Genomic DNA, 55417 nt, shown 5'->3' on the forward strand with positions numbered 1-55417 from the left:
ATTAGGTGACAGGTAATAGGTAATCGAAATTTTTTCATTCAATTACCAATTACCTTTTTCCCAATTGCCAATTACCTACTTACCCAAATCGAAATGGTTATAGATACCACATCCGAAATTAAGGCGATCGCCCGTTACATCCGGACATCGCCCTTCAAAGTGCGCCGAGTCCTCGACCAAATTCGCGGCAAAAGCTACCAAGAAGCGCTGATTTTACTCGAATTCATGCCCTACCGCGCCTGCGAACCAATCGTTAAAGTTTTGCGATCGGCAGTAGCCAACGCCGAACACAACGCAGGATTGGACAAAACCAAGCTCGTAGTCTCTCAAGCTTACGCAGACCAAGGCCCAGTCCTCAAACGCTTTAGACCCCGCGCTCAAGGTCGCGCCTACCAAATTCGCAAGCCAACTTGCCACATTACGGTAATAGTTGCTCCGCTTTTAGAAGACTAAACCACGGAAAAACGTAATAGGTAATAAACAGCTTAAAGTTGACCAAAAATCGGTAATCATCAATTACCAATTACCAGTTACCAATTACGAATTACCAATTAACTCATCAAATATTATGGGCCAAAAAATACATCCAATTGGTTTTCGTCTCGGCATTACCCAAGAGCACCGCTCTCGCTGGTTTGCTGACCCGAAAAACTATCCAGAACTCTTGCAAGAAGACTTCAAAATTCGCAAGTACGTCCGCAAAACCCTCAGTAATGCTGGTATTTCCTCGGTCAGAATTGAGCGCAAAGCCGATCAAATCGACCTAGAAGTCTTCACCGCCAGACCAGGCGTAGTCGTAGGCCGTGGCGGAGCAGGTATCGAAACTTTGCGCGTCGGTTTGCAGCAGCAACTCGGCAACAACCGCCAAATTCGCATCAACGTCGTTGAAGTTCAGCGCGTAGACGCCGATGCCACACTGATCGCAGAATATATCGCCCAGCAACTAGAACGGCGCGTATCCTTCCGCCGAGTAGTCCGCCAAGCAATCACCCGCGCTCAAAAAGTCGGCATTCAAGGCATCAAAATTCAAGTTAGCGGACGCCTCAACGGCGCAGAAATCGCCCGTACAGAATGGACGCGCGAAGGCCGAGTCCCCTTGCACACCCTGCGGGCCGACATCGACTATTCCTACTGCACCGCTCAAACCATCTACGGTATTCTCGGGATTAAAGTTTGGGTTTTCAAAGGCGAAATTATTCCCGGACAGGAACAAGAAGCCGCACCAAATGCAGCCGTGCCCCGCACCAAACAAAAGCGCCGCCGTCAGAACTTTGAAGATCGATCGAACGAAGGCTAACAGTCAATTGACAATTGACAGTTGACAGTTGACAGTTGACAGATCCCGGGCGAGTAAGTTCGTGCTGTCCGCTATACCGATTACCAATTACTGAATTCCCCAGTCATGTTAAGCCCTAAAAGAACAAAATTCCGCAAACAACAGCGCGGGCGAATGAGCGGTATTTCCACCCGCGGCAGCTCAGTTAGCTTTGGCGACTTTGCCCTCCAAGCCGTCGAACCAGCCTGGATCACTTCCCGCCAAATAGAAGCCGGACGGCGTGCCATGACCCGCTATATCCGCCGGGGTGGCAAAATCTGGATTCGCATTTTCCCCGACAAACCAGTCACCCAGCGCGCAGCAGAAACCCGGATGGGTTCTGGTAAAGGCGCACCGGAATTTTGGGTGGCCGTCGTCAAACCCGGTCGGATCATGTTTGAAATTGGTGGCGTCACTGAAGAAATTGCCCGCGAAGCAATGCGTTTGGCATCTTTCAAATTACCGATTAAAACCAAGTTCATCACCCGCGAAGAAAGCCCGTCATAGTGGCGATCGAAGGTAGAATTAGGTCTGCATTCGTCAGAAATTTAAAATCTGGCACGTACAACTTTTTTTCCCTTCGGTCTTCAGCATCAGAAAGAATTCTGTCTTCACTAGACCGCTAACGATAAAGCACACAACTATGTCTTTGACCAAGATTAAAGAAGCTAGAGAATTAAGCGATGCAGCAGTAGCAGAGCAAATTTTAGCCGTCAAGCGCCAACTAATGGACTTGCGGCTTCAGCAAGCTACCGGCCGCATGGAAAAGCCTCACCTGTTCAAGCACGCCAAACACCGGCTGGCTCAATTAATGACAGTTGAACGCGAACGCCAAATCGCTGCTGAGGCAGCTCTCAAGTCTGCTCCCACCGCAGTCAGCGAGTAGTTAGCAGCAGCCGAGCCGAGGTTCGCACAGTAGTTCAAAAAAACTCAATTGCACAACAACAATAGGTAGGTATGGCAGTTAAAGAACGAGTTGGCGTAGTAGTCAGCGACAAAATGAACAAAACCGTCGTGGTAGCGATCGAAAACCGCTCCTCCCACACCAAATACGGCAAAATCGTAGTCCGCACCAAGCGCTACAAAGCTCACGACGAAGAAAATAAGTGCAAATCGGGCGATCGTGTCCGCATCACTGAAACTCGCCCTCTGAGCAAAACCAAACGCTGGACGGTTGCTGAGATTTTCGGTGCAACAAAGGGTTAACAGTTAATTTCTAATTGCTCGCGTAGTGCGATCGGCTTTCTCGATCGATCGACCCTGTGATTAACCATCAATTAGCAGCAATTAGCACTTAGCAGTTAGCAAGCATCAAATTACCTTTTCCCCAATCACCATGATTCAACCCCAGACATACCTCAATGTCGCCGACAATAGCGGAGCCCGCAAGCTCATGTGCATCCGCGTATTGGGAGGCGGCAACCGTCGCTACGGCGGAGTCGGCGATGTCATCATTGCCGTCGTCAAAGACGCCATCCCCAATATGGCAGTCAAAAAATCCGATGTCGTCAGAGCCGTCATTGTCAGAACCCGCAAAGCCTTGCGTCGCGACAGCGGCATGAGCATTCGTTTTGACGACAATGCAGCCGTGATTATCAATCCCGAAGGCAACCCCAAAGGCACTCGCGTTTTCGGCCCAGTAGCCCGCGAACTGCGCGACAAAAACTTTACTAAAATCGTTTCCTTAGCCCCAGAGGTACTTTAAAATGTACGGAAAAAAGGGTAAACCAACTAGCGAACCGCAGCGCTACAGAATGCACGTCAAAGCAGGCGACACCGTGCAAATAATTACTGGCAAAGAGAAAGGAAAAGTCGGACAAATCTTAAAGACATATCCTAAAGTCAGCAAAGTAATTGTTAAAGGCGTAAATATCCGAACCAAGCACGTCAAACCCCAACAAGAAGGGGAATCGGGAAAAATCGTCACCTTTGAGGCTCCCATTCACAGCTCAAATGTGATGCACTATTCCGAAAAAGAGAAAGTCGCCAGCCGCGTCTGCTATACATTTAGTGAAGACGGCCGCAAACTGCGACAACTCAAAAAAACCGGAGAAATCCTCGATAATTAGTCATTAGTCCTCAGTCATTAGTCATTAGTCCTTAATTGGCAACTAACAACTGACAACTATCAACTGACAACTGACAAAGAACAATTCCCTGACCAAGCCCAGGGACAGTTAACGAAACACCAAAACTATGCCGGACAAACTCAAAGTTCTTTATCAAGGTAAAATCGTTCCCACACTGATGGATCAGTTTAAATATACTAATATCCATCAGGTTCCCAAACTTATCAAAGTTACCGTTAACCGCGGTTTGGGAGAAGCTTCTCAAAATGCTAAGGCACTGGATTCGTCGCTGAATGAAATTGCCATCATCACCGGACAAAAACCAGTGGTGACTCGCGCGAAAAAAGCGATCGCAGGCTTCAAAATCCGCAAAGGAGTACCAGTCGGCGTGATGGTGACGCTGCGGGGCGATCGGATGTACGATTTTCTCGATCGGCTCATCAACCTCGCACTCCCACGCATCCGCGACTTCCGCGGCATCAGTCCCAAAAGCTTTGACGGGCGCGGCAACTACAGCTTGGGTCTGAGAGAACAGCTAATCTTTCCAGAAATAGAATATGACCGCATCGATCAAATTCGAGGCATGGACATTTCAATTATCACCACAGCAAACACCGACGAAGAAGGACGCGCCTTGCTCAAAGAAATGGGAATGCCCTTCCGGGACAACTAAGCAGTAGAGTAAGGATCTTTCACATGGCAGCTAACGATACCATAGCAGATATGTTGACGCGCATTCGCAATTCTTGCATGGCGCGCCACCAAACAACACAAATTCCAGCTACAAAAATGACCCGTAGCATCGCCCAAGTTCTCAAAAACGAAGGCTTTATCAGCGAATTTGAAGAAGCAGAACCAGAAGGCGTAAAGCGAACTATAGTGCTTTCTCTAAAGTACAAAGGTAAAACTCGCAAGCCCATTATCACGGCACTTAAGCGAGTCAGCAAACCAGGACTGCGCGTTTACTCGAACCGCAAAGAACTGCCCAGAGTATTAGGCGGAATTGGCATTGCCATTATCTCCACCTCCAGCGGCATTATGACCGATCGAGAAGCTCGACGCCAAGGTTTAGGCGGTGAAGTGCTTTGTTATGTTTGGTAGTCATTAGTCATTAGTCATTAGTCAGTCGATTTTAGATTTTAGATTAACTTGCAGCATTCAATCTGCAAGCTTAAACAAAAGTCTAAGATTTGGGGATTATCCACTCATGAGTGTCGGCGAATTGTACTTGTTTATTACGAGTCATTAATCACGCATACCATGGAAAAACACTCAAAAGTCGATCGCTAAAGACTAATAACTAGATACTAATAATCAAACACTAAAAACTAAAAACAAAGGACAAAAACTATGTCGCGAATTGGCAAGCGTCCGATTAGCATCCCCACAAAAGTCACCATCACCCTAGACGGTCAAAAAGTAGCCGTCAAAGGCCCTAAAGGTGAACTTTCCCGAGTAATCCCCGCCGAAATCCTCCTAGGAATGGAAGGCGAGACTTTACTCGTTACCCGCCGGGACGAATCTCGCGTCGCCAGACAATTGCACGGCCTCTGTCGCACCCTTGTCGCCAACATGGTCGAAGGTGTATCCCAAGGCTTTCAGCGTCGTCTGGAAATTATCGGCACAGGTTATCGGGCACAGGTTCAAGGACGGAACCTGATTTTAAACGTCGGTTACAGCAAGCCCGTTGAAATGCCTCCTCCAGAAGGCATCACCATGGCAGTTGAAGGCAACACCAACGTCATTGTCTCCGGTATTGACAAAGAACTCGTAGGCAACACAGCAGCCCGCATCCGCGCGGTGCGTCCGCCCGAAGTTTACAAGGGCAAAGGCATTCGCTACAGCGGCGAAGTCGTCCGGCGCAAAGCTGGTAAAACAGGCAAAACAGGTAAGAAGTAACAATGAAGCTTACTCGCAAAGAATCAGTCCACCGCAGACACCGCCGCGTGCGGCGCAAGGTATTCGGCACCGCCGAACGTCCCAGATTAGCGGTATTTCGATCGTCCAATCACATCTACGTCCAGGTAATCGACGACACGGCACAGCACACTTTGGCTGCTGCGTCAACCCTCGATCCAGAATTGAAAGCCGAACTCAGTTCGGGAGCCAACTGCAACGCCAGCACCCAAGTCGGTCAGTTGATTGCCAAACGGTGTTCCAGCGCTGGCATAGTCAAAGTCGTATTCGATCGCGGAGGCAACCTCTATCACGGTCGCGTTAAAGCCCTCGCCGACGCAGCTCGCGAAGCCGGGTTAGACTTTTAGGAAGAAGCAAGAAGGAAGAAGGAAGAAGGAAGAAGGAAGAAGGAAGAAGGAAAAGAGAATCTATAACAAAATTCTTAATTCCTAATTGTTAATTTCTCTATACCAACTACCAATTACTAATCCTCAATTCCCCAAGGACAAAACATGGCAGAACAAAAAGAACAGCGCAACAAGAAAAAAAGCAATAACAACAAAGGGCGCGAAAAAGAATCCGAATGGCAAGAACGGGTTGTTCAGATTCGTCGCGTTACCAAAGTAGTTAAAGGCGGTAAAAAACTCAGCTTCCGCGCCATAGTCATTATCGGCAACGAACGCGGTCAAGTTGGAGTGGGAGTCGGCAAAGCTAGCGACGTAATCGGTGCCGTTAAAAAAGGCGTCGCTGACGGCAAAAAGCACCTAATTGAAGTTCCCCTCACCAAATCAAACTCCATCCCTCACCCGATCAACGGTGCAGGTGGCGGAGCCAAAGTTATGATGCGTCCAGCAGCACCCGGAACCGGGGTAATTGCAGGGGGAGCAGTGCGAACTGTTCTCGAACTAGCAGGAGTCCGCAACATCTTAGCCAAACAGCTAGGTTCAGGAAATCCTTTAAACAACGCTAGAGCCGCAGTCAACGCCCTTTCCACTCTTCGCACCTTATCCGAAGTTGCTCAAGAGCGCGGAATTCCAGTAGAAAACCTCTACGGTTAAGGACTAGGGAACTGGAAATTGTCAGTTTTGAGTATTAAGTATTGAGTTTTGAATAAAAATCTTTCATTCCTCAAAACTCAAAACTCAAAACTACCAATTACCAATTACCAATTACCAATTACCAACTATCAAAACTATGAGATTGCAAGACGCCCGACCAAAAGCGGGTTCCACAAAACGCCCGCGTCGCTTGGGTAGAGGTATTTCTGCCGGTCAAGGCGCGAGTTCCGGTAAAGGGATGCGCGGTCAAAAAGCTAGAGCCGGTAGCGGCACTAGACCCGGTTTTGAAGGTGGTCAAAATCCTCTTTACCGCCGCCTGCCCAAGCTGAAGAGCTTCCCTTTAGTGAACCGGAAAGAGTACACTACCATTAATGTAAGTAAATTAGCATCACTGCCAGCAAACACAGAAGTTACTCTCACCTCTTTGATCGAAGCAAAAATTGTCACTACTGACGACGGGCCGCTGAAAATCTTAGGAGATGGCGAACTGAATGTGGCTCTGCAAGTGCGCGCGGCGGCCTTTACCGCAGGTGCTCGCACCAAAATTGAAGCCGCCGGCGGAAGTTGCGAAGTAGTTGCGTGAAGATTTGAGGTTTGAGAGTTTGTCCAAATCTCAAATCCTCTCTTCTTGCTATCAGAAAATGATTTAGTCGAAAATCCCAAATCTAAAATCCAAAATCGTAACTATGGACGTTAGTAAAGAGAAAGCGCCAACTGCACAAGAGACGTTCATGCAGATGGCTCAAGCTGCTGGTTTGCGGGGCCGCATCCTCGTCACCATTGGCTTATTGATTTTAGTGCGCCTGGGTGTTCACTTGCCAGTCCCCGGCATCGATCGCGCCGCCTTTGCCCAAAACGTCCAAAATAGCCCTTTAATTGGCTTTTTGGACTTGTTTTCAGGAGGCGGGCTGTCAGCTTTGGGGATTTTCGCGCTGGGGATTTTGCCCTACATCAATGCTTCAATTATTGTGCAACTCCTAACTGCGGCTCTGCCAAGTTTAGAAGATATGCAGAAAAATGACGGCGAAGCAGGGCGGCGCAAGATTTCTCAAATTACTCGCTACGTTTCTTTGGGCTGGGCTATTCTGCAAAGCATTGGCATTGCGATTTGGGTCAGCCCTTTTGCTCAGACTCCATCGGCTTTTTTCATCCCCCAGACTGCTTTGGCTCTGACAGCAGGGTCGATGTTTGTGATGTGGATATCGGAAGTGGTGACGGAGCGAGGTATTGGAAACGGAGCATCACTGTTGATTTTTATCAACATTGTGTCGGTTTTACCGCGCTCTTTGGGACAAACTTTTGAATTGGCTCAAAGTGGCGACACGCAAGTTGTCGGCCGCGTAGTTGTTCTGCTGCTGGTCTTTTTGGTGACGATTGTCGGGATTGTTTTTGTTCAGGAAGGTACTCGCCGCATTCCGATTATTTCTGCCCGCCGCCAAGTCGGTCGCAAAGTTTATCGGGAGAGTCGCAGTTATCTACCCCTGCGCTTGAATCAAGGCGGAGTGATGCCGATTATTTTTGCATCTTCGGTGTTGATTGTGCCTTCTTTCCTTGCTCAGTCTCTCAATCAGCCGTTTTTGGTTCAAGTTGCTAATGTGTTGAGTCCGAACGGCCCTGCGCCTTGGGCTTACGCGCTGTTTTATCTGACTTTGATTCTGTTCTTCAGCTATTTCTACGCTTCGTTGATTGTCAACCCCGTAGATATGTCTCAGAACTTGAAGAAAATGGGTGCCAGTATTCCTGGGATTCGTCCCGGTCAGAAAACCAGCGATTATGTGGAGAAGGTTTTGAACCGTTTGACTTTCTTGGGAGCGATTTTTCTCGGTCTGGTAGCTATTGTACCAACGGCTGTCGAAAGCGCGATCGGCGTCCAAACTTTTAGAGGGTTTGGTGCAACTTCCCTACTGATTCTAGTGGGTGTGGCGATCGAAACTGCCAAGCAAATTCAAACTTACGTCATCTCCCAGCGATATGAAGGAATGGTGAAGTAATCGCAATGCAATTGATTTTTATGGGGCCTCCAGGGGCGGGAAAGGGAACTCAGGCTCAGGTTTTAGCCGCTCTCTGGAAAATACCCCACATTTCTACGGGTGACATCCTTCGCGCCTGCGTGGTGGCGAAAACTCCCTTGGGTGTAAAAGCTAAATCCTACATGGATGCTGGTGAGTTGGTTCCCGACGAGTTATTGATGGATATCGTCCAAGAACGCATGAATGAACCAGATGCTGGTGCGGGCTGGATTCTCGACGGATTTCCCCGTACTGTGGCGCAGGCAGCGTTTTTTGACAAACTGCTGTGTGATGTTGGTACTGAGGGAAGTAAGTCTGGAAAGGATTGCGATCTGCGAGCTGTCAATTTGGACGTACCTGACAATGTTTTGGTGACTCGCCTGCTGTCGCGGGGCCGCCAGGATGACAATGAGGAGACGATCCGGCGCCGGTTGCAAGTTTATCGCGAGCAAACTGAGCCTTTGATTGAGTTTTATAGCGCTCGCGAACAGTTAGTTGCGGTTGATGGCGATCGCGATATGGAAGTAGTCACCGCAGAACTGCAACAAGCGCTCTCTGGCGACTCTTGAACCCTCGCAATACAGCTTGTTACTCACCAGCTTTTGCTAAGATATGTTAACTAGGAGCTTTTTGTGCTATCAGGTTTTGTGAGGGTTGCTAGAAACAGGATTGAACTCGATTTTACTTGCTACAACTTTACTCAAGTAAAGCTGAAGCAAGGGGTTAATTGAGTCAAGCAGTCGATCGAGTTACCCGAATTATTGCCCCGTTCGCCTTCAACCCGCCCAAAACGGATACAAGCCACCGACAATCGTCGAGATCCCAAATTTTAGACCGAAGTTCCTGCTCCTTTGATGCATCTGTGGAGTAAATCTAAAATCTAAAATCTAAAATCGGCCGCTCCTTACTTGGTAAATAGGTTTTGAAGCAAACGCTGGGACACTCCTAGTTAATCAAATGTAGAGTTGAGGTAAATACCAAATTGTCTAAGCAAGATTTAATTGAAATGGAAGGGACAGTGACGGAATCACTGCCGAATGCGATGTTTCGCGTTGACCTAGATAATGGGTTTAACGTGCTAGCTCACATTTCCGGCAAGATCCGCCGCAACTACATCAAAATTCTGCCTGGCGATCGCGTCAAAGTTGAATTAACTCCCTACGACTTGACCAAAGGCAGGATTACTTATCGCCTTCGGAAAAAATAGGCTTAGATAAAACTTTCTAAAAACTAATTCTAAGTTTAATTAGAGAGAATTTGGTAAAAAGCTTCAAATTTATGCTATAATGCTACGTTTGTAGTGTTGCCGAGAAGGGCGTCAACAACCCAGCGGCGTACCGGGTTAAGTCATTGCTACGCCGTTTAAGTATCGATCGCCAACATTCTGGCGCAAGCGAACTTTACCCAGCAATGGGAGTGGGTGCAAGCGATCTCCTTCAAAAAACAACCCGCACTTTATACAATTTAATCGAGGAGAGGCCTACACCTTGCCCAGCCTCTCCTCCCACCGCTCTACGGGCCAGCGTGCGTGCTCTCCGGTAGAGCGGGGTTCTCCAGGCAGGAAGAAAGATGAAAGTTCGAGCATCTGTCAAAAAAATTTGTGAAAAATGTCGCGTCATCCGCCGTCGCGGTCGAGTGATGGTGATATGTACTAACCCGAAACACAAACAGCGCCAAGGTTAGAAAACGGGAAAATTGGGCTGGGCAATGCACGCAGGTGCTGCCTAATTCAATATTGTAGCCAAATAGGAAAACTAGGGAGACAAAAAGTGTGGCACGGATTGCCGGTGTAGACCTTCCACGCGATAAGCGCGTCGAAATAGGTCTGACATACATTTACGGAATAGGTCTGTCGCGGGCCCAAAAAATTATCGCTGCAACAGGCGTAAATCCTGACACTCGCGTCAAGGATTTAACAGAGGCCGACGTGACTACTCTACGGGCTCATGTAGAAAGCACCTACCAAATCGAAGGAGACCTCCGGCGCTGGGAGTCAATGAACATCAAGCGCCTGATGGATATCGGGACTTACCGCGGTCGGCGTCACCGTTTGGGTCTGCCGGTGCGGGGTCAACGAACCCGTACCAACGCCAGAACCCGTCGCGGCGTCCGCCGTACAGTGGCGGGCAAGAAAAAAGCACCGTCCAAGAAATAACAGCAGTTTGCAGGAAATTTATGTTCCTGCTGACTGTTTCCCCGCCTTTGGGGAGAGTAATTCAATGAAAACGATAAAGAGACTAATATGCCGCCACGACAACAAACAGGCAAGAAATCTGGTGCAAAAAAGCAGAAGCGTAACGTACCGAATGGGGTAGGCTACATCCAGTCTACCTTTAACAATACGATTGTGACTATTACCGACCTAAATGGCGAAGTAATATCCTGGGCATCAGCAGGTTCCAGCGGTTTCAAAGGAGCTAAAAAGGGTACTCCCTTTGCAGCTCAAACAGCAGCAGAAAGTGCAGCCCGCAGAGCCAATGACCAGGGAATGCGCCAAATAGAAGTAATGGTAAGCGGGCCGGGAGCAGGTCGAGAAACTGCAATTCGGGCCTTGCAAGGGGCGGGACTGGAAATTACCCTGATTAGAGATGTTACCCCAATTCCTCACAACGGCTGTCGCCCTCCCAAGCGGCGTAGAGTCTAAAACGATTTGAGATTTTAGATTTTAGATTTTGGATATTGGCTAACTGCTTAAAGTCAAAAACTAATGGTTCTAACTGTTGCCCCGTCCATCCAAAATCCGAAATCCGTTCAGGGGTATGCTCTGCAATCTAAAATCCAAAATCAAAAATCCAAAGTGGAAAAGGGAGGTCACTCCGTGGCGCAGTTTCAAATTGAATGTATAGAGTCTAACACTGACAAAGACCGCAGTCAGTACGGAAAATTTGTTCTAGAACCGCTCGATCGCGGTCAGGGAACAACTGTTGGGAATGCGCTCCGGCGAGTTCTGCTGTCAAATTTGGAAGGAACAGCAGTAACTTCAGTCCGCATCGCGGGCGTCAATCACGAGTTTGCCACGATCGAAGGGGTACGTGAGGACGTTCTGGAAATTCTCCTGAACATGAAAGAGGTTGTTCTAAAAACTCATTCCCAGCAGCCACAAATCGGTAGGTTGCGGATTGAGGGGCCAGTTACAGTTACTGCCGATCGATTCGATTTGCCCTCTGAGGTGGAATTGATCGATAAATCGCAGTACATTGCGACTCTCTCACCGGGATCTGTTCTGGAAATGGAATTCAGAATTGAAAAAGGCATCGGATATCGAGCAGTAGACCGCAGTCGCGATGATGGGTCGGCTTTGGATTTTCTCCAAATTGACGCCATCTTTATGCCGATTCGCAGAGTCAACTACAGCGTGGAAGATGCTCGGCTCGGTGGCAGTTCTGAGAAAGACCGGCTGGTTATGGAAATCTGGACTGATGGCAGCGTGACTCCTCAAGAAGCTCTGAGTCAATCTGCACACATCCTGGTAGATTTATTTGCACCTCTCAAAGACATCACCCAAGATTCTCTCAAACCCGAGTATCCAGGTGAGGCCGATCCTACGAGCCAAATTCCGATCGAAGAATTGCAGTTGTCAGTCCGGGCTTACAACTGTCTCAAGCGGGCTCAGATCAACTCAGTTGCAGACTTATTGGATTATACCCAAGAAGACTTGCTCGAGATTAAGAACTTCGGGCAGAAGTCCGCAGAAGAAGTGATTGAAGCTTTACAAAAACGCTTGGGCATTACTTTGCCACAGGAAAAATCAGCTAAAAGTTAATCAACGGGTAACGGGTAAAAAAGTTCTGCATTTTCAGTGCGTGAGTTCTTCAGAACCAAGAAGAATTCACCCCCGAGTTCGCAGACTGTCTATCCCCGCGCCCAATTACCAATTACCAATTACCAACTGCTATGCGTCACCGCTGTCGCGTCCCCCAACTAAACAAACCGGCTGACCAGCGCCGCGCCATGTTGCGCTCGCTGACCACCGAATTAATCCGCCACGGTAAAATCACTACCACTCTCGCCCGCGCCAAAGCGCTGCGTCCAGAAGCGGACAGAATGATTACCTTGGCCAAAGATGGCTCCTTGGCCGCTCGCCGGCAAGCTATGGGCTATATCTATGACAAACAGTTAGTACACGCCTTGTTTGAGGCTGCCCAAGAACGGTACGGCTCGCGCAACGGGGGCTACACCCGCGTAGTGCGAACTGTCCCCCGCCAAGGAGACAATTCCGAAATGGCGATCGTTGAACTGGTTTAATGCAATTTTGGGTGGGAGATTTTTGATTTATGACTGACAATCCAAAATCCCCAATCGAAAATGCCCGATCGACACAACGCATTGCTTTGGTAATCCAATACCTCGGCACTGACTTTCACGGTTGGCAGCGACAGCCGAACCAGCGTACAGTACAAGAAGAAATTGAAACAACAATATCGAATGTGCTGGAACGCCCGGTAACGCTGTACGCGGCCGGGAGAACTGATGCGGGAGTTCACGCCGCTGCTCAAGTAGCCCATTTTGATGCTGATGGCCCAATTCCGGCTCACCGCTGGGCAAGCGTTCTCAACTCTCGACTGGCAAAAGATATTTTAATTCGAGCTTCGGCAAAGGTGGAACCTACCTGGCACGCTCGGTTCTCAGCCAGTTGGCGGCGCTATCGCTACACCCTTTATACAGACCCGATTCCTAATCTGTTTGTGCGTCCTTATGCTTGGCACTGCTATCACGCACCTGTGGACGAATCTTTGATTCAGGCAGCTTTGACACCGCTAATCGGGCGCCATCACTTGGCTGCTTTCCACCGGGCAGGGTCTGCTCGCCCCCATTCTTGGGTGGACGTACAAGCGGCAGAGTGTCACCGTTCTGGGCCTCTTATCTATATTGAGGTTCAGGCGAGCGGGTTTCTGTACGGGATGATGCGGCTGCTGGTGGGGTTGCTGGTGCAGGTGGGTCGGGGGGAAAGGGCGATCGACAATTTCACTGATATCTGGGTCAACGAACGCCGAGAAATGGTAAAATACGCCGCTCCCGCTCAAGGTTTATGCCTGTTGCGGGTTGGCTATCAGGACTTTCCCTTTCCCACCGATGTTTGGTACGACACTCAGCCCAAATTAGTTATTGGTTATTAGTTATTAGTTATTAGTTATTGGTTATTAGTTATTGGCAACAACTAACAAATAACAACTAACAAATAACAACTGACAACTAACAAATAACAATTAACAAATAACAACTGACAACTAACAATGAACAAAACTTACGTCCCTACTAAAGACTCCCTAGAGCACAAGTGGTACGTGGTCGATGCCGCCGACCAGCGCCTGGGCCGTCTGGCAACAGAAGTTGCCATGCACCTCCGGGGCAAACACAAACCCACTTACACTCCTTCCATGGATACCGGCGATTTCGTAATTGTCATCAATGCTGACAAAATCGCTGTTACTGGCAAAAAACGCACCCAAAAAATCTACCGCCGCCACTCTGGCAGACCGGGCGGCATGAAAACAGAAACTTTTGCCAAATTGCAAGCACGTTTGCCCGAAAGAATTGTCGAAGAAGCGATTCGGGGAATGCTGCCTCACACATCTCTGGGCAGACAACTGTTTACTAAGTTGAAAGTGTACGCTGGCCCTAACCACCCGCACGCAGCTCAACAACCAGAAGAATTAATTGTTCACACGATTCCGGGAGGAAATGAGTAATGCAAGCAACAGATACCGGCCGCGCTGTGTACTGGGGTACAGGCCGCCGCAAGTGTTCCGTAGCGCGGGTACGTTTGGTTCCCGGCACAGGCGTACTGACTGTCAATGGTAAAGAGGGAGATTTGTACCTGCAATTCAACCCCACTTATTTGGCACTCGCTAAGGCTCCTTTGGAAACTTTGGGTCTAGAAAATGAGTACGACATTTTGGTGAAAGTCGAAGGCGGCGGCCTGACAGGTCAAGCTGACTCGATTCGTTTGGGTGTCGCTAGAGCACTTTGTCAGTTAGACCCGGACAACCGGAAACCTCTGAAGATTGAGGGCTATTTGACTCGCGACCCGCGGGCTAAAGAACGTAAAAAGTACGGTTTGCGGAAAGCTCGCAAGGCTCCTCAATACTCGAAACGTTAAACAGTTGACAGTTGACAGTTGACAGTTGACAGTTGACAGTTGAGCTTTTTAATACTGGGATTTAACTCTCCGCTAAGCCCTAGCGTAGTTCTCAAAACAATTCGGCTTCCTGGAGTGGAGGTTTTAAACCCTGAATATTTGCTAAGAGCAAGGAAGAGGGAAGAGGGAAGAAAGAAAAATTTTCTAGATTCCATCCTCCTTTTTTCAAGGTTTTTTTCAGATTCCTGATTCTGGTTTTCAAAGCAGATAGGGCAAAATTACGGCTGTTGTTGGCGTACAAGTCCGATGACGGCTAAAATGGTTGTAAAGTCAAAAATTAGAGAGTAAAAAAAATGGCGAAAGAAGGCATTCACCCTGAGTGGTATCCCGAAGCTCAGGTTTATTGCAACGGCGAACTTGTGATGACTGTTGGTTCGACTAGACCAAAGCTTCAAGTTGATGTCTGGTCGGGAAATCATCCTTTTTATACTGGCACTCAGAAGATTATTGATACTGAAGGTCGTGTGGAACGCTTTATGCGGAAATACGGCATGACGGAAGTAGAAATGCCGAAGGCAGATGCTATGTCGGGGCCGCTGAAAATGGAAGACCCGAAAGCAGATGCTGCTAAGGCTGCTGCTAAAGGCAAAAAGAAGAAGTAGCCGGATTGTCATTTGTCCGCAGTCGGTTGGAAGTAGTTTTTTTCTACTGGTAACTGACTGCTCTCGGATTTTGGATTTGAGATTTGAGATTGCTACGGCCCTTCCGCTGAGGAAAGATCGCGATTCTATCCCAACTTCTCTTCAATTCTAAAATCTAAAATCTAAAATCTATCCGCCCTCGGATTGGAGAGCTTAGACTGAAGAGTTGCTACGGCCCTTCCGCTGAGGAAAGATCGCGATTCTATCCCAACTTCTCTTCAATTCTAAAATCTAAAATCTAAAATCTAAAATCTCGCAATCGATTGACGGAGGACATTTGACATGGCTGAATCTTATTTGCTGGATAAATTGAAGTCGGTAGAGCAAACTTTTAATGAGTTGACTCGCCGCATGGCTGACCCGGATGTCGCCAGGGATAATTATGAGTTCCAACGGGTGGCAAAAGCTCGATCGTCCTTGGAGGAAGTGGTCGATACTTTTGACCTGTGGAAAACTACTCAGGAAGATTTGGTGGGCGCGCGGCAAGTTCTTAAGGAAGCTGCGAGCGATCGAGAAATGCAGCTTATGGCCGGGATGGAAGTTGAGGAACTTGAGTCGAAGCTGGAGAGTTTGGAAAGTCGTTTGAAGGTGTTGCTGCTACCGCGCGATCCGAACGATGACAAGAATATTATGCTGGAAATTCGGGCGGGTACTGGCGGAGATGAGGCTAGTATTTGGGCGGGTGATTTGCTGCGGCTGTATTCGCGCTACGCTCAAACTGAAGGCTGGCAGGTGAAGTTGGTGAGCGAGTCACTGGCGGACATGGGTGGTTTTAAAGAGGTGATTCTGGAAATCACGGGGGATAGCGTTTATAGCAAGCTGAAGTTTGAGGCTGGAGTGCACCGGGTGCAGCGAGTGCCGGTGACTGAAGCTGGTGGCCGGGTGCATACTTCGACGGCGACGGTGGCGGTGATGCCGGAGGTGGATGAGGTGGAGATTCATATCGATCCGAAGGATATTGAGATGAGTACGGCTCGATCGGGCGGTGCTGGCGGCCAAAACGTGAACAAGGTTGAAACTGCTGCGGATTTGTTTCACAAGCCGACGGGGATTCGGATTTTCTGTACTGAGGAGCGCAGTCAGTTGCAGAATAAGGAGCGGGCGATGCAGATTTTGCGGGCTAAGCTCTATGATATGAAGTTGCGGGAGCAGCAGGATGAGGTGAAGTCGCGGCGTTTGGCTCAGGTTGGTACTGGTTCGCGATCGGAGAAGATTCGCACGTACAACTATAAGGATAACCGGGCTACCGACCACCGTTTGGGGGAAAATTTTTCGCTCAATAGTGTTTTGGAAGGGGATATTGAGGAGATTATTCAGACTTGCATTTCTCAGGATCAGCAGGAACGTTTGGTCGAGTTGGCTGCTTCTACTTCTAATTGATTGGTTGATGGGGAACTTAGGCGCATTGTTTGCTGAGCCTTTGTTCCCTGATGACTTGACGGATGTGGTTGAGTAGGGCTTCCCAAATTGCATCGGCGATCGCCACTGGATACTTGAAATGTTCGAGGTCGTACTGTACGATGATTTCTAGGGGTGCGAGAGTTTGCTGGTTTCGACAACTGGCAATTGTGGCGATCGTCTCTTGCTGCCATCTGGCAAATAGTCGGTAGCTGAAAAAGGAACTGCATTTTTGTCCTTTCTTGTTCAGGTAAACGACTATTACTTGATGTTGTTTGGGGTAGACTTTGACTATGCGGTTTACGGGCATTCTCAGGGCTTCGGCGGCTTCCATTTTGGAGATTTGCCAGCACTGAGGTTTTAGCCAACCGGAGGCTGTAAGGCTTTGACGGGTGCGGCTGGGCTTGTGAGTTTTTAGATTGCGTCTCTTGGTCATTTGTATTTCTCCCAAATCTGTTTTAATTAAAATTAAAGCTTTCAATCTACTTAAAATACTATCTGTTAAATCTTCTCCTGTCAAGCAAGACAGACAAATTTGTTGGTACACAAGTAAACTAGGAATTGTGGTTATCTCGTGGCTGATACCGTGGACGCAGAAGCTAAGAAAAAACTGAGTGAGGTTGTTAAGTTAGCGCGGGGCTCGATGAGCCTGACTTCTTTTGGCAAGCTGTTGGGAGTTTCTGCTGCTTCTGTCTTGTATTGGGAAAAGGGGCAGGTACTTCCAGATACGAAAAATTTGACTCAGATTGCTACAAGAGCAGGCTTTACGATGGAAGAGCTTATGGCTCATCTCGAAGGTAAGCCGGTGCAGGAACCGGTCAATACCAATGAGCTGCTGAAGAAAATTCAGTGTATGCCGATTAGTGAGTTGGCGGTGATTGGTAGAGCCGTGATGGATAGGCTCGCTGCTGCTGCTGAGTCTTCTGGGAAATATAGTTGATGTATCAGTTTGTAAGTAGACTGGTAGGTACGATCGCATAGCTTTTCAGTTGTGAACATCCAAAATAGACAAAAACTTAGTGAAATCATCAAAACTGCTCGTGGAACAATGAGTCAACGAGCGTTTGGCAAGCTTTTGGGCGTTTCTGCTACCGCTGTTCAGCTTTGGGAAAGGGGCGATACGGTTCCCGATACTGAAAACTTGGGTAAGCTCGCTGCCAGAGCAGGCTATACTCTGGAAGAGTTTCTCAGCTTTTTGGATGGCAATCCAGTCTCGCAACCACCAGAAATTAACGATATTGTCAAAAAAATTCAGTTTTTGCCTCTAAGTCAGGTGGCGCTAATTGGCAAAGCTGTAGCGGATAGATTCGCTGCGTCGGCTGAGGCTGCTGGAGAATGAATATGAGGCAAATTTATCTGTAAACTAGGAGTTGTGTTTAGATGAACGTTATTCTTGCCATACCAGAAGAGCTGCAAATCTATATTGACGCTCAAATTCAGACAGGGGCTTATGCCAGTGCGGTAGAATATTTTCTAGATTTGGTGCAGCAAGATCGCCAGCGAAAACAGGCACAAGCCAAACTCGAAGGTTTACTGCAAGAGGGTTTAGACTCTGATGGAGAACCAGTGACGGCTGCGTACTGGCAGAATTTGCGGGCATCGGTTTTGGGTGGCGATTCACAACCAGTATGAGCGATCGATTAATTGTCAAAAATCGTGCCACGCAGGATCTCAGACAACAGGCAAACTATATTCTGGTCAATGGAAATGCTCGTACTGCCGAGCGATTTCTGGAGTTAGCCGAAGCCACTTTTACCCAATTAGCGACAATACCGGGAATGGGAAAAGTCGTGGGATTGGTCTCGGCGTTGCTGAATCAAGATATGAATGCCCCAGGAATGGGAATATCATCAAATTTTAAGTAATGTATTAATAACTTAATAGAATGCTTGAGCATTTCCTCACATTTAGAATAACAAAGAGTTTTGCGATGTAGCCTAGCTGGCGGAATGTCTTAGCCTTGTATTTTCCCCTTCGACTCGTGTCATATAAGTCTTACTAACAATCTGATCTCCATCAGGAATAAACCTGGGATATACAGACCATCCATCAGTTACATAAAAGTAGCATTTCCATTCACTTACTTTGTCCCATAATGGTTCAAATGTCTTAGCGCTATGATCCCCTAATACCCATCCTAAAATCCCTGGTTTAAAGTGGTCAACCGCTGTCCACAGCCAGATCTTGTCTGTCTTTTTTTTTACATAAGTTTGTAATTCATCAAGCTCACCAACTTCTGGAATGACTTCAGGGTCATAAACATCTGGTAACAGTTTCCCGACTTGTTTTACCCAATTCATTACCGTGGTATGATGAACTCCCTTAACTCGTTCTATCGCCCGTAAACCCATACCATTGACATACATTTTTAGGCAATCACGTTTGATGTCTTCGCTATAACCTCGTTGGGGCTCATACTCATTGATGAATTGACGACCGCATTGCACACAAATGTGGTTTTGTTTTCCTTTTTTCTTGCCGTTTTTACGGATATGGGTTGATTTACATTCTGGACATTGCATAAATTATTCCTCCTATTCATACTATAACTCAGCAACGCCGGTCTCTTCTCGGATGGGGGAGATTCGTCAGTGGCGAATTAAGGATTTTCAAGATTATCTAATTTTTTACCGGATTCAAGACGATCGGGTGGAGGTTCTCCGTGTTTTGCATGGTGCTAGGGATTTGGAAGATATTTTGTCTAATCTTGATGAAGAAGTTTAAGGCTCTCATAAGATGTGTTCGATCGCCCTTATGGACTGACGCACTCCGACAAAGAAACCGGGTTTTTACCTAATCTGTCGGTGACAACGCGTCTTTTCGTAAAAAACCCGGTTTCTGGGCCCCTATACGATCGCCCTTACGAAAAAAACACTCGCCCTATCTCTGACTCAATATGTCTAAAAACTCTTGGACAATGCGATCGGGTTCTTCTGTACATCTGTTGGCGTCGCAGTAGTGGATCATGCTGATACCGTGAGATGCAAACAGGCGATCGCGCGTTTCATCTTTTTGTGTGTCGGGATGCCATATTTCCAGAATTCCCCATTTGCCTTGGTGGAATATGAGGAAATCTGGTTCTTGGTTTTGTCTACCTGCGGGTGTGGTGAGGCGGGCTTTGGAGTTGGGGAAAAAGAGGGTGTTTGTGCGATCGAGCGCTTCGGCTATTTTTACTTGTTCTTCGCAGCGAAAGCGCAGATCGTTCCAGTGATAAATCCGTTCTTTTATGCTTGACAAGATTCCCTGGTTATGCGCGTTTTCAGGCTTGATAGTTTCATCTGATACTGTATTATAATCAGATATAGTTGCACCCTGTAAATCTGTTGATGAATCAGATTCACTTAAGTTGGCGAATGATATTCTGGCTCCGGTTAAATTAGCACCGCTGAGGTTAACTCCAATTACTTGAGTTCGATGTAATGTCACTTGATGTCGTCGCAAGTATCGCTTAAAAACAGAGCGTAAATTACTTTTTTTTACTTTTTCATCAAAAGCCTCTGAGAGTTGTTTCCAGAGTTTAGCCGCCAGCGCTTTGATGTATTCATCATTATATTGAGAGAGTTGAGAAATTTCCTCATAGGAACATCGGCCTTCCCAGCATTGTCTGAAGATGAGCTCTTGCACGTCGTTTAAGCCTTCGCCATCAAGGACTGTTTCTGCGATCGCGATTGCTTCATCAACGGTCATGGCTTAAGTTTCCTTAAAGTATATATCTGGTGAAGTTTTGAAAATAGGCGGCGATGTTTGAGCAATTAAGGCTGATGTTCATTCAACCAATTGGTTAAATCTGAGGCTTCTGAAAAATCCAGCAGCGCCTCTCCTAAATCCTCTAATTCTTCTACGGATAAAGTCTGAATTTGCTCGGTTGTTTCAGGTGCGATCGGACCAATCCGTCGAATCAACAGGCGAGTGAGAAACGCCAGCGCCTCATCTTTCCTTCCTTCAAGGAGGCCTAGTTGTCTTCCTTCAAGGAGGCCGTCTTCGCGAATCTCTTGGTAAATCACAGAACCGCGCATAGTTTCCTTCCTAAATAGTTGTCTGATTAAGTCTTTTTCAAATCTCAAACCTGCGAGCACTTGGGTACAAGCGAGTAAATCCGCTTGTTGGGTAGGTTCTTGTATTGTAGCAATCTGAGTAGCGATTTGCTCTAACAAAGTTCGCGGCGAGTTGGTTTGGGATAGTGTCGCCAATGGGAGTAAGCCGGGGACGGACAGCAGTAAAGCGGGGTCTTGTTCCCACAGGCGGATCACTCGATAGCCGTGTCGGGTGTTCGCGTCTGTGTACTCGGATACAAAAACCTGTTCTGAGGCTGTTTGCTGCAAAAAGATTACTACTTGATTGATGGAACAGGAGTATTGCCGTTTGAGCCTGACGTAGTAGTCTAGCATCCTGAAGGCGATCGGCGGGTCGGAGTAGGGTCGGGTTTCAAATTCTAGATGTAGGATTTGGTTATCCGTTTGCAGGAAAACGAGAGAATCGGCTCGGATGGGTTCTTGAATTAGTTCGGTTTTGAGTACCTGAATGTCGGTGGGTTCGTCTATTGGTAGTAGCCAGCTCACGAAGGCGGCGGGGAATTTTTCTGCTAGATATTTGCAGGTGTTGTCGTAGGCCAAGGAAGTTGGGTTGTGAGAGGGGTGATTTAGAAGATTTTAACTCTAGGGGCATCTACCTGAGAGGAGATTTTAGGGGAATTTGGGGAAAGTCATCACTTTTTATCACTTTTTATCACTTTTTATCACTGGTCAAGCTAAAGATGAAGCTTTACTATTAATTATGTTTACACATTTCCATTAGCAATAGTAACTAAAGAAATTGTCATGGCATATACTGGACCAAAATATCACAGACAAAACGGTCGATATTATAAAGTTGCAATCATCAGGGGAGAAAAAAACATTTTAGACTCTGATGACAAGCGAGGTCTTGAGCGAGATTATCCTGGAATTATGCACGATCACTTTTATACAAAGAATGGTCAATGGTACGTTCAAACTAAGATTGAGAATAAGCATATTTTCGAGGAAATAGCTCCGGGTATACGGGGAGTGGAACAGGCAGATTCTAGTGAATACTTGGATGCCTTGTTCGATGAATTGCAGTCTTTACCTGACTGTTAATCATATTGGCGATTTATTCAGAAAATAGTCAACTTAATCACTAAGCAACTAAGAGATAAACTAATGAAGAAGATAACAGTAGTTAAGGGTGGAGGTACAGCCTCAACAGAGGTAGTAGTATATCCAGGTGATAGTGCCGATAATCTGATTGCTCTTGTAACCGAACCACTAGGTTTACCTAAAGAAGGTAGATACCTCTTGCAGGGAGTAAACGAAACTGCGATTACAGGTGATGTGTATAAAGCTGTCAACGAGGGTGATAAGTTGACATTGTATCAGCCGGGTACTGGAGGGTAGTTTTTTGTGATTTTATGTCAATATGAAGTCAATAAGGAGATGCTATTGTGAGCGAGGCAAGATTTAAGAATGAATTGGAGAATCTCCTTCTTTTTAAAAGAGTTTTAGATGGAGATAATGTACTTCCTGTAAGGTTAGAGATAGAACGTATGAGCCTTGATTACCGGAGATTTAAGGTAGTGATCAATGGCATTAAGAGTCTAACCGCTAACCCAGATGGAGCTAGAGCAGGCACGGGAACAGGATTCAATATTTTGGTAGAAGTTCCACCTGGATATCCTTTTACCGCTATTCCAAATATTAAATTTGAAGATCCAATTCCGTTTCACCCTCATGTTTTTACTGATGGGAGGATTTGCTGGGGAACAGCTAACAGCCCTCAGCCAGATTTATCGCTAGCAGACTGGATTCGGCAAGTTCTAGAATACCTTACTTATAATAAAGACAGCCTGATCAAAATGAATCCTAGTAGCCCGGCAAATAGGACAGCGCTTGATTGGTGGCAATTGAATAAATTGATGATATCTAGTTACGTTACATCGATTGAGATGAGCCGAGTTAGACTTCTAGTTAGCCGTACAATACAGTAAGGTTTAGATGATGAAAATAGTAAAAGTAACAAGACATGACCAAGCTAAATTTACACGTTTAGCAATCCCTTTCGATCAAAATCATTTACCCATTATTTTAATCCAAAGAGAGGTTCTAGAAGAAATTTATGCACACGCAGCAGAGGGCTATCCCAATGAGGTAGCAGGCTATTACGTCGGATTTCCATTACAGGATATTACTAGCCGAAGAAATATTACTTACATTGAAAAAAGCATTAGAGCGATATCTACTGCTTCACACACCTATGTCACGATGCACCCAGAAAGCTTTAAAGAAGTAGAAGCTGTTAGACAACAATCTGGCACTATTCTTGTCGGATATTATCACTCGCATCCAGGGCTTAGTGTCTTCCAATCTGGTACAGACTTAAAAAACTTTAGGGACTACCATAGTGAGCCTTATCAAATAGCTATAGTAGTTGATTCAACGAGGACATCCCCAAACCGGTTGGATGTTGGATCGGACTGGATTGGTTTCTTTGGATGGGATCAAAATCACAATCCAACAAAGATACCAGCCTGTAATATAAAAGTGGTTGACGAGCGTCCTGAGATTATTCAGAATTCAGCGACGCCAGAAAGGGAAAATCTGAGCGACCAGTCTTCTGCAATTGTTCGACGTAATGTTGATGAATTGCAAGAAATAACGAACCCGCATAATCAGCACTCAATAACAGAAACAGAAATTGAAATTGTACAAGATGTCTTGAATATAACTGACAGACTACGGTCTGGTCATCATACATTCAACAAAACTTTACCTATTCTCATGGCTTCTCAAAAGTTAATAAATAGATTAAATGCTGCCAATGTTTCTGAATTTTCAGAAGGAGTTCTTTTGGGAACTATAATTAACATGGCTGGCTATACTTTTATTAGAATCAATACAGTAGGAAAACCAAAGTGGAAAAGCTTTTGGGATTTCTGGAATCCACCTACAGCAATAAGAGAAGTTAATGGAGAAGAACTAATTCCTGTGGGGTTTTATTGTTCGGGGTCTGACTTGCATAACATCGATCAAGTCAAAGGGTTGCCAAAATACGATGGTAATTATTACTTGGTAGCCAAACCCGATACCCAGAGTATCTTATTTGAGGTTGTGAATAGCCAAAACAAAAGCACTGTACCAGTACCATATTCTCAGATTATACAGACTGTTGATGGAGGTTGAGATGAATAGAACTGCTAGACAAGAAATGATTAATGGCTGGGATCAAAAGATTATCAGGGAGGCAAAAATATTAGTTGTAGGAGCTGGTACTACTGGCAATGAAATAATCAAAAATTTAGCTTTACTTGGGGTCGGCAACATCAACATAATAGATTGTGATAAGGTTGAAGAGGTAAACCTGAGTAGAAGTGTTTTGTTCCAAGGAGAAGATATTGACCAGCCCAAGGCAGAGACAGCCGCTAAACGCGCTTTAAAAATTAACCCGCACATCCAGGTTTCAGGGCGTACCTGTGATGTCGTACATGACATTGGTAACTTGGAATATAGTAACTTTAACTGTGTCATCTTGGCTGTGGATAATTTAGAAGCTCGAATGTGGGTGAATAGATACTGCTGGCTGAATCAAATCCTTTTAATAGACACAGGTATAGATAGTCTTCTAGGCAACGTGTTTGTAATGGCTCCCCCTTTAGGATCGTGTCTTGAATGTGGCTGGTACATGGCGGATTACCGTCGTTTATCAGAAAAGTATAGCTGTCTAAAAATTGGATTGGTATCTGAAGAACCAAAAATTCCAATGGTTATAACAACAGCCGCCGTAATTGCAGGTATCGCTACTCAAGAATGTGTCAGGCTACTGCATGAAAAAAAATCAGAATCTGTGTCTAGAACTGGTATATTATACTGGTACAGTTCTGAACAAAATACTATCTTGAAAAGTATTAAAATTGACAAAAAAGAGGAATGTCCCGGTCATGATCATGTATTTGAAGAATTGAAAATACTCCCTATCGATTTAGAAATAACAACCAAAGTAGAAGAGATTAAAAACAAAGTAGCGACTGCTATAGATGCTGATGTTGTAGAACTATGGCATGACAAAGAGATAGTATATTCAGCGGTTTGTAATGAGTGTAGCTGTACTCAGGAGATAGCACCTATACCGCTTGGAAAATTTAAGAGACTAAAATGTCCTTCCTGCAACAACCAGTCATTAGTTCCGAAGGACTTCACAGCCGAAATAAGAAGCGGATTTGCCCCTACCGAGCTAAACATTCCACATAATCATTTAGTGCGTGTTGTGTTCAGTAGCCAAGATTCAATAAGAGAAGCATGGTTGATTTTGAGGTAAATTTAGGTGGTAGAGCGTTGCTATACTTGTGGGAGTTCTATTCCTGAGAACGATAAATACTTCAAATGTCGTAGTTGTCATAACCATTTTCATTTAAAATGTTTGCATTGTGGAGCGCATCCTAATGCAGGGAGGTATCTTGTTGATCCAAGCCGACCATCGGCTCCGCTTAGAATTCATAGACCTGGATCTAGACCTGGATCTAGACCTGAATCGCGACCTGAATCGCAACCTAACAGGCTTTTATGGAAGTGTTTAGCAGTTGTTATATTTTTACTCTTAATAGGGAAAATTTGGGGGAGCATTAGCCGCATACCACAAAACTCCAAGCCACTGAATAACAATAGCACGACTCAATCAATTAAACGCCCATCTCCTTTGGATCAATGTGGAGATAAACCTCCAGGCGGTGTCAAAACTTGGTATCCAGTTTTTGTAAATCGTACTGATGAATCTACTTTGAAATATATCCAACAAACCTATTGTCGTGATGCTTTTCTAGTGTATAGAGAATCTGTAGGTCGTGAATCTATACAAGTAGCTTCCTTCCTCAATAAGTCAAAAGCAGATCAATATGCAAAAACTATGATCCGCGAGCCAAAAATCAAGAGCGGTGAAATTGGATCGCCGATTCAGAAATGAGTAATTAGGCGAATTTTCATGAACATAAAATTTTAGAATAGAGGCAACGATCGCACTTCTCTCCTCACTTCTTCCCCACCTTCTCTAATTGCTTGCAAAAAGGCTGTTGAAGTGCGATCGCCATTTCGTCAAGTCCCAACAAACCCAAAACTCGCCCGCCCTCAGTGCGATCGCCCGATCGAACTATCAGTCATGATTCCGCAAGTCCTCAACGTATCGGATATACTGAGATACGACCCGAATAATTTTGGAGTCACCCTATTATGCTAAAGACAGTTTGGGCGATCGTTCGCCAAGGCAAAATTGAATTGTTGGAACCAACAGAAATTCCTGAAGGTGCAAGGATTCTGGTAAAATTCCTACCTGATGATCAGTCTGAATTCTGGCTTCAGACAAGCCGAGTATCGCTAGATGCAATTTGGGATAATACCGAGGATGATATTTATGCCCAGCTACTCCCAAAATGACAACATTGAAGAAGAACTGACATTAAAAGTCCGATCGCGCCCAACAACAGTATCAATCGAAATCCCAACAGATACTTGAGAATCCCTAAACAAAGTAGCACTGCATCGAGATATGCCTTTGTCTGCTTTACTCAAGTTTTACATTGGGCAAGGTTTGCGGGAAGATTTAACAAAATTGTTTAGCGATCGCCTCCTGGAAGCAACAGCCCAAGTTTTGGCACGACATCTAGATTCAGAAGAAGAAGTTTCAACCATAATTCGAGAAATTCAATCTGAAACAGCACGGTAGCCCTGTTTCCTCAACTTCCCCAAATGCGATCGCACTCATACACTCCTCGAAACCGGGTTTTTCGAGAATCTGGGGCTTTGTGACAAGTATTTTCCTAAAAAACCCGGTTTCTCGCTACCCGCGCGCCCAGGGCTATAAAATCTAAAATCCAAAATCCGATCGCCCGCCCAAACCCAAATCTTGCCAATGACTAAATATAATTAAAATTTGTTAAGATTAACTCGACCTCAGCGCCGGCATCCCATCCGCCGCTAAACCTCCCCTTCCCCAGTCCCCACAACAATGCTGCGACTCGAACACATCAGTAAAATTTACCCCACAGGCGTCGTACTCAAAGATGTCACGTGGGAAGTCAAACCGGGCGATCGCATCGGCTTAGTAGGCGTCAACGGTGCCGGCAAATCCACCCAACTCAAAATCATCGCCGGCGAAATGGAACCCACCTCAGGCGAAGTCATTCGCCCCGCCAGCCTCCACATCGCCTACCTCTCCCAAGAATTTGAAATCGACCCCACCCGCACCGTCAAGGAAGAATTTTGGCGCGCATTCAGCGAAGCCAACGAAGTCCACGAATCCCTAATGGAGGTGCACCGAGAGCTCGAAGCCGCCACCCCAGAAAATCTCGACAACATGATCCACAAAATGGATCGGCTACAACGGCAATTTGAAGGCTTAAACGGCTACGGTTTAGAAGCCCAAATCGAGAAAATTTTACCAGAAATCGGATTTGAGCAAGAAGATGGCGATCGGCTAGTCAGCGCTTTCAGCGGCGGCTGGCAAATGCGGATGAGTTTAGGCAAAATTCTCCTCCAAAAACCCGATATCCTGCTGTTAGACGAACCTACCAACCACCTCGACTTAGAAACGATCGAATGGCTGGAAGTTTACCTCAAAGGGCTGACAACCCCAATGGTAATCGTATCCCATGACCGCGAATTTCTCGATCGACTCTGCACCCAAATAGTCGAAACCGAACGTGGCGTTTCCAGCACCTACCTCGGCAACTACTCATCCTACCTCCTGCAAAAAGCAGAAGCGCGCGAAGCCCAACTCAGCGCCTACGAAAGCCAGCAAAAAGAACTAGAAAAACAGCAAGCATTCGTTGAAAAATTCCGCGCCAGCGCCACACGCAGCACCCAAGCCAAAAGTCGCGAGAAACAGTTAGACAAAATCGAACGCATCGAAGCCCCCACCGGCGGCTTAAAAACCTTGCATTTCCGGTTTCCCCCCGCACCCCGCAGCGGCCGCGAAGTAGCCATAATTGAAAACTTAGTACACACCTACGGCGAGAAAATCCTATTTTTGGGAGCAGACTTATTAATTGAAAGAGGCGATCGCATAGCCTTTCTCGGCCCCAACGGTGCCGGAAAATCTACATTGCTGCGCCTGATCATGGGTTTAGAAACGCCCACCGAAGGTACGGTAAAAATGGGAGGCCACAACGTCATCCCCGGTTACTTTGAACAGAATCAAGCAGAAGCCTTAGATTTGAATAAAAGCGTGATGCAAACCATTCACGACGAAGTACCCGACTGGAAAAATGAAGAAGTTCGGACTTTGTTGGGGCGGTTCTTGTTTAACGGTGAAACAGTATTCAAACACGTTGGCGCTTTAAGCGGTGGAGAAAAAGCCCGTCTGGCTTTGGCAAAAATGCTGCTGGAACCTGTGAACTTGCTAATTTTGGACGAACCGACAAATCACCTCGACATTCCCGCGAAGGAGATGATGGAAGAGGCGATTAAGAATTACGACGGCACTGTAATTATCGTTTCGCACGATCGCTATTTTATCTCTCAAGTCGCTAACAAAATAGTAGAAGTTCGCGACGGCGAGTTTCGGACTTATCTGGGAGATTACCATTACTATCTGGACAAAATAACTGAAGAGAAAGAACTAGCCAAGTTCGCCAAACTTGAAGCTGAGAAAGCTGCCAAGAAATCCGAGAAGGAAGCGAAGAAGAAAGCGGCGGCTAAACAAAAGTAAGTAACTTGACTGGTAGGGACACGGCAATGTCGTGTCCCGATATTGAATTGAGTCAATTTCAATATTAGAGCGCTTCTAAGCTGGGGCAGCATTTAAATAGGATGCTCGGAACGGGCTAGAAGCCCATTCCACAATATCTTTATTGATTTTTAATCCACAATTTAAATGTAGAACAGCTTATCATAGAAAAACTCATTAATAGTTTAACCCAAAATTCTATTAATCATTTGACTTGCCTGTAACTCGTGATGACAGCCACAGCAATTAATAATTTTAGCGAGAACCTCTGCCGCCTGATTTTTGTTTAAAGAATGGCTTCTGGGAATTAAGACACTCCTGCAAATCATTATCTAAATTTCTAGGAAAACCATAATCTGCTACATACTTACTTGACTCATTTACCGGGCCAAATAACAGAGTATCTTTATCTTGCTGCAACAAAAATCCACCCTCAAATTTGTTAATTTTGTAGAAGTTTTCCCGTTTAGTATCCGCCGTAACGGAAGCCACAGTAACTCCGTTAGAAGAAAAGCCTTTGAAGCAGATTCTATTTTGTTTTTCAGCAATCTGAATGTATCGAGAACCGCCGCCGTGATAGACTCCCACCTGTAAGGGTAAAGCAGCTAAAGCATTCTCAGCCCGGATGCTGCTCAAAAACAAAACTATAAATCCCAGTTTGGTACAACAGTGCCAAAACTTCATTTGTGATCCCCTCTAATCCAATTAATATTGAAATCTTAACCCAAAATTTTATTGATCATTTGATTTGCCTGCGACTCGTAACTCCCACCAAACAAATTAAAGTGATTCAAAATATGATATAAGTTGTAAAGCTTTTTGCGCTTTTCATAGCCTGAATCTAGCAACCAAACTTCATTATAACCCCGATAAAATGCTGGGGAAAAACCGCCGAAAAGTTCCGTCATCGCAATATCGACTTCTCTGTCGCCCCAATAAGTCGCGGGGTCAAAAATTACTGGTTCCCCCGCAGCAGTTACCGAGGCATTTCCTCCCCACAAATCCCCATGAACTAAGGAAGGTTGAGGTTTGTAACCCTCCAATAACTTGGGAATAGCTGCTAGCAAAGTTTCCCCTCGACTGAAATTTCCACCACGACGCCTAGCCAACTGTAACTGATAACCAATCCGATGTTCTGCCCAAAATTCTGCCCAATCAGCAGTCCAGTTATTAATTTGAGGAGTTGAGCCGATCGCATTATTAACACTCCAACCAAAACATCCCCTCAAAAGGGCATAATCAACCTCTTCTCCCCCCCTTAGCAAGGGGGGGCTGGGGGGGGTGTATTTGTGCATTTGAGCCAGTTTGCGTCCCATTTCTGCCCAGGCTATCTCGCCCCCGCCACTTCGCAAATCCAGCCATTCCAATACAATATAGGCAGAATTGCCCTCAGTTCCCCAGCAAATCGGTTGAGGAAGGCGAATAGTCTGAGTTTGGGCCATTTGCTGCAAACCCAGCGCCTCAGTTTCAAACATGGCGACTTGGGAAGCTTGATTGATTTTGGCGAAATAAGTGCGGGTACTGCTGTTGATAGCATAGCCTTGGTTGATGCAGCCACCGCTGACTGAACGGCGGTTGTCTATTGAAAATGTGTCTCCGGTTGCTTGGGAGATGTGTGCTGCAATTTTGTGCCACATAGCATCAAATGGTTTTGAGGGCGATCGCCATTAGTGTATCTGACTGCCGACACTTTACTGCGATTAATCGATCGCAGATCGGACACAATAGAATTATTCGACCGTCTTTTTTGTGGATATATCTTAATATCATGTGGGGTCAATTACCATAACAAAAAACTGTTCGTAGTGCGGACTTCAGTCCGCAGCATATTGCGGACTGAAGTCCGCACTACGAACGGCGATATTACTCGCGAACCGCCTGAAGATGACCAGAATAATTCGGTATGCCCAACAGCGGTTCGGGAGTGGCTAGACAATGTAGGGAGAGTCGATCGCCTTTGCGCGATTAATTGCTACCAATGTCTGGTAAATTAAAGCCGAAATCTCAGCCCGGGTGATGTCTCGCTGCCCAGAAAGCCGATCGCGCGCCGGATAGTTTACTACAATCTTCAAAGCTGTGGCTGTTGCTGCGGCGCTTAAAGCAAAATTAGGAATTTGATTGCGATCGCTGTAAACTTTTAAAATATCGGGATTGCCACCCTTAAGTTCCAAACCGTTAACCAAAGATACGATCGCCTCAGTCTTCGTCAAATTCTGATTCGGGCCAAACTTCAGCCCTGGAAACCCGGACAAAAACCCCGCCCGATTCGCCCGATCGATCGCACTTCTCGCCCAAAAACTCGCCGAAACATCAATAAAATTGGTAGCCGCCGCCTTCGGAATCGGACTAAATGCACTCACCAAAAGCGCCGCATATTGAGCGCGATTTAAACTGTTGTCAGGCCCGAAAGAACCATCAGGAAAACCGCTAATTATATTCGCCGCAGCCAAAGCTTCAATAAACTTTTCTGCCCAATGTCCAGAAATATCGCTGAACCTGGAACCGCCGATATTTGGATTGCCGCCAGCCTTTCTCACCGCAGCTTGCACAGCTTTTAAAGCATTCACTTTCCCGTAACCGAACCAATCGCTGCGGCGAGTATTAGCATCGTAATTTCCCAGGCGATTCCCCAACTGCGGATCGGCATCGGCATCGACAATTTTGTCAGCAGTTTGTTCGAGAATTCCCCGCACTTCCCGCGCCGTCAAACGAGGGTTTGCCGAAAGCACTAAACCTGCCACTCCAGCGACTACTGGAGTGGCGCTGGAAGTGCCGCCAAAGCTATCGGTGTAGTCCCCCGAGTCGTAGCCGGCAACCCCGACGCGATCGGCAGTAAACACCCCCAAACCTGGCAAATACTCCGACACCTCCGGCGCAGTCGCAATAAATCCGGTTTCTGGTAGCCAGGTTCCAGGCGGTGCGTTGTTGCTGGGCGCGCAAACCGAGATGCTGGTGCCCCAATTGCTGTAGGCTGCTTTTTTGTTGAGGGAAGTGGAAGCAGACACCGCAATTACATCGGGGTGTACGGCAAATCCTGCTAGCCAATTAGTTTTGCCGCCCACAACGTTATTTGGCCAGCCTTTCTCGTCCACAGTCCCGTTAACGGGGCGGTTGGCATTCCCCGCAGCAAACAGAATCACGCAGCCTCTGCCGCCCCGCCCTTGGGTTGCTGCTTTGGTGATAGCGGCGCTTTGGCGTAGGGAAAGCGGATAGTAAACTGCCCCAGGCCCCCAACTGCAAGAGATGACGGCGGCGCCTTTGTCGATCGCCCAATTGAAGATTTTTTCGATCGACTCGTCATCGAGAAAACCCGTGGTACGGATCGGCATCACGGCGCATCCGGGGGCGACGCCGACAGTACCTTTACCGTTTTCTTCCGCAGCGGCGACACCGGCGCAACTTGTCCCGTGGTTGTCCGATTCAGCAACCGGCATCGGGGAAGTGTCGCCGTCTTTGAAATCGATGGGCGAGACGATTTTGCCTTGGCCTTGAAAATCGGGGTGCGTCAGATCGACTGAATCATCGGCGATCGCAATTACGATCGATCGCACGCCGCGAGTCATATCCCAAGCTGGTTCTGCATAAATTTGAGCGCCGCTGACAACTCCGTCACCGCCTTTGTTATTGAGATACCACTGTTTGGGATAAAGCGGATCGCGGGGTGTATAATGTTGCTGAGTTTCTAGGATAATATTGGGTTCCGCCACCAAAACTTCTGGATATCTTGTCAAGCGGTTGGCAATTTTAATCGGGTTTTCGGTTGCTTGTTTGGTGACTTCGCAGACGAAGGTATTGGGAATGCCTTCGACTGGCCGGATTATTGTTAAATTTGCTGCATTGGCGATCGACTTTCGCGATTCTTCGTTTACTTGTTCGCCAAATTGAATAGTAATGCGATCGGTTAAATAAAAGAATGTGCTCGGATTGTTTGCGGGACAATAGACATGGCTAGCAAAAACTACAGCATCGCTGGCGCGGGCGGCTTGCATTGCTGCATCTAGGTTTTCCGGCGCCACTAGATATTCTTCCAGATTACTTTGGCCGACGCGACGGTTAAGTTTTGCCTGATTTGTTGCAGCCCAATTATTTGATGTCGATGCTGTCGCTGACGGACGGACTGTAAAGCGGTTTGGAACTTTTGACAGCAACAACTCATCGCCGCCGCGCTGCAAAATCACTGCCAGACTTGCTTCGGGAACTCCGATACCTTGATAATTTTGTAAGGTATTTGCGGAAAGTGCGATCGGTTGTGTCATTAGAAATGCCCCTGTTCAGTTTTCATCCAGTATTTACTATATTTCTGAAGAACAGGCAAGATGCCTGTTCCACAAAGACTGAATCTTCTTGTGGGGAGTAGGGGTTGGGCTTTGAACCCGCCCCAAAAAAAGACTGAATCTTCTTGTGGGGTGGGCATCCTGCCCGCCCCAAAAATGCCGATCGACAAAGATCGAACAACTACCATCAAATAAATACGCTAGGATTAACGTTAAAAAAATCTCCCAGCGCCTTAGCTTGCGCCTTGCTAATCGCCCGTTTCCCATTAACCACCTCAGAGACTACTCCTTTGGAACCAATCACGCCGACTAAATCAGCTTGTTTGAGTTCGCGAATTTCCATGAAATGCAATAGAACATCCCGGGGAGTCACTTCTGGATCTGGGTAATATTTTGATTCGTATTCTTCGATCAAGATTCCCCAGAGACTCAGTAAAGTTTCTTCTTCTAGTGTTAATTCTTCCTTAGACATCAGAAAATCGACTTCTGCGAGGGCAAGATCGTTATCTTCTTCGTTCAGGATGGGCTTAGGCTGCGATTTCGCCAGCAGTTGACCGTAGACTGTTTTCTCGATTGTGATATTCATGGTTCATTTTATTGTTAAATTAGATCGAAACTTACGCATCAAAACCAAAGAAACCGGGTTTTTCACCAATTTTAAAGCCTCAAATGCAGTATTTAGGTAAAAAAACCCGGTTTCTGCCTCCGGGACTAAATCGCCGGGATATGTCCAATCCCCCGCGATTTCCTTTGTTTAATCCAAAATCGATCGCACCCTTTGACATTTGAACAAATTTGGTTTACACTTAGCCGGTTGCGATCGCCAATGGTAAGATCGGCTCAAGCTAAATATCTTTTTAAAGCGCCGAGGCGCAAAGTAATTTCATGGTATACTCTGCAACTGTTTGCTGGCTTCGCTTCACCGCCCGGATGACGATCGGGGCGATCGCAGTTTTGACCCTGTTGCAACCGCTCCAAGCCCAAGCACAACAACCTTCTCGGCCAGATAACCAACCGCAAGTCGAACCCGCCGACGACCCCACAGACCCCAACAACCTCCGCCCTGTCACCCCAGACAGCAGCGTACTGAGCATTGCCGGAGGTCAGCGTTTGATGACAGAAGCCAGTGGTGCTATTTCCAGTCAAAATTACACGCTGGCGGCTCAAAAACTTCAAGAATCCCGCCAAATTTTCAATCAACTCTCCAACTTCTACCAGCAACTGGGCAGCAGTTTTGCCGGAATTGACATCCGCTTGGCCGACAGCAACCGCACCAAAGCTGTGGAAACAGCCCAAATGCGCGACGAAGCTACCTACCGGCTGGCGTTGGTACACCGCGCACAAAATAAGCCGGAACTGGCTGTTCCCCTACTGATTCAGATTATTCGATCGCAACAGCCAACTCGCGACTTGGGTAAAAAAGCTTACCAGCAATTACTGGAATTGGGCTTTGTGGATGCCCCCTATCCCCGGCCTGCTGCAACTCAACCGCGATCGTCTAACAAATAGTTCCACTAAAATACTCAATACAGCCCTTTATCACAAATACCAATGGTTACACCGTCTCAAGTAGCAGAAATGATTCAGACTGGATTACCAGACGCTAAGCTAAAAGTTGAGGATTTGAGAGGCGGCGATCACTACCAGGTGAGAGTAGTCTCTGCTGCCTTTGAAGGGAAAACCCGAGTACAGCAACACCAACTGGTTTACGGAGCTCTCAAACAGGCAATGGCTAGTGAAGCTATCCACGCTTTGGCGTTGGAAACCTTAACTCCGGCAGAATGGGCAGCCAAAAGTGAAGTTGCTTAGTTTTTTAGTCGCAATTATCGCAAGTTTGTGCTTGTGTCAATAGTCGCTTGAGAAACAGTTGCTAACCAAAGAAATCGGCTTTTGCACCGGAATCTATGGCTTTCAACAGTTGACAGTTGACAGTTGACAGTTGACAGTTGACAGTTTGATAGCGACCTCTACCCTTAAGTCCGAGGATTGGAGTAATCAATAGTCTGATTTTAATTTCTCCCTCAAAGACTTGGGGCTTTCAACCAATTCTTTCTGGTAACGAGAAATTTTCGTTAAAAACCCGGTTTCTGCCTCATCAGAAACTACTGTCAACGTTTAAAAATTTTCAAACAATATTAGGAGATACCATGAGTACAGCACATGAAAGAATTGACGAATTGGTTAAGCAAAACAAAATCATGGTGTTCATGAAGGGCAATAAGTTAATGCCACAGTGCGGTTTCTCTAATACTGTGGTGCAAATTCTCAATACGATGGGAGTGCCTTACGAAACAGTTGATGTTTTGGCAGACCAAGAAATTCGTCAAGGCGTTAAAGAGTATTCCAACTGGCCGACAATTCCCCAAGTTTATATCAATGGCGAGTTTCTTGGCGGCTCGGATATTCTGATCGAAATGTATCAAAAGGGCGAATTGCAAGAAGTTGTAGAAGTCGCTTTGGCTTCTTAAACAGTTGACAGTTGACAGTTGACAGTTGACAGTAAAGTGTGAATCGTGAGGTTTTTTTATGGGGATTTCAACTCCACTCCCCCACGCCACATTCCTGAAGTGGGGGAGTTAAACCCGCTAGCAGACAATTGTCAATTGCCCGCTGTTTAAAATCAGACAGAACAAACATATCCCCGACTTCTTCAAGAAGCCGGGGATCTAATAGCAACCGAGTTTTACGTTGAATTAGGTTGATTTATAGCAGAAGCAAGAAGGAAGAAGGAAAAAGCAGGAAATCACAAATAACCAATTCCCGATTCCCGATTCCCTCTTTTGCCGATGCCCGATGCCCAAATAATCAGCGGGTTTATTAAACCAAATTTGGTGTTTAATAATAGTCTGATTCAGCTTGCGTTTGTGTCTGTGGCATTTCAAAATTGGAAGTATCGTGAATGTAACGCGCTGCTTCTTCCTCTAATCTGTGAATCAGATAGGGTTCCAGGCTGTTACAATGTCGCAGGGCTGCGAGGTAGCCATCTAAGTAAAGCCGCAGGTCATCGAAACGATAACCTCTATTCCACATTTCGACGAGAGCGTCGGTGAGTTTTTGGTAGTGCCGGATTGTTTGGGTGTCTTGTAGCATGGTCTGAGTTTGAAATCCTTTGTGGTGTATAATGACGGCGGGATTTAGGAACTGCCCGGATTCATACTGAGCAAGCTCAGAAGAGAGGCGATTGCTAAATAAAAGCTTTTACCCTGCTCAACAGGCTACCCTCCATAAAAAATTTCACTTGCTGCTATGCAGTGGCTCGACTCTTTGGCGCGCACCTAAATAATTCACCGTGCGTTTAATAGAATCGGGATGTTGCTGAATTTGGCGATCGAACTGAGTGAGTGTTCCGGCTACCGAGCGAACGGTTGCACGCATTTTAGTTTCAGTTACGCGATTTGTCAACTTCCTGGGAGTGGATACCCTGTCGGGGGGTTCGGTCAAAGCAGGTGGCTAGGTCATAGGCTCGATCGGCTGTAAGCTATATTATTTTCATTGTAAGCTCACCGCCAGAATGATTTAACCTTTCTCAGGTCTGACGATCGCAATTTGACCAAATCTTTAAAATTGATACTAGAAGTTTGTTCGTCGCTTTAAACGCAGCTTATGCTTGAGTAGCCATGGTTACAAAACCTTGACAAAAGCTCTGTTAACCTGGTACCCATTAGTGATAAGGGAAGCTCGCCGTTGTGGGATCTGCAAGTATTTCAATTGTTGAAGGAAATCCGCACCTGCGATCGCTCTTGGGCTGGCATTTACAGCAAGTCGGTCACTGGGTGCACCAATCAGCGGATATCAGTCATGCTAGGGAAATATTTTTCAGCCGCCAGCCAACCCTAGTGATTCTTGATGCCCAATTGCCTGATGGGGACGGTTTGGAATTTTGCCGCTGGCTCCAACAGCAGCAGCAATCGCTGATTTTGATGCTATCAGCGCGGAATTCAGAAGCGGATATTGTCGAAGGTTTGAAGTCGGGCGCCGACGATTACCTGACTAAACCGTTTGGGATGCAAGAATTTATGGCTAGGGTGGAAGCCCTGATGCGCCGCAACCGCACAATGGTACCGCCCGCGATGCTGGAGTGCGGGCGGCTAAAAATTGACTTGGTACAGCGCCGAGTCAGGCTGCATGAGGAACACATCGAGCTTACTCCCCAGGAATTCAGCCTGCTGTACGTGCTGGCTCAAGCTGGAGGAGTGCCTTTGTCGCGCTCCGATTTGCTGCGTCGGGCGTGGCCGGATGCGATTGACAACCCGCGCACGATCGACACTCACGTACTCTCTCTGCGGAAAAAAATCGAAATCGACCCGCGACAGCCGAGTCTAATTCAAACTGTGCGGAATGTCGGCTACCGCCTGAATCTGGAATTGTTGAATACGAATCAACAACATTCACCCGTATTCGGCGCTCCGACATCTGAAACTATCATTAGCCGATAGATCTGATTTTAGGTTGAGAATTGATGTGCGATCGCATCTGTTCTCGCGGCCATAATAAAATCATTGCGGTGCAGTCCCGAAATCGAGTGAGTCCACCAAGTAACAGTAACTTTTCCCCACTCGGTTAACAGTGCGGGGTGATGCCCTTCAGTTTCTGCTGCTTCGCCTACACTGTTAGTAAAGGCGATCGCACTTTTGAAATCCGGGAACTTGTAAGTGCGCTCTAACTGGGGAATGCCATTTTTTTCAATCAAATTCCAGTTGGGAATTTGAGGTTTGAGTTGGACAATTTCGTAAGCTGTGACGCGGGGAGAGTTTGGGAGGCAGGCGGCACATTTTTCTTGCAATAGGGTGGGCATAAATTGCTTTTTAGTTCGATGATAGTTTTCTGGGTATTCTATTAGGATTAAGCTAAAGGTACATAACTAATGCGATCTAGATATTCATCATCATCAGCCGCTTCTGCAATTAATACTAAATCAGCAATCACTTGACCAACATCTGCTTGACGGCGAAGTACCAAAATTCCTGGTAAATGATGACCTGTGCTTAAATGATCTGCCAAGTGAAATGGCATTGAGCGGCGGTTCTTAGTAATGAGTAAAAAACCATTTTTTTCACACCAAACTATAATTTCTGGATCTAGTGTACCTCTAGGTGGCACACCTGAATCGCCAACCGTGTGGATAATTAAATTTGGTAGATGACGCAATAGCTGTTCGCGATACAAGGACGGCATATTTTCATCTATAAGGTACTGAATTGCCATTTATTGTGCTGCTGCCCGATTCGCATCGCCTTCTGCTTTTAACTTCCGAAGCCGTAAGACAACAGGCGGAGGATTTTTATCGTGTTCTGCCTGTGCTTTTAGAGTGTACTCTAACCAATCTTCTACATACTTTTCTACAATTTCTGGATTTTGTAGATAGTAAAAAATTGTAGCGTAAATTTGCTCTAAAGTTACTGTGGGAAACAGCTCTGCTATGACTTCTGGTGATTTCTTACCATAAATGTATTCATCGAGAATATCCTCGATCCCAATGCGGGTCTCTTTAATGCGAATATCATCAGCCGCCCAAAAATCAAAATAGTCTTTTAATTGCTTTGGTTTCTTGACTACAGTTACTTCTACAGTTTTACTCATTGTCTCTGGCTCGCTATCGAACACTTACCAATTTTAATTATAGCACGATCGTTGTGCGTCAGCCTGATGTAAATAAATGTTCGATCGCCCTTTTTTCCCTATACTCATGAAAAGAGCGATCGCACTTTCTCTCTTTTCCCGCCTCATTCAGTATTAACCGTTCAAGAATCGATCGGGATCGATGCCAGATTCCCGCAGTCTTTCGATGAAAGATTGTAAGCGAGTTTCGGCAATCTCTGCACGCTGTCTTTCCTGCTCGGCACGCTCTTGTGCCTCATCTGCACGCTCTTGTGCCTGTTCGGCTCGCTCCTCGGGAGTCGGAATCCAATTGCCCTCACTATCGTACCAGCGCAACCACAGTCGATCGACTCCCAGATAATCCCCGTGCCACAAACCCAAGCCTAAATCAATCTCAGGCATCCACAGGCGCGAGTCAGACAGTTCTAATTCTTCATAGCGAGCGCCATCCAATTTAAAAGCCCTCAATCGATTGGTGTAGCGACTGAAAACAACATAATAAGGAATTCGCAAAACCTGCTCGTAAACCTCCCATTTCCGCAGTGGCTTTTCCGAACTCGGTTCGTGGTTAATATTACCATTTCCTGCTATTTGTTCAGGCGCAGACGGTATATTTTGCCCCTCGTTTTCTCCCAAATCTTCTTTTTCTGTTCCCGGCGAGAGCAATTCTACAATCACAAAAGGATTCACACCCTCTTGCCAAATGACATAACTCAGCCGCATATCAACTTCATCATACAATCGGGAAACTCCCACAACTCCAAACCAATCCGGGCGCTTGTACCAAAGCGGGTGACGCACATCATAATAAAGATTCATGTCGCTTCCGGTAAATATTTGGGAAGCCGAATAGGTGGAAGGGCGGAAAGTGTAGCTCAGCAACTGCGGTTGCAAGCCGTGAAATTCATCAGGCAAACCAGGTTCCTCCGGATTTTCGCTAGGTAGATCGTACATCGTGGGAAGTGTTTCTTTTGGCGATCGGGGCGGTTCTGTTTGAGGCACGGGATATTTAGGAAACATAAGAATTTAGGGGAATAACTGACTTTATTTTAACTCAAGCAATATTAAGCAGGTGGCTGATTTCCCAGCATCTAATTTCGTTAAATTCAAAAGGTTTGTAGTGAGGACTTTAGTCCGCATCAAATTCTGCGGACTAAAGTCCGCACTACAAACCTATTCGATCCAGCTAACAACTTAGCTGCTCGTAAGCTTTCAACGGCTTTGGTTAAAAGAGCAATTTGTTCTGGTATCAAATCAATACTCCTTCTCTGCGAACATTTAGAAAGAAAGGACTTTTCTCTTGCTGAAAACGTGCTGCGGAGGCGAAAGCACTAGAAATTACTACAGTACGATCTAAGCACAAAGCAGCAACAAATTCACTCGTGCGAGCGATTTCTTTGCCAGCACTCACAGGTTCGTCCAATACAACCAAAATATCAATATCAGAATCTGGTTTCGCATCTCCTCTGGCTTGGGAACCGTAGAGAATTAACTGTACAAGTCTGTCGCCGTACAAATCATTAAAGTAGTGGCGCAGTTCAGCTAATATTTCTGGTAAATTCTCGTTCATATTGTTGGTTTATCAAGTTATAGCGGATCTAGCTCTCATATGAGGTACGTTGTTGGGCTTCAGCCCTCTTAGTGGAACTGGTTATATAAGCTATCAGTCATACCTCATCTTTTTGAGAAAGGCTATATATTGTCAGATTATGGATAATCTGGGCGGAATAACACCGCGATCTTATTTGTATTGTAGATGTTGGTGAAATCACGCCCCGATGATATTGAAACAAGTAGTCGTTCGCTCAACCGATAATTTTCTTAATCAAATCCAACTTGCCTAGATAGGGAGCGTACCGCCATTTAAAGTCAAGTAAAAATGACTTTTGCAGCACGCTTTTTTGATGTGAAAAAGTATCAAAACTGGCTTTCCCATGATAGCTACCAATACCGCTGTCGCCAACTCCGCCAAAAGGTAAAGTTGTAACTCCGACTTGCATCACCGTGTCGTTGATGCAAACTCCGCCGGAAGAAGTTTCGCGCAAAACTCGTTCTTGTTTCTCCTTATCCTTTGAGAACAAATACAAAGCTAGCGGTTTGGGGTGGGCGTTGATTTGGGCGATCGCCTCTGAGAACTCTTCATACTCCAAAACGGGCAAAATCGGGCCAAAAATCTCATCCTGCATCACCGGCGAATCCCAGGAAACCTTGTCAATTACCGTCGGCGCAATATATTTGTCTTCGACGTTAGTTTGACCGCCCGCGACAATTTCACCATCTTTGATAAACTCTGCCAAACGTCCTAAATGATGCTGATTGATAATTCGGGAATAGTCGGGACTTTTCTGCGGATCTTCGCCGTAAAATTCGTGAATTGATGTTTTAATTGCTTGCATCAAAGCGGGTTTAACTTTTTTGTCAACTAACAGGTAATCTGGAGCAATACAAGTTTGACCGGCATTGATAAATTTGCCCCACGCAATGCGTCTTGCAGTATATTCAACTTGAATGTCTGAGTCTACAATGCAAGGACTTTTGCCACCCAATTCTAATGTGACAGGTGTGAGGTGTTTGGCGGCGGCTTCCATGACTACTTTACCGATTTTTGTGCCTCCGGTAAAGAAGATGTGGTCGAATTTTTCGGCTAATAATTGTTGGCTGATTTCAACTCCTCCTTCGATGGCTGCGATGTAGGCGGGATCGAAGGCTGTGAGAATCATATCCGCGACAACTTTCGACGTGTGCGAGGCGATTTCTGAGGGTTTGAGGATGGCGCAGTTGCCGGCGGCGATCGCCCCGACTAAAGGTGATATCATGAGCTGAAACGGGTAATTCCAAGGCCCGATGATTAAAACGACGCCCAAAGGTTCCGGGTAAATCCGGGCTGAGGCGGGGAATTGATCGATCGGTGTTGGCACTTTTTTGGGCTTGGCCCACGATTCAACGTTTTTGATGGCATAATTAACTTCTGCGAGCGCAGCAATTTCAAAATAAGCCTCATACTCCGGCCTGTTCAAATCAGCCTTGACAGCATCCACAATCCGTGATTGATTGGAGACGATCGCACTTTTGAGATTTTTGAGTTGTTCGATCCGAAAATCCACATCTTTAGTTTTCCCAGTAGCAAAAAATTGTCGCTGCTCCCGGATCGTATCCCTGACACTCAATAGCATATTTTCTCCTGTATCTATCTACATAAATGTTACAATAAAAAAATGAAAATATCAAAAATCAATTTTTTATCTTCCTGTTTATCATTGCTTTGCTTGTTCGCAGTTACAAGCTGCAATTCGAGTTCTCAAAAACAAGTTGTTATTTGCTCAAAAGACTTTAGCGAACAAGTCATCCTTGCAGAAATTTTAGCACAGCACATCGAAGCCAAAACAGATATTAAAGTAGAACGCGAACTCAACCTCGGAGGCTCGCTTTGCCATCAATCCCTAACAGCAGGAAAAATTGACTTGTACGTCGAATATACGGGTACAGGTTTTACCAACATTCTCAAACAAAAGCCGATTTCTGACCCCAAAAAAGTCCTCGCCTACCTCAAACAAGAATATCCCAAACAGTTTAAAGCCGAATGGACTGAACCCCTGGGATTTAATAACGGTTTTGCGATTATTGTGCGGGGAGACGATGCCAAAAAACTTAACTTGCAAAATCTCTCGCAATTGGGTAAAGCTGCACCAAAATTGCGCGCTGGTTTCGGGCCGGAATTCAAAGATAGAGAAGATGGATTTCCCGGATTGGCTAAAACTTACGGGATTAGATTTGCGGAAGAACCGAAGGAGTTGCTGTTAGGATTGCTTTATCAAGCACTGCAACAAAAAGAAGTAGATGTGATTGCTGGAGGCACAACCGATGGTTTGATTCAAAGTTTGGGTTTGGTAGTGCTCAAAGATGATAAGAACTATTTCCCGCCCTATGAAGCTGTGCCGGTTGTGCGATCGCAAATTTTGGAAAAATATCCCGAATTGCGTCCAGTGCTCGCAGAGTTGGGCGGCAAAATCTCCGAGGAAGATATGCGCCAACTCAACTATCAAGTTGATGGGAAACAGCAGGATGCCGCACAATTAGCGCGGCAGTTTTTGCAGCAAAAATTGGGTGAGTCCAAGCCTGCAACTCCGGCGAAATAAAGGCACGAATTATGCAAAAAATGGTTGGATATCATGTCGAGCAAAATATCAACTATAGGTTTGTAGTGAGAACTTTAGTCCTTCTTTTTGCGGACTAAAGTCCTCACTACAAACCTACAATCGGGTGCGTCTCTAAGCACCCTGCGGACTAAAGTTGAAGAAGACCGGGCGAATAGAATTCGCGTCTATACAAGCAAAACCTGCCTCCGCAGGTTGAAGAACGAACGGTTAAAATTATGTGATCTTCTTCAGAAGACCGGGCGAATAGAATTCGCGTCTATACAGACAAAACCTGCCTTCGCAGGTTGAAGAAGGAACGGTTAAAATTATGTGATCTTCTTCAGTCCGCGGAGGCGGACTTTGTTTGTGTGCCCGTAAACTCCGCGGTTTTAACCGCCGTCTTTCTTCATTTTTTCTAAACCTGGTTTCAACCGCCGTCTTTCTTAAGTTCCTTCACTCAGCTTCACTCAGCCTCCGCAAATTCAAAATATCGCTCATATTTTTAATCTGCATACAAGTCCGCTCGAACTGTTCTTTATCCTGGATATCCATGCACAAGTCAATTAATGCCGGCAATCCTGGATATGTTTTGACTTGAGCGCTGCGGACGTTCACTTTGTTGTCTTTTAAATGCGATAATACATCATTGAGAACTCCCACTCGATCGAGCGCTTCGACTTGAATGTTAACCGGATAAGTATTGGGGCGAGATTCATTGCGGTTGGTGGAATTCCAACTCACAGGAACTAATCTATCACCCGGTACACTCTCAACATTTGAACAGCCTTGTCGGTGAATCGAAATTCCTCGGATGCGAGTCACTACTCCAATAATTGATTCGCCGGGAATCGGACAGCAACAGCCGGCTAAATGATACAGCAATCCTTCTACACCTGCGATCGGCGATTTGCTCGGAGATGAACTCGGTACGGGTTTGGGTGCGGCTGATGCAGGTATTTGTACTGGCGATTCCTGGATTCCTGCGGGTGCAGCTTCTATTTTTTGCTGCACTTTGACTAAATCTCGCAGTCGGTTGACTACGAGATTTAGGGTGACTTCGCCGTAGCCCAAACCTGCGATTAAATCTTCGACGCTGTGGTAGTTGCAGCGCTGAGCTACTGATTGCATGGGTTCAGATTTCAGCAAGGATTCTAAGCCGTTTTTACCTAATTCTTTTTCCAGCAATTCCCGCCCGCGAGCGAGATTTTCATCTCGGTGCGATCGCTTTAACCACTGGCGAATTCGGTTTTTTGCTCCGTTTGTCTTGACAAAATTCAGCCAATCGGAGCTGGGATGGCCGTTTTTTTGATTCAAGATTTCTACAATATCACCGTTCTTTAAAACCTTGTCTAGTGTCACCATCCGCCCGTTGACTCTGGCGCCGGTGCAGCGATTGCCTATTTCTGTGTGAATGCGGTAAGCAAAATCTACGGGTGTTGACCCGCTATTGAGAGCAATTACGTCTCCGTTAGGAGTGAAAACGTAGATATCTTCGTCGAATAAGTTGTCTTTAATGCTTTGTAAATATTCGCGATCGTCTTTGAGATCGGTTTGCCATTCTAGCAGTTGTCGCAGCCAGGTAAATTTTTCGTCGTCGCCGGTTACTGTGGTATTGGAACCGCCGGTTTCTTTGTATTTCCAGTGGGCTGCTATGCCGTATTCGGCAATGTGGTGCATTGCTACGGTGCGAATTTGTACTTCGATGGGGCGGCCGCTGGTGCCGATGACTCCGGTGTGCAACGATTGATAGCGGTTGGCTTTTGGTAAACCAATATAGTCTTTGAAGCGGCCGGGAATCGGGCGGAATGAATCGTGGACGATCGCCAATGCGCGATAACAGTCATCATTGCTTTCTACTATGATCCGCACCGCAGCAATATCGTACACTTGGTTAAAGCCTTTTTGCCTGCGCTGCATCTTCCCATAAATCCCGTACAAATGTTTGGGACGGCCGCTGACTTCATAGCATTTAATGCCTAAATTGTCAAGCCTTTCTCGCAAACAATCTGTGACTTCTGCAAGTTGGGTTTCTCGATCGCCCCGCTTCACCGCCACCAAGTCCTGAATTTCGCGGTAAGCTTCCGGTTCCAGGTATTTAAAGGCTAAATCTTCCAATTCCCACTTAAAGCGCCCGATACCCAAACGGTTCGCCAGGGGAGCAAAAATCTCTCGGGTTTCTAGGGCAATGGTGCGCTGCTTTTCTTCGGACAAATGCTCCAAAGTCCTCATATTGTGCAGCCTATCTGCGAGTTTGACGACAATCACGCGAATATCTTTAGCCATTGCTAGGAACATTCGGCGGAAATTTTCGGCAAGGCGCTCTGTTTTGCTGGAAAAATTAAACTTAGAAAGCTTGGTGACTCCTTCGACTAACTGTCGCACTTCTGCCCCAAACCGCTGTTCTATTTCTTCGAGAGTAATATCTGTATCTTCCACAATGTCATGGAGGAAACCAGCAGCAATCATAGCGCTGTTTCCGCCCATATATCGGAGTATTCCAGCTACAGCTACGGGATGGCAAATATAAGGTTCTCCCGATTTGCGGTACTGTCCTTCGTGCAAGTCGCGGGCAAATTCAAAGGCCCGACAAATTAAGCCGTTGTCCGTCGTACAATTCGGATTTGGGGCTTCGTCAGGTTGCGATCGAGCATTCAGACATTCTTGCAGCCAGTCGGGAACTATGCAAGGATCGATCGCATTCGAGGGAGTCAGAGTGTTTGCGTTCATGGGGTACACCTTTAAAAATTAGAAATACAAATGGTTAAATGCCAGTTTTCGGTTGAATTGCCGAAATTATGTGTTTAGTTATACTAAACTAATTGAATGCCACAATTTGCAATTCAAAAAAATAGTCAATTTTTCTGTTAACTATACCTATCTAATTGCGAGTCGCCCCCCCTCGCAGGTAGGAAAATATAGTGACTCCACTGCCGCCACTGCGGTCGATCGATCGGGTAAAATGGGGATATTTTGGCGGTAGCAGTGGAGGTCAGTCGATTTGAGATTTGAGATTTGAGATTTGACTCGACAGATGAATCTGGAACTAGGGTCTAAAATTTGAAGATATCCACTCTAGCGAGCATTAGGACACTGTACCTGTTTTTGGTGGAGCGGGCGATCGGCATTTACAGGCAACGCTAAACTCAAAGCAGAAGCCAGAGCGATCGAGTCACGCCCCCAGTGATGAAATTTTCTCAAAAAACAGGGAATTGCTGCAAAAAGGCACGGCTTTCCTTCATCTGAGCCAACCTTAAGCAAGAATCTACTTTGATTATAAATATAAATTTGTTCACAAAATCATGATATTGTCCGAAGACCGCCGCCATTGCTACGAAGAATTACAGCAAGCACTCGAACAGCTACAAAGAACTGTTACACAGGATAAGGTCGATCGGGCAGCGCTGGCGATCGAATACAAAAAAGTGCAACAATTTTTCGGAAACCAAATTATGAGAGTCCCCAGCACTGAGTTAGACGCCTCAGAACCCCCCCCAGAACAGTCATATTTGACGGAAATTCACAAGCAACTGCGGTTATTGGGAACAGATGTCACGTTTTTGCAAGTAGCGAAGCAGCCAGCAACAGCATCCGCAAGGCAAACTGCGACGGCGGAGCGACTTAACACGCTAATTGGCTACTGCGGTGTGGTGCTCCAAAAAAATTCTGGTGCGCCCGGGCCCGTCCAGATGCAAAATTAATAACTGTTTTCGTATAGTAAACGATTTCTTGTAAATTCCTTGAAGATAGCGGTAGACATTGATAGTATGTAATCAATAAAAAACCACCGTGTATGACGAATTCCAATACATTGGATACGGACTCAACTTCACACGCAAAGAAATTCTTGCCTTTTTGGGACAAGTCATGTCAGGAGATATCGAGACAGTTGTGGTCGTCGATCGCTTTGACCTACTCGCGCCCAGGAGTTGACAGATCCATATTATCAAGTGGATCTGTCAACAGCAAAATTGCTAACTCCTGGTTCTGTGCCGAACAGACTTATCTCCCCAACCAGAAATGGTTGAAGATATCCTATGAATCATCCAGGCTGACGATTGCGGACTCTACTCCCAGCGTCAAGACAAATCTACTATCCAAAAAGATCAGAGTCTACCCGGAAACAAAACTAGCTCAGAAATGGCGGACATGGATAGCCGCAAGCAGATGGTGTTACAATCAAGCAATTGCCATTCTCAAAAATGAAAAAATCGGTAAATATGAATTGCGTAAACGCATCATGGATTCAGCACCTGAATGGGTGTCTCAACAGCCATACAACCCGCGTCAACTAGCAGTATTTCAAGCCTGCGAAGCACACAAAGCAGCTTGTAAATCCCAAGGTACAGCCAAGTTTAGAAGTTGTCAAGAACCAACTCAAACTATTAGGTTTCAAACAGCGAACTGGAAATCAAACACATTCTATCCGCGCGAAACCAAAGGCTTGTCTTTTAAAGCGTCTGAAGCAATAGTGGAGGTAATGCAACACGAACCAACCCTTAGTATTATCAACGATCAATGGTTTATCTGCTATGCGGTTGACACTGTTGCACCGCCTCCGACTCAATCCGAATTAGCGATTGCCTTAGACCCGGGAATCAGAACATTTATGACAGGATTTGACGGTCATAATATACTGAAATTAGGCAAAAGTGATATCGGTCGCATTTATCGGTTAGCCAGACATTTAGACAAGTTAATGTCTCGGCTCGGAAAAAGCAAAGGTAGTCAGTTTAAGCGGCTGCGGTATCGATTGAGAAAAGTAGCAGCAAGGATTCGTGTTAAGATTAAGAACTTAGTTTCGGAATTGCACAATAAGGCGGCTAATTACCTAGTTAGCAAGTATAAGTTAATTTTCTTGCCAACATTTGAAACGCAGCAAATGGTAAAAAAGGGTAAGCGAAAACTTGCCACGAAGACAGCTAGAGCGATGGTGACTTTGAGTCATTATCGTTTTAAACAAACGTTGAAGCATCAAGCATCCAAGTACGGTTGTGTTGTAGTAGACGTGACAGAAGAGTACACCAGTAAGACTTGTTCAAAATGCGGTCATATCCATAGCAAGTTGGGCGGCTTAAAAACGTTTAAATGTCCCGAATGCGGACACACTCTGGACAGGGATTTAAACGGCGCTTTCAATATTCTGTTGAAAGCTTTGAGGGATACCTCCATGTCTGGTAAGCTGCAAGCTTTCCAGATTATGCCATACACAGTAGATTTGGGTGGATTCCTAGATTTACCGGGTTAAATGTATCTGAATTAACAGGGAATATAGATAAGGCAAGGAGAAATAAAGCGGTGGAATGTCCAAAATGCAAGCATCCCAACTTAGACGGTGGCACCTTAGCCGGCAGTATGTCGGTGCAGTGGTGTCCCAACTGTTACGGTATCTGGATTCCGGGCAAAGAATACGAAGCTTGGCAGAAAGAACACAGCCTCTGGTACAACAAATCCGAGAAGCCTCAGCCGACTGGCACTCTCGGCATAGAATTCACGCCGTCTCCCTACGACAGCAAAGCAGCACTGTGTCCCGAAGACGGTCACTATCTGTCGCGGGCAAAGGTTCCGTTTAGCAGAGTGCCCTTTTACATAGAGCGCTGTATGCTGTGCGGAGGAATTTGGTGCGATAACGGCGAGTGGGATATTCTCGAAAGTCTGGGATTCCACACCGAGATTGACAAGATGTTTTCTCCCAACTGGCAAGCTAAGGCCCGCGTGCAAGAACTCGCTGCTCGGGAACGTCAGGTGCTGACTGAGAAGCTGGGCCCGGATATCGCCGGATATGTGTTGGAACTAGCGGAAGTTTTAGCAGACCATCCCCATGCTGATTGTGCGGCTACTTACATATTGCGGAGAGCTGAGTTGAAACGAAAGGAAATTTAGTCAGTTGGCAGTTGGCAGTTGGCAGTTGGCAGTTGGCAGTTGGCAGTTGGCAGTTGGCAGTTGGCAGTTGGCAGTTGGCAGTTGGCAGTTGGCAGTTGGCTTGGCAGTTGGCAGTTGGCAGTTGGCAGTTGGCAGTTGGCTGTGGTCATTAGTTATCAAATACTGACTAACAACTGACAACTAACTGACAACTAATAATTAACTGCTATCATGTCTGGTCGATTGTCATTAATAAAATTGTTTGTAGTAAGGATGAAATTTATCCCGTCACCCCGATTGATGACTCGCCGTCCTCACTACGAACGATTTAGGATTATATGACGGGACATGATATGACCAATAACCAATAACCAATAACTAACAACTAATAACTAACAACTAATAATTAACAACCAATAACCAATAACCAATAACCAATAACCAATAACCAATAACCAATAACCAATAACCAATAACCAATAACCAATAACCAATAACTAAGGACTAAGGACTAAGGACTAATGACTAATGACTCTTCTCTATTTTCGGTTGAAAATCTGCGAGTAGCTTATCCTCAGCGGCGGGGCCAATCCGGTTGGGCCGTTGATGGGGTTTCCCTGGCGTTGGAACCGGGGGAAAAACTGGGATTAGTTGGGGAGTCTGGGTGCGGTAAGTCAACTTTGGGTAGGGCGGCGATGCGGTTGCTGCCGGATTCGACTTTGGTTGAGGGGCGGGTTGGTTTTGGTGGAGAGTCGGTGTTTGAGATGAATGCTTCGCGGCTCAGACGCTTTCGGGGCGAAGCTGTGGCATTGATTTTTCAAGATCCGATGACTCGTCTCGATCCTTTGATGACTGTTGGGGAACACTGCATTGAGACTTTGCAGGCTCACAGACCGAATTTGAATCGCAAGGAAGCTAAGAAACGGGCGATCGAGATTTTGGATGCTGTGAAAATTCCGGCGTCTCGCTGGTCGCAATTTCCCCACGAATTTAGCGGTGGAATGCGCCAAAGAGTGGCAATTGCTTTGGCTCTTTTGCTCGATCCTAAATTAATTGTGGCGGATGAACCGACGACGAGTTTGGATGTAACTGTCGCTGCTCAGATTTTGCAGGAGTTAACCCGACTTTGCGCTTCAAGAGGAACGGCGATTTTATTGATTTCTCACGATTTGGCGATGGTGGCTGAGTATTGCGATCGCATTGCGGTGATGTACGGCGGCAAAGTCGTAGAAACGGGGCCGGTGTTGGATGTGTTTGAACGGCCGCAACATGAATATACTCGATCGCTCCTGAAAGCAGCTTTGCACATTCAAGCTGATTCGGGTAAAGGGTTAACATCGGAGGAAAGAAGGACTGAAGTCCTCACTACAAACTTAACAAATTCACCTCTGTTGACTGTGACGAATTTACAGCAGCACTACAGTTTAGAAAGCAATTTATTAGATCAATTATTTTCCAGGAACCGCCAGGTAATTAAAGCCGTAGACGGCGTTAGTTTAGAGCTAGAGCGGGGAGAAATCCTCGGGCTTGTAGGGGAGTCCGGCTGCGGCAAAAGTACGTTATCGCGCACAATTTTGCGGCTAATTCCCCCGACAGGTGGCAAAGTGGAATTTCAAGGCATAGATATCACTGCCCTGAGTCGCGATGCTGTCAGGAAACACCGCCGCCAAATGCAAATGGTATTTCAAGATCCCCACGCTTGCTTGAATCCGATGATGACTGTCGGGCAAAGTATTGCTGACCCTTTGTTGATTCACAAATTAGCTAAGGGAGAAGAAGCTAAAAAACAAGTAATCCAAATGTTAGAGCGGGTGGGTTTGACTCCTGGGGAGGATTTCTTTCGCCGTTATCCGGGGGAACTGTCGGGGGGACAACAGCAGCGGGTTTCCATCGCCCGAGCTTTGATTACTCGGCCGCAACTGATTATTTGCGACGAACCGGTGAGTATGCTGGATGCTAGCGTACAGACTCAGGTATTAGAGCTGATGCTGGAGTTGAAGCAGGAATTTAATTTGACTTATCTGTTTATTACGCACGATTTGTGGGTGGCGAGGTTTTTTTGCGATCGCATTGCGGTAATGAATTCGGGAAAAATTGTGGAAATCGGGAAAACTAGGGATATTTTTACTAATCCGCAGCACCCTTATACTCAGGAGTTATTGCAGGCTGCTCCTTTACTGGCTCGAACTCAATAAAAATGTATAAAATTAGCGCAATCAGATATTAGTCAGCAACTTCTATATGGATTTCGGAAATTTCTGATTAAATTCGTTACAGTGAAGGGATACTTTTCAAATCATCCCACGGACACCAAGCAAATATGGCAAAATCTGACTTAGGCAGTTTTGCGGTGGCATCCGAAGCCTCACTCGAAATCGCAGAGGATGAGGACACCGAGATCGATCGTCCGACGGTAAGTAGATCGTCAGCATACAACAGTTGGTCTGCCGACGATCCCGTGGGAGCTTTGTTCAAAGAAATGGCTCGCTATCCCCTACTGACTGCCACCGAAGAGGTAGAGTTGGCGCGCCGCGTTCAAGAATTGGTAGCCCTTCAGGAACTAGAAGAGCGTTTAAAGCAGGAATTGGACAGAGTGCCCACAAAAGCTGAACTAGCCACGGCTTTGGGGGTGAGCGAAACTCAACTGCAACAGATCCGCTACCAGTGTCAGTCGGCGAAACGGAAAATGATCAGCTCTAATTTGCGCTTGGTGGTTTCGATTGCCAAACGCTATCTCAACCGGGGCGTGCCTTTTCTTGATTTAATTCAGGAAGGATCTTTGGGTTTGAACCGAGCCGCCGAAAAGTTCGATCCTGAGAAGGGTTATAAATTTTCTACCTATGCCTATTGGTGGATTCGCCAAGGAATTACCCGCACAATTGCCAATCAAGGGCGGACAATTCGGTTGCCGGTTCACATTGTCGAACAGTTAAATAAACTCAAAAGAGTTTATCGGGATTTGAGGCGTTCTCTTCAACGCAATCCCACTGAACTTGAACTTGCTAAAGAAATGGAAGTTACTTCCGAACAGCTTCGTTACCTCCAGCAAGTGCGCCGCCAATCTTTATCTCTCAACCACCGCATCGGCACGGAAGAAAGTTCGGAACTTTTGGATGTTATTGAAGATAATGCAACGCAATCTCCCGAAGCTCAGATGAATGAGATGATGATGCGCCAAGATATTTTGGAGGTGTTGGATAATATTTTGACTGAGCGGGAAAAAGAGATTGTTGCTATGCGTTACGGTTTGATAACTGGCGAACCTTACACTTTAGAAGAAGTCAGTAGTTTGTTCAATCTGTCCCGCGAACGAGTCCGTCAAATTCAAAATAAGGCTATGCGAAAGCTGCGCCGCCCTCAGGTGACGGAACGGTTGAAGGGCTGGTTGAAATAAGCTTCAAAACATTGAGTTTGCATTGTGAAAAGTCTTAAATATTGGACGGCGAATGAAATTCGCGTCTATACAAACAAAACCCGCGGAGGCGGGTTTAATTGGTTTAACTGGTTCCAAGGCAGGGGAGCATCTTATTTTTGTAAAAAGCATTTTTTTCTTATAGTGCGAGCGTCCCCGCTCGCGTATCGTATAATACGCGATCGCCCCCGCTCGCGTATCGTATAATACGCGATCGCCCCCGCTCGCGTATCGTATAATACGCGATCGCCCCCGCTCGCACTATTAAATGCAAAACTGAGATCCTCCCCCAAGGCAGAGCCTTGGAACAGATATTCAGAGGCTCTGCCTCGGCTGGGAAAAAAGGAGGCAGAGCCTCCAGATCTGCGTTACTAGGCAGGAGCCTGGTAACGAGTAGAATTAAAAATATCTTGATGTGGTATTTTAAATTGTTGATTGTCGCTTACTACTGATTGATTTATGTCTGATGAGGTGATTTTGCGTCCAGCTACCCGCGCCGATGTGCCGGTGCTGTTTGATTTGATTAAGGCTTTAGCTGAGTACGAAAAGTTATCTGATGCGGTAACAGGTAATGCGGTAGATTTGGAAAATCATTTGTTTGCCGATCGCCCTTTTGCTGAAGCGATTCTAGCAGAATCCGAAGGTCGGATTGTCGGCTGGGCGCTATTTTTTTACAATTATTCTACTTTTTTGACTCAGCCGGGGATTTATTTGGAGGATTTGTTTGTGATCCCTGAGTTTCGCGGGCGGGGAATTGGCAAGTCTTTGATTGTTTATTTGGCGCGGTTGACGGTGGAAAGGGGCTGCGGGCGCTTGGAGTGGAGTGTGCTTGATTGGAATGAATTGGCGATCGGATTTTACAAGGGTATCGGTGCTGATGTGATGCCCGACTGGCGGATTTGCCGGGTGGCGGGGGAGTCTTTGGCGAGTTTGGCCTCGAAGTGATTTTATCAGTTGGCGATCGCACTGGGACTCTCAAAAACGACTCTCAGAAACCGGGCTTTTTGCTGAATCTGCCGTCTGTAACCCGTCTTTTCCCGAAAAACCCGGTTTCTGGGCACCTCGTGGGTCAATTTTGGGTTGGGTAAATCCTAGTAAATAATTGGCAAAAATATAGGAAAATTTAAGTGACAGTAGATTTTGACTGAGAGAGTAGATCGTGATTATTTGGGTAAACGAGCAAATCGATCCGTCGGGTATTCTTTATGCTTGCATTGCTTGTGGCGATGAGACTCAAGCCAAGCAATGCCACGAATCTTTTGAGCAGAATTTGACGGCAGAGCAAAAACAGCAGGGCTGGGTTGCTACATTGCGAACAGTTACTTCTTGGGATGAGGTGCCTGTTAATTCTTTGAAATTGAATTGATGAGGGCAAGTTAGTCGATTTTAGATTTTAGATTTTAGATTTTAGATTGACTCCACAGATGCAATTTGGGAGTTTGAACTTTCGTCTAAAATTTTGATCGATACCCTCCGTCGTGTTGGCGCTTAATATGCGTTTTTGGTTGACTTATCAGCAGATTTAGTCTCGCTGTATTGAGGTGCGATCGCAACTGCCGGAAAACACAGCATATAATTTCGGAAAATGCCAGATAACTCGTTAGCAGAGCCTTCTAAGACGATCGCACTTTTGTAAAATTCAAACAAATCTGGTGAAAGTGTATCTGAAAGTACAATGCTGCAATCGTTGATGTCTGATACTCTCAAAATTGTGTCCTCCTGGCTGCGGGAATTTGGGCGGGAAATTGCGGGGGCGCAGTTCCCCGGCGGGAGGGTGAAACAGCCTGCATCCTGCGATCCCATAGCTGCAAGTTCCGCTAACGACAAATCGCATTTTTCAAACTGGTTTTAGCCTTACTATTAGTCAATAGAGGCATTTCAAATTGTCAAGTTAAGTTTTTATGATTGAGACATTATTTCACGCTTATACGCCTCTAGTGATCTGGACTGGGTTGGGACTGCTGGTATTTCGGTACATCCCAGTTGATTTTCCTAAGCTGCTGAGCCGCTTTCTGTTCTGGATTGGGATACCCCTGCAAATTGCAGTTTTAGCCCGTCAGAGCGATTTTTCCGGTGCTGTCGGATTCACACCGGCGATCGCCATATTCGTATTATTTGTCAGTACGAGTTTAGCTTGGTTGACTTGGGTATTATTACGGCGGCTGAGCACCCGCCACGTCAAAAAGCCATATTTTGACGGCAAACATTCTGTAGTTAATTTATTTCTATTAAATATAAATTCCCTGACGCGATCGAGCCAAGGCAGTTTTATCCTAGCTGCGATGTTAGGGAATACCGGCTTTGTCGGATTAGCAATCACCCCCGCGATCATCAGCAGCGATAACAACAACTGGGCCGTCTTGTACAGCGTCACCAACAACGTGATGGGAAGCTACGGATTTGGTGTATTTCTTGCTAGCTATTTCGGGCATTCCGATGGAAAAAATCACTGGTGGATTCAGCTTCGGGACGTGCTAACAGTTCCCGCCCTGTGGGCATTTATCATTGGTTTTTTTACCAGAAGTGTCCCCCTGCCTGAGACTGTAGAATCGGGATTGCAGACGGCAGTTTTAGGGGTAATTGCTAGTGCTTTGGTGTTGGTTGGTATCCGGCTGAGAGCTATTAAAACATGGCAAAGTTTTGAACTAGCGTTAATCCCGTCGCTGTTAAAAGTGGTAATTGTGCCGGTACTGATCGGATTGGGTGCTAGTTTTTTCGGATTGAGCGGCGATCCGAGGTTGGTTTTGGTGTTGATGTCGGGAACGCCCACGGCTCTTTCGGTGCTAATTTTAGCAGAAATATATGAACTCGATCGCGATTTGTTAGCTAGCAGTATCGCCCTCACTTCTGTCGGTTTGCTGTTGATGCTTCCGCTGTGGTTGGCTTGCTTTATTTGATATTAACTGAGTTGGCTGTTGACTGGTGACTGTTGACTGTTGCTCGAAGGAAGAGGGAAGAAGGAAAAATAGTCCTTGATGCACATAATCTGTCTGTAGGGTGTGCAGCGTGCAATTTTACCATGACAATAGCTGGCGGTTGCTAATATTAGCTGAATTGTCAAATTAGATGACTCTAAAATTTCGGATTACAATTGACAATAAATGCACGGGAAACGACGATGAACGAGACAATAACTGCTACAGGTTTGCCTCCTGCATTCCCCGATCATACCCAACTGCCAGAGGAAGACGGTACATTTGTGAAGAATTTTCAGGAGCATCCGCAGAGTATCATTCTGACAGATTCGATCGCGTCGGTGGTAGAGCGGCTGCATCCAGACGGACAATATGCGATCGGGCAAGATTGCGGAATTTACTGGCGAGAAACTGACCCGCCAGAGCGAGGCGCAGAAGCACCGGATTGGTTTTATGTGCCCAACGTACCGCCAACAATCGACGGTTATCGCCGTTCTTATGTACTTTGGCGGGAACACATGGCTCCGTTCATTGCTTTAGAGTTTGCTAGCGGGAATGGAGATGAAGAGCGCGATCGCACTCCGCTAGCTGTAGCCGCTGACGGTACTACAACTAAACCGGGTAAGTTTTGGGTTTACGAAAGAATTATCCGCATTCCTTACTACGGCATTTATGAAATTAAAACGGGCAATTTAGAAGTCTATCACCTGATAGATTTTGTCTATCGCAGGATCGAGCCAAACGAACGCGGTCACTATCCCATTCCTGTATTAGATGTAGAATTGGGACTTTGGCAGGGAAGTTATCAAAATCAAGAAATGCTTTGGCTGCGGTGGTGGGATTCCCAGGGTAATTTGCTGTTAATTGGCTCCGAACAAGTTGAAATTGAGCGGGCTAGAGTCGAGCAAGAACGGCAAAGAGCCGAACAAGCAGAGCGAAAAGCCCAACAAGCAGAGCGAAAAGCCGAACAA

74 protein-coding genes (1 of these 74 only partly in view) are annotated in these 55417 nt (G+C 46.2%); 55 read left to right on the plus strand and 19 right to left on the minus strand.

The features are described 5' to 3' along the window. The first annotated feature begins 93 nt into the window (after positions 1–93). From rplV to prfA, 26 genes are all read left to right on the plus strand, one after another. On the plus strand, positions 94–453 hold the full coding sequence (gene rplV / locus JGK36_RS02515) for a 50S ribosomal protein L22 (RefSeq protein WP_193973606.1): 360 nt from the start codon (positions 94–96) through the stop codon (positions 451–453). 115 nt (positions 454–568) lie between these two features. Next, on the plus strand, positions 569–1297 hold the full coding sequence (gene rpsC / locus JGK36_RS02520; protein WP_293133893.1) for a 30S ribosomal protein S3: 729 nt from the start codon (positions 569–571) through the stop codon (positions 1295–1297). Between the two features lie 105 nt (positions 1298–1402). Further along, entirely contained in the window at positions 1403–1822 is a 420-nt protein-coding gene (gene rplP / locus JGK36_RS02525; RefSeq protein ID WP_293175990.1) for a 50S ribosomal protein L16, read from the plus strand. Between the two features lie 136 nt (positions 1823–1958). After that, entirely contained in the window at positions 1959–2201 is a 243-nt protein-coding gene (gene rpmC, locus JGK36_RS02530; protein WP_293133890.1) for a 50S ribosomal protein L29, read from the plus strand. 71 nt (positions 2202–2272) lie between these two features. Next, the gene (gene rpsQ, locus JGK36_RS02535; RefSeq protein WP_293175988.1) at positions 2273–2521 is read left to right on the plus strand and encodes a 30S ribosomal protein S17; all 249 of its coding nucleotides are present in this window, start codon (positions 2273–2275) and stop codon (positions 2519–2521) included. Between the two features lie 130 nt (positions 2522–2651). Next, complete coding sequence (rplN, locus tag JGK36_RS02540; RefSeq protein ID WP_193973611.1) at positions 2652–3020, plus strand: 50S ribosomal protein L14; 369 nt, start codon at positions 2652–2654, stop codon at positions 3018–3020. Position 3021: 1 nt separating this feature from the next. After that, positions 3022–3384, plus strand: coding sequence for a 50S ribosomal protein L24 (gene rplX, locus JGK36_RS02545; protein WP_293175986.1), 363 nt, complete (start codon positions 3022–3024; stop codon positions 3382–3384). Between the two features lie 127 nt (positions 3385–3511). After that, positions 3512–4057, plus strand: coding sequence for a 50S ribosomal protein L5 (gene rplE, locus JGK36_RS02550; protein ID WP_293150725.1), 546 nt, complete (start codon positions 3512–3514; stop codon positions 4055–4057). A 23-nt stretch (positions 4058–4080) separates the two neighbouring features. Then, positions 4081–4485 (plus strand): 30S ribosomal protein S8, encoded by a 405-nt coding sequence (rpsH, locus tag JGK36_RS02555; RefSeq protein WP_194010353.1) that lies wholly within the window; start codon positions 4081–4083, stop codon positions 4483–4485. 249 nt (positions 4486–4734) lie between these two features. Further along, positions 4735–5283 (plus strand): 50S ribosomal protein L6, encoded by a 549-nt coding sequence (gene rplF, locus JGK36_RS02560; RefSeq protein WP_293133866.1) that lies wholly within the window; start codon positions 4735–4737, stop codon positions 5281–5283. A gap of 2 nt (positions 5284–5285) precedes the next feature. Then, a complete protein-coding gene (rplR, locus tag JGK36_RS02565) occupies positions 5286–5648 on the plus strand; it encodes a 50S ribosomal protein L18 (RefSeq protein ID WP_293175984.1) in 363 nt (120 codons plus the stop codon). 144 nt (positions 5649–5792) lie between these two features. Then, the gene (gene rpsE, locus JGK36_RS02570) at positions 5793–6338 is read left to right on the plus strand and encodes a 30S ribosomal protein S5 (protein WP_293175982.1); all 546 of its coding nucleotides are present in this window, start codon (positions 5793–5795) and stop codon (positions 6336–6338) included. A gap of 136 nt (positions 6339–6474) precedes the next feature. Next, a complete protein-coding gene (rplO, locus tag JGK36_RS02575; protein ID WP_293133857.1) occupies positions 6475–6921 on the plus strand; it encodes a 50S ribosomal protein L15 in 447 nt (148 codons plus the stop codon). 103 nt (positions 6922–7024) lie between these two features. Continuing rightward, positions 7025–8329, plus strand: coding sequence for a preprotein translocase subunit SecY (gene secY, locus JGK36_RS02580; protein WP_293175980.1), 1305 nt, complete (start codon positions 7025–7027; stop codon positions 8327–8329). Between the two features lie 5 nt (positions 8330–8334). Then, positions 8335–8916 carry an adenylate kinase gene (locus tag JGK36_RS02585; protein WP_293175978.1) on the plus strand — a complete coding sequence of 194 codons (582 nt, stop codon included), beginning with the start codon at positions 8335–8337 and terminating at the stop codon, positions 8914–8916. A 413-nt stretch (positions 8917–9329) separates the two neighbouring features. Continuing rightward, on the plus strand, positions 9330–9554 hold the full coding sequence (gene infA / locus JGK36_RS02590; RefSeq protein WP_006276978.1) for a translation initiation factor IF-1: 225 nt from the start codon (positions 9330–9332) through the stop codon (positions 9552–9554). A gap of 362 nt (positions 9555–9916) precedes the next feature. Then, positions 9917–10030: a 50S ribosomal protein L36 gene (rpmJ, locus tag JGK36_RS02595; RefSeq protein ID WP_015178722.1), complete on the plus strand. Its 114-nt coding sequence runs from the start codon at positions 9917–9919 to the stop codon at positions 10028–10030. An 88-nt stretch (positions 10031–10118) separates the two neighbouring features. Further along, entirely contained in the window at positions 10119–10502 is a 384-nt protein-coding gene (gene rpsM / locus JGK36_RS02600; protein WP_293175976.1) for a 30S ribosomal protein S13, read from the plus strand. Positions 10503–10589: 87 nt separating this feature from the next. After that, entirely contained in the window at positions 10590–10991 is a 402-nt protein-coding gene (rpsK, locus tag JGK36_RS02605; RefSeq protein ID WP_265233150.1) for a 30S ribosomal protein S11, read from the plus strand. A gap of 174 nt (positions 10992–11165) precedes the next feature. Beyond that, a complete protein-coding gene (locus tag JGK36_RS02610; protein ID WP_293133983.1) occupies positions 11166–12110 on the plus strand; it encodes a DNA-directed RNA polymerase subunit alpha in 945 nt (314 codons plus the stop codon). A 131-nt stretch (positions 12111–12241) separates the two neighbouring features. Next, positions 12242–12592: a 50S ribosomal protein L17 gene (rplQ, locus tag JGK36_RS02615; RefSeq protein WP_293133831.1), complete on the plus strand. Its 351-nt coding sequence runs from the start codon at positions 12242–12244 to the stop codon at positions 12590–12592. 29 nt (positions 12593–12621) lie between these two features. Further along, the gene (gene truA / locus JGK36_RS02620) at positions 12622–13464 is read left to right on the plus strand and encodes a tRNA pseudouridine(38-40) synthase TruA (protein ID WP_293175974.1); all 843 of its coding nucleotides are present in this window, start codon (positions 12622–12624) and stop codon (positions 13462–13464) included. 117 nt (positions 13465–13581) lie between these two features. Further along, positions 13582–14037: a 50S ribosomal protein L13 gene (rplM, locus tag JGK36_RS02625; RefSeq protein WP_293189578.1), complete on the plus strand. Its 456-nt coding sequence runs from the start codon at positions 13582–13584 to the stop codon at positions 14035–14037. After that, positions 14037–14447 (plus strand): 30S ribosomal protein S9, encoded by a 411-nt coding sequence (rpsI, locus tag JGK36_RS02630; RefSeq protein WP_236504525.1) that lies wholly within the window; start codon positions 14037–14039, stop codon positions 14445–14447. The genes rplM and rpsI overlap by 1 nt, the downstream gene beginning before the upstream one ends. Before the next feature lie 332 nt (positions 14448–14779). Beyond that, positions 14780–15088: a 50S ribosomal protein L31 gene (gene rpmE / locus JGK36_RS02635; protein WP_293175969.1), complete on the plus strand. Its 309-nt coding sequence runs from the start codon at positions 14780–14782 to the stop codon at positions 15086–15088. 321 nt (positions 15089–15409) lie between these two features. Beyond that, positions 15410–16507, plus strand: a complete 1098-nt coding sequence (gene prfA, locus JGK36_RS02640; RefSeq protein ID WP_293195924.1) for a peptide chain release factor 1 — start codon at positions 15410–15412, stop codon at positions 16505–16507. Positions 16508–16523: 16 nt separating this feature from the next. On the opposite strand, the gene JGK36_RS02645 is transcribed toward prfA, so the two are convergent. Beyond that, positions 16524–16961 carry a hypothetical protein gene (locus tag JGK36_RS02645; protein ID WP_293175965.1) on the minus strand — a complete coding sequence of 146 codons (438 nt, stop codon included), beginning with the start codon at positions 16959–16961 and terminating at the stop codon, positions 16524–16526. 138 nt (positions 16962–17099) lie between these two features. On the opposite strand from JGK36_RS02645, the gene JGK36_RS02650 reads away from it, so the two are divergent. The 4 genes from JGK36_RS02650 to JGK36_RS02665 all read left to right on the plus strand — a co-directional run bounded on the left by JGK36_RS02650 (position 17100) and on the right by JGK36_RS02665 (position 18390). Further along, a complete protein-coding gene (locus JGK36_RS02650; protein ID WP_293175963.1) occupies positions 17100–17465 on the plus strand; it encodes a transcriptional regulator in 366 nt (121 codons plus the stop codon). Between the two features lie 108 nt (positions 17466–17573). Then, complete coding sequence (locus JGK36_RS02655) at positions 17574–17864, plus strand: helix-turn-helix domain-containing protein (protein ID WP_293175961.1); 291 nt, start codon at positions 17574–17576, stop codon at positions 17862–17864. Positions 17865–17905: 41 nt separating this feature from the next. Beyond that, the gene (locus JGK36_RS02660; protein ID WP_293189582.1) at positions 17906–18157 is read left to right on the plus strand and encodes a hypothetical protein; all 252 of its coding nucleotides are present in this window, start codon (positions 17906–17908) and stop codon (positions 18155–18157) included. Then, positions 18154–18390, plus strand: a complete 237-nt coding sequence (locus tag JGK36_RS02665; protein WP_293189584.1) for a type II toxin-antitoxin system RelE/ParE family toxin — start codon at positions 18154–18156, stop codon at positions 18388–18390. Before JGK36_RS02660 ends, JGK36_RS02665 begins: the two co-directional genes overlap by 4 nt. Here JGK36_RS02665 and JGK36_RS02670 read toward each other — a convergent pair. Continuing rightward, a protein-coding gene (locus JGK36_RS02670) for an IS1 family transposase (RefSeq protein ID WP_293189586.1) occupies positions 18342–19047 on the minus strand; the annotation gives its coding sequence in 2 pieces (ribosomal slippage) (positions 18342–18467 and positions 18469–19047; 705 coding nt in all). The two genes, JGK36_RS02665 and JGK36_RS02670, sit on opposite strands and share 49 nt — an antisense overlap. A gap of 52 nt (positions 19048–19099) precedes the next feature. Here JGK36_RS02670 and JGK36_RS02675 point away from each other — a divergent pair. Continuing rightward, entirely contained in the window at positions 19100–19249 is a 150-nt protein-coding gene (locus JGK36_RS02675) for a type II toxin-antitoxin system RelE/ParE family toxin (protein WP_293189588.1), read from the plus strand. 156 nt (positions 19250–19405) lie between these two features. Here JGK36_RS02675 and JGK36_RS02680 read toward each other — a convergent pair whose 3' ends face one another. Both JGK36_RS02680 and JGK36_RS02685 read right to left on the minus strand, forming a co-directional pair. Further along, a complete protein-coding gene (locus tag JGK36_RS02680; protein ID WP_293189590.1) occupies positions 19406–20212 on the minus strand; it encodes a pentapeptide repeat-containing protein in 807 nt (268 codons plus the stop codon). Between the two features lie 65 nt (positions 20213–20277). After that, entirely contained in the window at positions 20278–21138 is an 861-nt protein-coding gene (locus JGK36_RS02685; RefSeq protein ID WP_293189592.1) for an Rpn family recombination-promoting nuclease/putative transposase, read from the minus strand. Between the two features lie 204 nt (positions 21139–21342). Here JGK36_RS02685 and JGK36_RS02690 point away from each other — a divergent pair, with 204 nt between their 5' ends. The 9 genes from JGK36_RS02690 (at position 21343) to JGK36_RS02730 (ending at position 28234) form a co-directional block, all read left to right on the plus strand. Further along, a complete protein-coding gene (locus tag JGK36_RS02690; RefSeq protein ID WP_293189594.1) occupies positions 21343–21642 on the plus strand; it encodes a hypothetical protein in 300 nt (99 codons plus the stop codon). Between the two features lie 63 nt (positions 21643–21705). Then, positions 21706–21939, plus strand: a complete 234-nt coding sequence (locus JGK36_RS02695; protein WP_293189596.1) for a hypothetical protein — start codon at positions 21706–21708, stop codon at positions 21937–21939. A gap of 47 nt (positions 21940–21986) precedes the next feature. Beyond that, a complete protein-coding gene (locus JGK36_RS02700) occupies positions 21987–22529 on the plus strand; it encodes a ubiquitin-conjugating enzyme E2 (protein ID WP_293189597.1) in 543 nt (180 codons plus the stop codon). Positions 22530–22536: 7 nt separating this feature from the next. Then, entirely contained in the window at positions 22537–23721 is a 1185-nt protein-coding gene (locus JGK36_RS02705; protein WP_293189598.1) for a Mov34/MPN/PAD-1 family protein, read from the plus strand. Position 23722: 1 nt separating this feature from the next. Further along, a complete protein-coding gene (locus JGK36_RS02710) occupies positions 23723–24853 on the plus strand; it encodes a ThiF family adenylyltransferase (protein ID WP_293189599.1) in 1131 nt (376 codons plus the stop codon). Positions 24854–25606: 753 nt separating this feature from the next. Continuing rightward, positions 25607–25765: a hypothetical protein gene (locus JGK36_RS02715; RefSeq protein WP_293189600.1), complete on the plus strand. Its 159-nt coding sequence runs from the start codon at positions 25607–25609 to the stop codon at positions 25763–25765. Beyond that, a complete protein-coding gene (locus JGK36_RS02720; protein ID WP_293189601.1) occupies positions 25759–25962 on the plus strand; it encodes a hypothetical protein in 204 nt (67 codons plus the stop codon). Before JGK36_RS02715 ends, JGK36_RS02720 begins: the two co-directional genes overlap by 7 nt. Positions 25963–26080: 118 nt before the next feature. Further along, positions 26081–26251, plus strand: a complete 171-nt coding sequence (locus JGK36_RS02725) for a hypothetical protein (RefSeq protein ID WP_293189602.1) — start codon at positions 26081–26083, stop codon at positions 26249–26251. Between the two features lie 282 nt (positions 26252–26533). Beyond that, complete coding sequence (locus JGK36_RS02730) at positions 26534–28234, plus strand: ABC-F family ATP-binding cassette domain-containing protein (protein ID WP_293175938.1); 1701 nt, start codon at positions 26534–26536, stop codon at positions 28232–28234. A gap of 273 nt (positions 28235–28507) precedes the next feature. Here JGK36_RS02730 and JGK36_RS02735 read toward each other — a convergent pair whose 3' ends face one another. The 4 genes from JGK36_RS02735 to JGK36_RS02750 all read right to left on the minus strand — a co-directional run bounded on the left by JGK36_RS02735 (position 28508) and on the right by JGK36_RS02750 (position 33112). Next, complete coding sequence (locus JGK36_RS02735) at positions 28508–28936, minus strand: hypothetical protein (RefSeq protein WP_293195926.1); 429 nt, start codon at positions 28934–28936, stop codon at positions 28508–28510. 35 nt (positions 28937–28971) lie between these two features. Then, a complete protein-coding gene (locus tag JGK36_RS02740; RefSeq protein ID WP_293195929.1) occupies positions 28972–29889 on the minus strand; it encodes a fructosamine kinase family protein in 918 nt (305 codons plus the stop codon). A 291-nt stretch (positions 29890–30180) separates the two neighbouring features. Beyond that, positions 30181–32508, minus strand: a complete 2328-nt coding sequence (locus JGK36_RS02745; protein WP_293195931.1) for a S8 family serine peptidase — start codon at positions 32506–32508, stop codon at positions 30181–30183. Between the two features lie 205 nt (positions 32509–32713). Next, the gene (locus JGK36_RS02750; protein ID WP_293175930.1) at positions 32714–33112 is read right to left on the minus strand and encodes a transcriptional regulator; all 399 of its coding nucleotides are present in this window, start codon (positions 33110–33112) and stop codon (positions 32714–32716) included. Positions 33113–33411: 299 nt separating this feature from the next. Here JGK36_RS02750 and JGK36_RS02755 point away from each other — a divergent pair, with 299 nt between their 5' ends. The 3 genes from JGK36_RS02755 to grxD all read left to right on the plus strand — a co-directional run bounded on the left by JGK36_RS02755 (position 33412) and on the right by grxD (position 34994). Continuing rightward, positions 33412–34035 carry a hypothetical protein gene (locus JGK36_RS02755; protein WP_293175928.1) on the plus strand — a complete coding sequence of 208 codons (624 nt, stop codon included), beginning with the start codon at positions 33412–33414 and terminating at the stop codon, positions 34033–34035. A 42-nt stretch (positions 34036–34077) separates the two neighbouring features. After that, on the plus strand, positions 34078–34335 hold the full coding sequence (locus JGK36_RS02760) for a BolA family protein (protein ID WP_293175926.1): 258 nt from the start codon (positions 34078–34080) through the stop codon (positions 34333–34335). Between the two features lie 338 nt (positions 34336–34673). Further along, on the plus strand, positions 34674–34994 hold the full coding sequence (grxD, locus tag JGK36_RS02765) for a Grx4 family monothiol glutaredoxin (protein WP_293175924.1): 321 nt from the start codon (positions 34674–34676) through the stop codon (positions 34992–34994). A gap of 367 nt (positions 34995–35361) precedes the next feature. Here grxD and JGK36_RS02770 read toward each other — a convergent pair whose 3' ends face one another. Both JGK36_RS02770 and JGK36_RS02775 read right to left on the minus strand, forming a co-directional pair. Continuing rightward, positions 35362–35616 (minus strand): DUF6761 family protein, encoded by a 255-nt coding sequence (locus JGK36_RS02770; protein ID WP_293175922.1) that lies wholly within the window; start codon positions 35614–35616, stop codon positions 35362–35364. Positions 35617–35760: 144 nt separating this feature from the next. Continuing rightward, positions 35761–35901: a hypothetical protein gene (locus JGK36_RS02775; protein WP_293175920.1), complete on the minus strand. Its 141-nt coding sequence runs from the start codon at positions 35899–35901 to the stop codon at positions 35761–35763. A 311-nt stretch (positions 35902–36212) separates the two neighbouring features. Between JGK36_RS02775 and JGK36_RS02780 the strand changes: the two genes are divergently transcribed. Next, a complete protein-coding gene (locus JGK36_RS02780) occupies positions 36213–36962 on the plus strand; it encodes a response regulator transcription factor (RefSeq protein ID WP_293175918.1) in 750 nt (249 codons plus the stop codon). Positions 36963–36970: 8 nt separating this feature from the next. On the opposite strand, the gene JGK36_RS02785 is transcribed toward JGK36_RS02780, so the two are convergent. The 6 genes from JGK36_RS02785 to JGK36_RS02810 form a co-directional block, all read right to left on the minus strand. Continuing rightward, positions 36971–37321 (minus strand): 4a-hydroxytetrahydrobiopterin dehydratase, encoded by a 351-nt coding sequence (locus JGK36_RS02785; RefSeq protein WP_293195933.1) that lies wholly within the window; start codon positions 37319–37321, stop codon positions 36971–36973. Positions 37322–37368: 47 nt separating this feature from the next. Next, positions 37369–37731, minus strand: a complete 363-nt coding sequence (locus tag JGK36_RS02790) for a DUF5615 family PIN-like protein (protein WP_293175914.1) — start codon at positions 37729–37731, stop codon at positions 37369–37371. Continuing rightward, on the minus strand, positions 37732–38106 hold the full coding sequence (locus JGK36_RS02795) for a DUF433 domain-containing protein (RefSeq protein WP_293175912.1): 375 nt from the start codon (positions 38104–38106) through the stop codon (positions 37732–37734). Positions 38107–38259: 153 nt separating this feature from the next. Continuing rightward, positions 38260–39144, minus strand: coding sequence for a Uma2 family endonuclease (locus tag JGK36_RS02800; RefSeq protein ID WP_293195935.1), 885 nt, complete (start codon positions 39142–39144; stop codon positions 38260–38262). A gap of 229 nt (positions 39145–39373) precedes the next feature. Further along, positions 39374–39694 carry a nucleotidyltransferase domain-containing protein gene (locus JGK36_RS02805; protein ID WP_293189605.1) on the minus strand — a complete coding sequence of 107 codons (321 nt, stop codon included), beginning with the start codon at positions 39692–39694 and terminating at the stop codon, positions 39374–39376. Positions 39695–39929: 235 nt separating this feature from the next. Beyond that, on the minus strand, positions 39930–41297 hold the full coding sequence (locus JGK36_RS02810) for an aldehyde dehydrogenase (protein ID WP_293175905.1): 1368 nt from the start codon (positions 41295–41297) through the stop codon (positions 39930–39932). A 93-nt stretch (positions 41298–41390) separates the two neighbouring features. Between JGK36_RS02810 and JGK36_RS02815 the strand changes: the two genes are divergently transcribed. After that, positions 41391–42260: a glycine betaine ABC transporter substrate-binding protein gene (locus JGK36_RS02815; protein ID WP_293189607.1), complete on the plus strand. Its 870-nt coding sequence runs from the start codon at positions 41391–41393 to the stop codon at positions 42258–42260. Positions 42261–42713: 453 nt separating this feature from the next. Here JGK36_RS02815 and JGK36_RS02820 read toward each other — a convergent pair whose 3' ends face one another. Next, the gene (locus JGK36_RS02820; RefSeq protein ID WP_293175901.1) at positions 42714–44987 is read right to left on the minus strand and encodes a bifunctional (p)ppGpp synthetase/guanosine-3',5'-bis(diphosphate) 3'-pyrophosphohydrolase; all 2274 of its coding nucleotides are present in this window, start codon (positions 44985–44987) and stop codon (positions 42714–42716) included. 345 nt (positions 44988–45332) lie between these two features. Beyond that, positions 45333–45458, minus strand: coding sequence for a hypothetical protein (locus tag JGK36_RS02825; protein ID WP_293175899.1), 126 nt, complete (start codon positions 45456–45458; stop codon positions 45333–45335). 101 nt (positions 45459–45559) lie between these two features. On the opposite strand from JGK36_RS02825, the gene patD reads away from it, so the two are divergent. The 8 genes from patD to JGK36_RS02865 all read left to right on the plus strand — a co-directional run bounded on the left by patD (position 45560) and on the right by JGK36_RS02865 (position 52897). Further along, complete coding sequence (gene patD, locus JGK36_RS02830) at positions 45560–45958, plus strand: heterocyst frequency control protein PatD (protein ID WP_293195938.1); 399 nt, start codon at positions 45560–45562, stop codon at positions 45956–45958. Between the two features lie 92 nt (positions 45959–46050). Then, positions 46051–47505: a transposase gene (locus tag JGK36_RS02835; protein WP_293175895.1), complete on the plus strand. Its 1455-nt coding sequence runs from the start codon at positions 46051–46053 to the stop codon at positions 47503–47505. 50 nt (positions 47506–47555) lie between these two features. Beyond that, positions 47556–48140 carry a zf-TFIIB domain-containing protein gene (locus JGK36_RS02840; RefSeq protein ID WP_293175894.1) on the plus strand — a complete coding sequence of 195 codons (585 nt, stop codon included), beginning with the start codon at positions 47556–47558 and terminating at the stop codon, positions 48138–48140. Positions 48141–48144: 4 nt separating this feature from the next. Beyond that, the gene (locus tag JGK36_RS02845) at positions 48145–48306 is read left to right on the plus strand and encodes a hypothetical protein (protein WP_293200771.1); all 162 of its coding nucleotides are present in this window, start codon (positions 48145–48147) and stop codon (positions 48304–48306) included. Positions 48307–48640: 334 nt separating this feature from the next. Continuing rightward, entirely contained in the window at positions 48641–50314 is a 1674-nt protein-coding gene (locus tag JGK36_RS02850) for an ABC transporter ATP-binding protein (protein WP_293175890.1), read from the plus strand. A 125-nt stretch (positions 50315–50439) separates the two neighbouring features. Next, entirely contained in the window at positions 50440–51513 is a 1074-nt protein-coding gene (locus tag JGK36_RS02855) for an RNA polymerase sigma factor, RpoD/SigA family (RefSeq protein WP_293175888.1), read from the plus strand. Positions 51514–51990: 477 nt separating this feature from the next. Then, positions 51991–52476: a GNAT family N-acetyltransferase gene (locus tag JGK36_RS02860; RefSeq protein ID WP_293175886.1), complete on the plus strand. Its 486-nt coding sequence runs from the start codon at positions 51991–51993 to the stop codon at positions 52474–52476. A gap of 214 nt (positions 52477–52690) precedes the next feature. After that, complete coding sequence (locus JGK36_RS02865; RefSeq protein ID WP_293175884.1) at positions 52691–52897, plus strand: glycogen debranching protein; 207 nt, start codon at positions 52691–52693, stop codon at positions 52895–52897. 122 nt (positions 52898–53019) lie between these two features. On the opposite strand, the gene JGK36_RS02870 is transcribed toward JGK36_RS02865, so the two are convergent. After that, a complete protein-coding gene (locus tag JGK36_RS02870; RefSeq protein WP_293175882.1) occupies positions 53020–53334 on the minus strand; it encodes a hypothetical protein in 315 nt (104 codons plus the stop codon). Positions 53335–53432: 98 nt separating this feature from the next. Between JGK36_RS02870 and JGK36_RS02875 the strand changes: the two genes are divergently transcribed. Beyond that, the gene (locus JGK36_RS02875; RefSeq protein ID WP_293175880.1) at positions 53433–54428 is read left to right on the plus strand and encodes an AEC family transporter; all 996 of its coding nucleotides are present in this window, start codon (positions 53433–53435) and stop codon (positions 54426–54428) included. A gap of 221 nt (positions 54429–54649) precedes the next feature. Then, positions 54650–55417, plus strand: partial view of a Uma2 family endonuclease gene (locus JGK36_RS02880; RefSeq protein ID WP_293195943.1) — the 5' portion only. Its footprint extends 72 nt past the window's final position; only the first 768 of its 840 coding nucleotides appear in the window; it begins with the start codon at positions 54650–54652; the stop codon falls past the right edge of the window.

Origin of the sequence: Microcoleus sp. PH2017_35_SFW_U_B (assembly GCF_020737865.1) — a bacterium.
Classification (GTDB): Bacteria; Cyanobacteriota; Cyanobacteriia; order Cyanobacteriales; family Microcoleaceae; genus Microcoleus.

Coding starts and splice junctions, on each gene's coding strand:
- rplP (WP_293175990.1), top strand. CDS start 1,403: ATGTTAAGCCCTAAAAGAACAAAATTCCGCAAACAACAGCGCGGGCGA.
- JGK36_RS02810 (WP_293175905.1), bottom strand. CDS start 41,297: ATGCTATTGAGTGTCAGGGATACGATCCGGGAGCAGCGACAATTTTTT.
- rpmJ (WP_015178722.1), top strand. CDS start 9,917: ATGAAAGTTCGAGCATCTGTCAAAAAAATTTGTGAAAAATGTCGCGTC.
- JGK36_RS02870 (WP_293175882.1), bottom strand. CDS start 53,334: ATGGGATCGCAGGATGCAGGCTGTTTCACCCTCCCGCCGGGGAACTGC.
- JGK36_RS02755 (WP_293175928.1), top strand. CDS start 33,412: ATGGTATACTCTGCAACTGTTTGCTGGCTTCGCTTCACCGCCCGGATG.
- JGK36_RS02675 (WP_293189588.1), top strand. CDS start 19,100: ATGGGGGAGATTCGTCAGTGGCGAATTAAGGATTTTCAAGATTATCTA.
- secY (WP_293175980.1), top strand. CDS start 7,025: ATGGACGTTAGTAAAGAGAAAGCGCCAACTGCACAAGAGACGTTCATG.
- rplV (WP_193973606.1), top strand. CDS start 94: ATGGTTATAGATACCACATCCGAAATTAAGGCGATCGCCCGTTACATC.
- JGK36_RS02750 (WP_293175930.1), bottom strand. CDS start 33,112: ATGAATATCACAATCGAGAAAACAGTCTACGGTCAACTGCTGGCGAAA.
- JGK36_RS02660 (WP_293189582.1), top strand. CDS start 17,906: ATGAACGTTATTCTTGCCATACCAGAAGAGCTGCAAATCTATATTGAC.
- JGK36_RS02855 (WP_293175888.1), top strand. CDS start 50,440: ATGGCAAAATCTGACTTAGGCAGTTTTGCGGTGGCATCCGAAGCCTCA.
- JGK36_RS02690 (WP_293189594.1), top strand. CDS start 21,343: ATGGCATATACTGGACCAAAATATCACAGACAAAACGGTCGATATTAT.
- JGK36_RS02760 (WP_293175926.1), top strand. CDS start 34,078: ATGGTTACACCGTCTCAAGTAGCAGAAATGATTCAGACTGGATTACCA.
- JGK36_RS02850 (WP_293175890.1), top strand. CDS start 48,641: ATGACTAATGACTCTTCTCTATTTTCGGTTGAAAATCTGCGAGTAGCT.
- rpsQ (WP_293175988.1), top strand. CDS start 2,273: ATGGCAGTTAAAGAACGAGTTGGCGTAGTAGTCAGCGACAAAATGAAC.
- JGK36_RS02805 (WP_293189605.1), bottom strand. CDS start 39,694: ATGAACGAGAATTTACCAGAAATATTAGCTGAACTGCGCCACTACTTT.
- prfA (WP_293195924.1), top strand. CDS start 15,410: ATGGCTGAATCTTATTTGCTGGATAAATTGAAGTCGGTAGAGCAAACT.
- JGK36_RS02790 (WP_293175914.1), bottom strand. CDS start 37,731: ATGGCAATTCAGTACCTTATAGATGAAAATATGCCGTCCTTGTATCGC.
- rpsE (WP_293175982.1), top strand. CDS start 5,793: ATGGCAGAACAAAAAGAACAGCGCAACAAGAAAAAAAGCAATAACAAC.
- JGK36_RS02800 (WP_293195935.1), bottom strand. CDS start 39,144: ATGTTTCCTAAATATCCCGTGCCTCAAACAGAACCGCCCCGATCGCCA.
- rpmC (WP_293133890.1), top strand. CDS start 1,959: ATGTCTTTGACCAAGATTAAAGAAGCTAGAGAATTAAGCGATGCAGCA.
- JGK36_RS02665 (WP_293189584.1), top strand. CDS start 18,154: ATGAGCGATCGATTAATTGTCAAAAATCGTGCCACGCAGGATCTCAGA.
- JGK36_RS02875 (WP_293175880.1), top strand. CDS start 53,433: ATGATTGAGACATTATTTCACGCTTATACGCCTCTAGTGATCTGGACT.
- rplO (WP_293133857.1), top strand. CDS start 6,475: ATGAGATTGCAAGACGCCCGACCAAAAGCGGGTTCCACAAAACGCCCG.
- rplF (WP_293133866.1), top strand. CDS start 4,735: ATGTCGCGAATTGGCAAGCGTCCGATTAGCATCCCCACAAAAGTCACC.
- JGK36_RS02835 (WP_293175895.1), top strand. CDS start 46,051: ATGACGAATTCCAATACATTGGATACGGACTCAACTTCACACGCAAAG.
- JGK36_RS02705 (WP_293189598.1), top strand. CDS start 22,537: ATGATGAAAATAGTAAAAGTAACAAGACATGACCAAGCTAAATTTACA.
- rpsI (WP_236504525.1), top strand. CDS start 14,037: ATGCAAGCAACAGATACCGGCCGCGCTGTGTACTGGGGTACAGGCCGC.
- JGK36_RS02775 (WP_293175920.1), bottom strand. CDS start 35,901: ATGCGTGCAACCGTTCGCTCGGTAGCCGGAACACTCACTCAGTTCGAT.
- JGK36_RS02740 (WP_293195929.1), bottom strand. CDS start 29,889: ATGTGGCACAAAATTGCAGCACACATCTCCCAAGCAACCGGAGACACA.
- JGK36_RS02745 (WP_293195931.1), bottom strand. CDS start 32,508: ATGACACAACCGATCGCACTTTCCGCAAATACCTTACAAAATTATCAA.
- JGK36_RS02645 (WP_293175965.1), bottom strand. CDS start 16,961: ATGACCAAGAGACGCAATCTAAAAACTCACAAGCCCAGCCGCACCCGT.
- rplE (WP_293150725.1), top strand. CDS start 3,512: ATGCCGGACAAACTCAAAGTTCTTTATCAAGGTAAAATCGTTCCCACA.
- patD (WP_293195938.1), top strand. CDS start 45,560: ATGATATTGTCCGAAGACCGCCGCCATTGCTACGAAGAATTACAGCAA.
- JGK36_RS02785 (WP_293195933.1), bottom strand. CDS start 37,321: ATGCCCACCCTATTGCAAGAAAAATGTGCCGCCTGCCTCCCAAACTCT.
- JGK36_RS02585 (WP_293175978.1), top strand. CDS start 8,335: ATGCAATTGATTTTTATGGGGCCTCCAGGGGCGGGAAAGGGAACTCAG.
- rplN (WP_193973611.1), top strand. CDS start 2,652: ATGATTCAACCCCAGACATACCTCAATGTCGCCGACAATAGCGGAGCC.
- JGK36_RS02695 (WP_293189596.1), top strand. CDS start 21,706: ATGAAGAAGATAACAGTAGTTAAGGGTGGAGGTACAGCCTCAACAGAG.
- rplM (WP_293189578.1), top strand. CDS start 13,582: ATGAACAAAACTTACGTCCCTACTAAAGACTCCCTAGAGCACAAGTGG.
- JGK36_RS02770 (WP_293175922.1), bottom strand. CDS start 35,616: ATGCTACAAGACACCCAAACAATCCGGCACTACCAAAAACTCACCGAC.
- JGK36_RS02680 (WP_293189590.1), bottom strand. CDS start 20,212: ATGACCGTTGATGAAGCAATCGCGATCGCAGAAACAGTCCTTGATGGC.
- JGK36_RS02735 (WP_293195926.1), bottom strand. CDS start 28,936: ATGAAGTTTTGGCACTGTTGTACCAAACTGGGATTTATAGTTTTGTTT.
- JGK36_RS02710 (WP_293189599.1), top strand. CDS start 23,723: ATGAATAGAACTGCTAGACAAGAAATGATTAATGGCTGGGATCAAAAG.
- JGK36_RS02860 (WP_293175886.1), top strand. CDS start 51,991: ATGTCTGATGAGGTGATTTTGCGTCCAGCTACCCGCGCCGATGTGCCG.
- rpsC (WP_293133893.1), top strand. CDS start 569: ATGGGCCAAAAAATACATCCAATTGGTTTTCGTCTCGGCATTACCCAA.
- JGK36_RS02730 (WP_293175938.1), top strand. CDS start 26,534: ATGCTGCGACTCGAACACATCAGTAAAATTTACCCCACAGGCGTCGTA.
- rplX (WP_293175986.1), top strand. CDS start 3,022: ATGTACGGAAAAAAGGGTAAACCAACTAGCGAACCGCAGCGCTACAGA.
- JGK36_RS02795 (WP_293175912.1), bottom strand. CDS start 38,106: ATGAGTAAAACTGTAGAAGTAACTGTAGTCAAGAAACCAAAGCAATTA.
- truA (WP_293175974.1), top strand. CDS start 12,622: ATGACTGACAATCCAAAATCCCCAATCGAAAATGCCCGATCGACACAA.
- grxD (WP_293175924.1), top strand. CDS start 34,674: ATGAGTACAGCACATGAAAGAATTGACGAATTGGTTAAGCAAAACAAA.
- JGK36_RS02720 (WP_293189601.1), top strand. CDS start 25,759: ATGCTAAAGACAGTTTGGGCGATCGTTCGCCAAGGCAAAATTGAATTG.
- rpsK (WP_265233150.1), top strand. CDS start 10,590: ATGCCGCCACGACAACAAACAGGCAAGAAATCTGGTGCAAAAAAGCAG.
- rplR (WP_293175984.1), top strand. CDS start 5,286: ATGAAGCTTACTCGCAAAGAATCAGTCCACCGCAGACACCGCCGCGTG.
- rpsH (WP_194010353.1), top strand. CDS start 4,081: ATGGCAGCTAACGATACCATAGCAGATATGTTGACGCGCATTCGCAAT.
- rpmE (WP_293175969.1), top strand. CDS start 14,780: ATGGCGAAAGAAGGCATTCACCCTGAGTGGTATCCCGAAGCTCAGGTT.
- JGK36_RS02820 (WP_293175901.1), bottom strand. CDS start 44,987: ATGAACGCAAACACTCTGACTCCCTCGAATGCGATCGATCCTTGCATA.
- rplQ (WP_293133831.1), top strand. CDS start 12,242: ATGCGTCACCGCTGTCGCGTCCCCCAACTAAACAAACCGGCTGACCAG.
- JGK36_RS02655 (WP_293175961.1), top strand. CDS start 17,574: ATGAGTCAACGAGCGTTTGGCAAGCTTTTGGGCGTTTCTGCTACCGCT.